42 protein-coding genes, 3 tRNA genes and 1 riboswitch (1 of these 46 cut by a window edge) are annotated in these 40,532 nt (G+C 55.9%); of the genes, 24 read left to right on the top strand and 21 right to left on the bottom strand.

All coding sequences use genetic code 11. The annotated features are described in order from the left end of the window. The 4 genes from IEW12_RS26340 to IEW12_RS26325 form a co-directional block, all read right to left on the bottom strand. The coding region (locus tag IEW12_RS26340) for a GTP-binding protein (RefSeq protein WP_017454492.1) at positions 1-123 on the bottom strand (123 nt) is incomplete at its 3' end. A gap of 95 nt (positions 124-218) precedes the next feature. Then, a tRNA-Thr gene (locus IEW12_RS26335) sits at positions 219-293 on the bottom strand. Positions 294-333: 40 nt separating this feature from the next. Continuing rightward, positions 334-407: transfer RNA gene (locus IEW12_RS26330), tRNA-Gly, on the bottom strand. A 37-nt stretch (positions 408-444) separates the two neighbouring features. Beyond that, a tRNA-Tyr gene (locus IEW12_RS26325) sits at positions 445-529 on the bottom strand. Between the two features lie 271 nt (positions 530-800). Between IEW12_RS26325 and paaA the strand changes: the two genes are divergently transcribed. From paaA to IEW12_RS26285, 8 genes are all read left to right on the top strand, one after another. After that, positions 801-1,808 carry a 1,2-phenylacetyl-CoA epoxidase subunit PaaA gene (paaA, locus tag IEW12_RS26320; protein ID WP_188569119.1) on the top strand — a complete coding sequence of 336 codons (1,008 nt, stop codon included), beginning with the start codon at positions 801-803 and terminating at the stop codon, positions 1,806-1,808. An 18-nt stretch (positions 1,809-1,826) separates the two neighbouring features. Next, positions 1,827-2,126 (top strand): 1,2-phenylacetyl-CoA epoxidase subunit PaaB, encoded by a 300-nt coding sequence (paaB, locus tag IEW12_RS26315; protein WP_188569118.1) that lies wholly within the window; start codon positions 1,827-1,829, stop codon positions 2,124-2,126. Then, entirely contained in the window at positions 2,126-2,917 is a 792-nt protein-coding gene (paaC, locus tag IEW12_RS26310; protein ID WP_188569117.1) for a 1,2-phenylacetyl-CoA epoxidase subunit PaaC, read from the top strand. Before paaB ends, paaC begins: the two co-directional genes overlap by 1 nt. Positions 2,918-2,939: 22 nt before the next feature. After that, positions 2,940-3,467: a 1,2-phenylacetyl-CoA epoxidase subunit PaaD gene (gene paaD / locus IEW12_RS26305; RefSeq protein WP_229751364.1), complete on the top strand. Its 528-nt coding sequence runs from the start codon at positions 2,940-2,942 to the stop codon at positions 3,465-3,467. A gap of 33 nt (positions 3,468-3,500) precedes the next feature. Further along, complete coding sequence (paaE, locus tag IEW12_RS26300; protein ID WP_188569115.1) at positions 3,501-4,586, top strand: 1,2-phenylacetyl-CoA epoxidase subunit PaaE; 1,086 nt, start codon at positions 3,501-3,503, stop codon at positions 4,584-4,586. A gap of 83 nt (positions 4,587-4,669) precedes the next feature. Continuing rightward, entirely contained in the window at positions 4,670-5,269 is a 600-nt protein-coding gene (locus IEW12_RS26295; RefSeq protein ID WP_188569114.1) for a TetR/AcrR family transcriptional regulator, read from the top strand. Positions 5,270-5,305: 36 nt separating this feature from the next. Beyond that, positions 5,306-6,286: an MBL fold metallo-hydrolase gene (locus IEW12_RS26290; protein WP_188569113.1), complete on the top strand. Its 981-nt coding sequence runs from the start codon at positions 5,306-5,308 to the stop codon at positions 6,284-6,286. Positions 6,287-6,291: 5 nt separating this feature from the next. Next, positions 6,292-7,140, top strand: a complete 849-nt coding sequence (locus tag IEW12_RS26285; RefSeq protein ID WP_229751363.1) for a c-type cytochrome — start codon at positions 6,292-6,294, stop codon at positions 7,138-7,140. A gap of 5 nt (positions 7,141-7,145) precedes the next feature. Here the strand turns inward: IEW12_RS26285 and IEW12_RS26280 are convergent, their stop codons facing one another. The 4 genes from IEW12_RS26280 to IEW12_RS26265 form a co-directional block, all read right to left on the bottom strand. Further along, positions 7,146-7,889, bottom strand: a complete 744-nt coding sequence (locus tag IEW12_RS26280) for an MgtC/SapB family protein (RefSeq protein WP_188569112.1) — start codon at positions 7,887-7,889, stop codon at positions 7,146-7,148. 38 nt (positions 7,890-7,927) lie between these two features. Next, positions 7,928-9,994 (bottom strand): bifunctional 2',3'-cyclic-nucleotide 2'-phosphodiesterase/3'-nucleotidase, encoded by a 2,067-nt coding sequence (locus IEW12_RS26275; protein WP_188569111.1) that lies wholly within the window; start codon positions 9,992-9,994, stop codon positions 7,928-7,930. Positions 9,995-10,157: 163 nt separating this feature from the next. Beyond that, complete coding sequence (locus IEW12_RS26270) at positions 10,158-10,841, bottom strand: DUF5610 domain-containing protein (RefSeq protein WP_188569110.1); 684 nt, start codon at positions 10,839-10,841, stop codon at positions 10,158-10,160. A gap of 236 nt (positions 10,842-11,077) precedes the next feature. Further along, complete coding sequence (locus tag IEW12_RS26265) at positions 11,078-11,680, bottom strand: short chain dehydrogenase (RefSeq protein ID WP_188569109.1); 603 nt, start codon at positions 11,678-11,680, stop codon at positions 11,078-11,080. A 110-nt stretch (positions 11,681-11,790) separates the two neighbouring features. Between IEW12_RS26265 and IEW12_RS26260 the strand changes: the two genes are divergently transcribed. From IEW12_RS26260 to IEW12_RS26235, 6 genes are all read left to right on the top strand, one after another. Beyond that, positions 11,791-12,723: a LysR family transcriptional regulator gene (locus IEW12_RS26260; RefSeq protein WP_188569108.1), complete on the top strand. Its 933-nt coding sequence runs from the start codon at positions 11,791-11,793 to the stop codon at positions 12,721-12,723. Between the two features lie 87 nt (positions 12,724-12,810). Next, the gene (gene kefF / locus IEW12_RS26255; protein WP_188569107.1) at positions 12,811-13,407 is read left to right on the top strand and encodes a glutathione-regulated potassium-efflux system oxidoreductase KefF; all 597 of its coding nucleotides are present in this window, start codon (positions 12,811-12,813) and stop codon (positions 13,405-13,407) included. Then, positions 13,407-15,212 (top strand): glutathione-regulated potassium-efflux system protein KefC, encoded by a 1,806-nt coding sequence (gene kefC, locus IEW12_RS26250; RefSeq protein ID WP_188569106.1) that lies wholly within the window; start codon positions 13,407-13,409, stop codon positions 15,210-15,212. Before kefF ends, kefC begins: the two co-directional genes overlap by 1 nt. A gap of 40 nt (positions 15,213-15,252) precedes the next feature. Then, positions 15,253-15,372: riboswitch (yybP-ykoY riboswitch) on the top strand. A gap of 92 nt (positions 15,373-15,464) precedes the next feature. Further along, positions 15,465-16,040 (top strand): TMEM165/GDT1 family protein, encoded by a 576-nt coding sequence (locus tag IEW12_RS26245; protein WP_188569105.1) that lies wholly within the window; start codon positions 15,465-15,467, stop codon positions 16,038-16,040. A gap of 62 nt (positions 16,041-16,102) precedes the next feature. Further along, a complete protein-coding gene (arsC, locus tag IEW12_RS26240) occupies positions 16,103-16,465 on the top strand; it encodes an arsenate reductase (glutaredoxin) (protein WP_188569138.1) in 363 nt (120 codons plus the stop codon). Between the two features lie 29 nt (positions 16,466-16,494). Further along, positions 16,495-17,301: a hypothetical protein gene (locus IEW12_RS26235; RefSeq protein ID WP_188569104.1), complete on the top strand. Its 807-nt coding sequence runs from the start codon at positions 16,495-16,497 to the stop codon at positions 17,299-17,301. Between the two features lie 80 nt (positions 17,302-17,381). On the opposite strand, the gene IEW12_RS26230 is transcribed toward IEW12_RS26235, so the two are convergent. From IEW12_RS26230 to IEW12_RS26215, 4 genes are all read right to left on the bottom strand, one after another. Beyond that, positions 17,382-18,944: an HDOD domain-containing protein gene (locus tag IEW12_RS26230; protein WP_188569103.1), complete on the bottom strand. Its 1,563-nt coding sequence runs from the start codon at positions 18,942-18,944 to the stop codon at positions 17,382-17,384. A gap of 56 nt (positions 18,945-19,000) precedes the next feature. After that, positions 19,001-20,629: a tetratricopeptide repeat protein gene (locus tag IEW12_RS26225; protein WP_188569102.1), complete on the bottom strand. Its 1,629-nt coding sequence runs from the start codon at positions 20,627-20,629 to the stop codon at positions 19,001-19,003. Between the two features lie 207 nt (positions 20,630-20,836). Further along, positions 20,837-21,034: a DUF2905 domain-containing protein gene (locus IEW12_RS26220; protein ID WP_188569101.1), complete on the bottom strand. Its 198-nt coding sequence runs from the start codon at positions 21,032-21,034 to the stop codon at positions 20,837-20,839. Positions 21,035-21,112: 78 nt separating this feature from the next. Beyond that, positions 21,113-22,306, bottom strand: a complete 1,194-nt coding sequence (locus IEW12_RS26215; RefSeq protein WP_188569100.1) for a class I SAM-dependent methyltransferase — start codon at positions 22,304-22,306, stop codon at positions 21,113-21,115. An 86-nt stretch (positions 22,307-22,392) separates the two neighbouring features. Here IEW12_RS26215 and IEW12_RS26210 point away from each other — a divergent pair, with 86 nt between their 5' ends. The 3 genes from IEW12_RS26210 to IEW12_RS26200 all read left to right on the top strand — a co-directional run bounded on the left by IEW12_RS26210 (position 22,393) and on the right by IEW12_RS26200 (position 24,128). Beyond that, positions 22,393-23,226, top strand: coding sequence for an SDR family oxidoreductase (locus IEW12_RS26210; RefSeq protein WP_188569099.1), 834 nt, complete (start codon positions 22,393-22,395; stop codon positions 23,224-23,226). Positions 23,227-23,270: 44 nt separating this feature from the next. After that, positions 23,271-23,669, top strand: a complete 399-nt coding sequence (locus tag IEW12_RS26205) for a dihydroneopterin aldolase (RefSeq protein ID WP_188569098.1) — start codon at positions 23,271-23,273, stop codon at positions 23,667-23,669. A 159-nt stretch (positions 23,670-23,828) separates the two neighbouring features. Next, entirely contained in the window at positions 23,829-24,128 is a 300-nt protein-coding gene (locus IEW12_RS26200; protein WP_188569097.1) for a hypothetical protein, read from the top strand. A gap of 130 nt (positions 24,129-24,258) precedes the next feature. On the opposite strand, the gene ttcA is transcribed toward IEW12_RS26200, so the two are convergent. From ttcA to IEW12_RS26170, 6 genes are all read right to left on the bottom strand, one after another. Further along, positions 24,259-25,125: a tRNA 2-thiocytidine(32) synthetase TtcA gene (ttcA, locus tag IEW12_RS26195; protein WP_188569096.1), complete on the bottom strand. Its 867-nt coding sequence runs from the start codon at positions 25,123-25,125 to the stop codon at positions 24,259-24,261. A 333-nt stretch (positions 25,126-25,458) separates the two neighbouring features. Next, positions 25,459-26,760, bottom strand: a complete 1,302-nt coding sequence (locus IEW12_RS26190; RefSeq protein WP_188569095.1) for a dihydrolipoamide acetyltransferase family protein — start codon at positions 26,758-26,760, stop codon at positions 25,459-25,461. Then, a complete protein-coding gene (locus IEW12_RS26185; protein WP_188569137.1) occupies positions 26,761-27,765 on the bottom strand; it encodes an alpha-ketoacid dehydrogenase subunit beta in 1,005 nt (334 codons plus the stop codon). Between the two features lie 34 nt (positions 27,766-27,799). Next, positions 27,800-29,044 (bottom strand): 3-methyl-2-oxobutanoate dehydrogenase (2-methylpropanoyl-transferring) subunit alpha, encoded by a 1,245-nt coding sequence (locus IEW12_RS26180; protein ID WP_188569094.1) that lies wholly within the window; start codon positions 29,042-29,044, stop codon positions 27,800-27,802. A gap of 150 nt (positions 29,045-29,194) precedes the next feature. Beyond that, positions 29,195-29,926 (bottom strand): SDR family NAD(P)-dependent oxidoreductase, encoded by a 732-nt coding sequence (locus tag IEW12_RS26175; RefSeq protein ID WP_188569093.1) that lies wholly within the window; start codon positions 29,924-29,926, stop codon positions 29,195-29,197. A 43-nt stretch (positions 29,927-29,969) separates the two neighbouring features. Continuing rightward, positions 29,970-30,995 carry a patatin-like phospholipase family protein gene (locus IEW12_RS26170; RefSeq protein WP_188569092.1) on the bottom strand — a complete coding sequence of 342 codons (1,026 nt, stop codon included), beginning with the start codon at positions 30,993-30,995 and terminating at the stop codon, positions 29,970-29,972. A gap of 78 nt (positions 30,996-31,073) precedes the next feature. On the opposite strand from IEW12_RS26170, the gene IEW12_RS26165 reads away from it, so the two are divergent. Together IEW12_RS26165 and IEW12_RS26160 are read left to right on the top strand one after the other, a co-directional pair. Then, on the top strand, positions 31,074-32,264 hold the full coding sequence (locus IEW12_RS26165; protein WP_188569091.1) for a phosphatase PAP2 family protein: 1,191 nt from the start codon (positions 31,074-31,076) through the stop codon (positions 32,262-32,264). After that, positions 32,261-32,887, top strand: coding sequence for a CDP-alcohol phosphatidyltransferase family protein (locus IEW12_RS26160; protein ID WP_188569090.1), 627 nt, complete (start codon positions 32,261-32,263; stop codon positions 32,885-32,887). Before IEW12_RS26165 ends, IEW12_RS26160 begins: the two co-directional genes overlap by 4 nt. Here the strand turns inward: IEW12_RS26160 and IEW12_RS26155 are convergent. The 3 genes from IEW12_RS26155 to IEW12_RS26145 form a co-directional block, all read right to left on the bottom strand. Beyond that, a complete protein-coding gene (locus IEW12_RS26155; RefSeq protein ID WP_188569089.1) occupies positions 32,829-34,631 on the bottom strand; it encodes a bifunctional alpha/beta hydrolase/class I SAM-dependent methyltransferase in 1,803 nt (600 codons plus the stop codon). The genes IEW12_RS26160 and IEW12_RS26155 overlap by 59 nt on opposite strands. Beyond that, a complete protein-coding gene (locus tag IEW12_RS26150; protein ID WP_188569088.1) occupies positions 34,631-35,494 on the bottom strand; it encodes a phosphatidate cytidylyltransferase in 864 nt (287 codons plus the stop codon). The genes IEW12_RS26155 and IEW12_RS26150 overlap by 1 nt, the downstream gene beginning before the upstream one ends. Before the next feature lie 333 nt (positions 35,495-35,827). Next, on the bottom strand, positions 35,828-36,322 hold the full coding sequence (locus IEW12_RS26145) for a DUF4148 domain-containing protein (RefSeq protein WP_188569087.1): 495 nt from the start codon (positions 36,320-36,322) through the stop codon (positions 35,828-35,830). 243 nt (positions 36,323-36,565) lie between these two features. Between IEW12_RS26145 and IEW12_RS26140 the strand changes: the two genes are divergently transcribed. The 5 genes from IEW12_RS26140 to IEW12_RS26120 all read left to right on the top strand — a co-directional run. Next, a complete protein-coding gene (locus tag IEW12_RS26140; protein ID WP_188569086.1) occupies positions 36,566-37,153 on the top strand; it encodes a sigma-70 family RNA polymerase sigma factor in 588 nt (195 codons plus the stop codon). Then, positions 37,150-37,875, top strand: coding sequence for an anti-sigma factor (locus IEW12_RS26135; RefSeq protein ID WP_188569085.1), 726 nt, complete (start codon positions 37,150-37,152; stop codon positions 37,873-37,875). Before IEW12_RS26140 ends, IEW12_RS26135 begins: the two co-directional genes overlap by 4 nt. 148 nt (positions 37,876-38,023) lie before the next feature. Next, entirely contained in the window at positions 38,024-39,394 is a 1,371-nt protein-coding gene (gene glmU / locus IEW12_RS26130; protein WP_188569084.1) for a bifunctional UDP-N-acetylglucosamine diphosphorylase/glucosamine-1-phosphate N-acetyltransferase GlmU, read from the top strand. 227 nt (positions 39,395-39,621) lie between these two features. Beyond that, positions 39,622-40,365: a hypothetical protein gene (locus tag IEW12_RS26125; RefSeq protein WP_188569083.1), complete on the top strand. Its 744-nt coding sequence runs from the start codon at positions 39,622-39,624 to the stop codon at positions 40,363-40,365. Between the two features lie 104 nt (positions 40,366-40,469). Next, positions 40,470-40,532: the 5' end (the start) of an AzlC family ABC transporter permease gene (locus tag IEW12_RS26120; protein WP_188569082.1), read on the top strand. 693 nt of this gene lie beyond the right edge of the window; 63 of the gene's 756 nt are visible here — the first part of the coding sequence; it begins with the start codon at positions 40,470-40,472; its stop codon lies beyond the right edge, outside the window.

The raw sequence follows: 40,532 nt of genomic DNA, 5'->3' as shown, positions 1-40,532 counted from the left end.
GCCAAACTTCTTGGACAATACTGTCGCGATCGCTGCTGTCAATGTGGTTTTACCATGATCTACGTGACCAATTGTGCCCACGTTCACGTGCGGCTTGGTGCGTTCGAACTTACCTTTTGCCATTTTAGACTCCTAACGATTTTGATGAGTATGCTCAGGCACGCGCCCGACAACTTAAAGATTAAAACCAGAAACTTTGAGACACGCTGCAATACTAATGGTGCCCTTGACGTGGATTGAACACGTGGCCTCTCCCTTACCAAGGGAGTGCTCTACCACTGAGCTACAAGGGCAGCACGGCTCGCGCAAAATACAACATCACAAGCACTTAACTGGAGCGGGTGAAGGGAATCGAACCCTCGTCATAAGCTTGGAAGGCTTCAGCTCTACCATTGAGCTACACCCGCAGGGGCTACCACTTCAGCCGCAATAATTCTTTACCTATGGTGGAGGGGGCTGGATTCGAACCAGCGTACTCAGAGAGAACAGATTTACAGTCTGTCGCCTTTAACCACTCGGCCACCCCTCCGTAGGGAACCCCGGATTATGAAGATGTCTCGAACACCTGTCAACACCTATTTGCGAATGATACTGAAAATTTGTGCTCACCGCCTGATTTTGCTCAATAAAGCATCAAAGTTTCCCTTTGAACATCAATTAAGCATGGATTTTCAGGCCGAATAATAAATAGTCCGACCAGTCGGTTTATTTAATATATACTCAAACGGCAGCCGCGAGCGACCAGGTATTTTCTCTTTTCCAGTGCGGCAATGTCCTGAATCGACATCAGCGAGTCCGCCATGTATACCCAAGCACTTGATTTGCCGACCAAAGACCTGCAGGAAGATAAGGCGCCGCAACTCAGCGAGACGCAGGCCAGGCTTGCTTCGCAACAACAGGCCAGATTTGAGGCCGCGCTGGCAAAAGAACAAAAAATCGAAGCCCAGGACTGGATGCCGGACGCCTACCGCAAAACGCTGGTGCGCCAGATCAGCCAGCATGCCCATTCCGAGATCATAGGCATGCTGCCGGAAGGGAACTGGATTACCCGCGCGCCCAGCCTGAAACGCAAAGCGATACTGTTGGCAAAAGTACAGGACGAAGGCGGCCACGGCCTATACTTATATGCAGCGGCAGAAACCCTGGGCACTTCACGCGAGCAAATGCTAGACGCGCTGCACAGCGGCCGCGCCAAGTATTCCTCCATCTTCAATTATCCGACGCTCACCTGGGCCGACATGGGCGCCATAGGCTGGCTGGTGGATGGCGCCGCCATCATGAACCAGGTGCCGCTATGCCGTTGCAGCTACGGGCCTTATGCGCGCGCGATGATCCGCATCTGCAAGGAAGAGTCTTTCCATCAGCGGCAAGGCTTCGACATCATGCTCAGCCTGTGCAAGGGCACGCCGGCCCAGAAAGCGATGGCGCAGGATGCCTTGAACCGCTGGTGGTGGCCTACCGTAATGATGTTCGGGCCTAACGACGACAGTTCGCCGAACTCCCGGCAATCAATGGAATGGGGCATCAAGCGTATTTCCAACGACGCGCTGCGGCAGAAATTTATCGACGCCACGGTACCACAGGCCGAGTTATTAGGCTTGAGCATCCCCGATCCTGCCTTGAAGTGGAATGAGGAGCGCAGCCACTACGATTTCGGCGAAATAGACTGGAGTGAATTCATGCGCGTGCTGGGCGGCGACGGTCCTTGCAACAAGGAGCGCCTGTCCACTCGAATGAAAGCACATGAGGACGGCACCTGGGTAAGGGAAGCGGCGATGGCCTATGCGAAGAAGCATGGCGGAAAGTAAGCAGCAAGGACAGAGACAATGAGCGATCAAAGCAATCATCAGGAATGGCCGCTGTGGGAAATTTTCATCCGCAGCAAGCAGGGTCTGGAACACAAGCATTGCGGATCACTGCATGCCTGCGATGCCAGGCAGGCACTGCAGATGGCGCGCGATGTATATACCCGCCGCCAGGAAGGCGTATCGATCTGGGTCGTGCCATCCAATGCGATCACCGCCAGCGCACCGGAAGACAAGGATGAATTATTCGAACCGGCGGCCGACAAAATCTATCGCCACCCGAGTTTCTACGAACTGCCTGACGAAGTGAAGCACATGTGATGACGGAGAACCCGCATATCGATTACCTGCTGCGCTTGGGCGACAGCACCCTGATACTCGGCCAGCGCCTGTCCGAATGGTGCGGCCATGGCCCGGTGCTGGAAGAAGACATCGCACTCGGCAATATTGCGCTGGACTTGATAGGCCAGTCGCGCCTGCTGCTGAGCCATGCCGGCTCATTGATGCAGCCGGCTCAAACCGAGGACCAGCTTGCCTATTTCCGCGAACAATTTGGCTTCCGCAATTTCACGATGCTGGAACTGCCGAATTCCGGACTGGAAAAGGGCCAGCAGCAGCGCGACTATGCATTCACGATCTGCCGCAATTTCCTGTTCTCCGCATATATGGTGCTGCTATGGCAGGCACTGGCCGCCTCGTTGGACCGGCAACTCGCGGCAATCGCCGAAAAGGCTGTGAAAGAGGCGCGCTACCATCTGCGCCACTCCAGCGACTGGATGCTACGCTTTGGCGACGGCACGGAAGAATCGCACCGCCGCGCGCAGCAAGCCCTGAACGCGCTGCTGCCATACACCCATGAATTTTTTTCCGCCGACGCCGTGGAGCAGCAGATGGCGGATGCCGGCATCGCAATAGCCGGAGCCTCGCTGCGAGCCGCCTGGGAAGAACAAGTGCGCGGCACGCTCCAGGATGCAACGCTGGAATGGCCGCCGCAATGGGCAGATTCTCAATTTCGCTCCAGCGGAAAATCCGGCCGGCACTCTGAACACTTCGGCTTCTTGCTGGCAGAAATGCAATCGCTGGCACGCGCCCATCCCGAAGCGATATGGTAGGTGGTAGGCCATGGACACGGAAATGACGACGCAACTCTATAGCAAGGATGCGGTGCGCAAGCTGCTCAGCGCCGTGCCCGATCCGGAGATACCGGTCGTCTCCATAGAAGAACTGGGCATACTGCGCGAAATCAATATCAACGCTGAACAGGTAGAGGTCGTAATCACCCCCACCTACTCCGGCTGCCCTGCCATGTATGCGATTGAACAGGATATTTGCGGCGCACTGCAGCAAGCCGGCATCACGCAATTCAGCGTGCGCACCGTCTTGTCTCCGGCATGGAGCAGCGACTGGATTACTGAGGAAGGCAAAGACAAGCTGCGCGCTTACGGCATAGCGCCACCGCATGCGGTGGGCAGCGAAACCAAGGCAGGCCAGCCGCAAGCGCTGCGCTTCATGCGCAAAGCGGTGAATGGATCTACTCCAGTCTGTCCGCATTGCAGTAGCGGACAAACCGAACTGCTGTCCGAATTCGGCTCCACCTCGTGCAAGGCACTGTACCGCTGCCTGGCATGCAAGGAGCCTTTTGACTATTTCAAGCCCTACTAGCCCGCTTCAACACGCAATGGTGTGAAACAAACGATGACTCCACATTTTCATACGCTCAGCATACGCGAAGCCAGGCGTGAAACCCGGGATGCCGTGTCGCTCAGTTTTAGCGTGCCGGTAGAACTACGGCAGCACTACCGCTATACCCAGGGCCAGTTCCTGACACTGCGCACGCAACTGGATGGCCAGGAAGTAAGGCGCGCATACTCCATTTGCAGCAGCGTGGACGAGTACCAGCAAACGGGAACACTGCGCGTTGCCATCAAGCAGGTGGACGGCGGCCAGTTTTCGCAATTTGCGCAGGCATTAAAAACCGGAGACCTACTGGAAGTCATGCCGCCGGATGGCCGTTTCTTCACTGAACTGCTTCCCGGCAGCGCCCGGCATCATGTGGCGTTTGCCGCCGGCAGCGGCATCACGCCCGTGCTGTCCATTATCAAGACCACGCTGGCCAGCGAGCCTTTGAGCAGGTTCACGCTGATTTTCGGCAACCGCAACGCGGAAAGCATACTTTTTTGCGAAGAGCTGGAAGACTTGAAAGACCGCTACCTGGACCGCTTTACGCTACACCATGTGCTGTCCCGCGCGCCGAACGAAATCGAATTGCATCACGGCCGCATAGACGCGGATAAAATGGCTGTCTTGCTGCCGCTGATCCCTGTAGAGGGCATACATCATGCGTATATTTGCGGGCCGAACGACATGATAGATTGCGTGGAAAGCAGCCTGCTCGCCGCAGGCATGCCCAAAGCCAGCATACATACCGAACGCTTCGGCATGCCGGCTACGAAGCCTGCGGCAGCGGCACCGATTACCGAGACAGCAAACGATGCCAATACCGTGCCGCTGACCGTCATACTGGATGGCAAGCGTCACGCATTACGCCTGCCGCGCCAAGGCGCCAGCGTACTGGATGTCGCCTTGCAGGCAGGCCTGGACCTGCCCTATGCCTGTAAAGGCGGCGTTTGCTGCACCTGCCGCGCCAAGCTGATGGAAGGCGATGTCGCGATGGAAAAAAATTACACGCTGGAAGGATGGGAAGTGGCGCAAGGTTTTGTATTAACATGCCAGTCGCACCCGCGCTCGGACAGTGTCACGGTTTCTTTTGATGAGCGGTAAGCTGTAAACTCTAAGCAGCAGCGCGCATCGGTAGCAAAGCAGGTATCGAACAGCAATCCATTCCGTCACAGAAAACCAATAATATGGCCCGTACCCAATCTCCCGATCATCAACTGCAGCGCGACGAAATACTGGAACGCGCGGCGCAGGCCTTTGCCGCCAACAGTTACCCGGGAACCTCGATGAACGACCTGGCCAGCGCCTGTGGCACTTCCAAGGCCCGGCTGTACCACTACTACCCCAGCAAGGACGCCATCTTGTTCGACCTGCTGGACAGGTATACCAAGGTCTTGATCGTCATTGCGCAAACCCATACCACGCTGCCGGCGCTGATCGAAGCCTTCCTGATCGAGTATGAACATTCGCAGACCCGCCACATGGCCTTGCTGAACGATGTAAAATTCCTCGAAGAACCGCAGCGCAATACCATCCTGGACGCACAAAGGCAGGTAGTGGACCTGTTTACGCAGACGATACAGCGGGCCTATCCACAACGCACGACGGAAAAGAACCGCAGCGCGGTGACCATGCTGCTGTTCGGCATGATCAACTGGACCTTTACCTGGCTGAGGCCGGACCAGGGCCAGGAACAATCCGGAAAAATGTCGTACAGAGACTTTGCACAACTGGTGACCAGCATCTTCATGCACGGCATGGACGGGCTGCCGCTTCATAAAGAGTAATAAAGAATAATAAGAAACGAAACCAAGGAGTAAAAAATGAGCAATGCCGACAGCTCCACCAAAAAATTCGCTTCCCAGGCTGACCTGGAAGCCAAGAAGACCAGTTTCATCAAACTATCCGACAATGCCTATGCCTACACGGCAGAAGGCGATCCCAATTCCGGCGTGATCATTGGCGACGACAGCGTGATGGTCATCGACACGACCGCAACACCGCTGATGGCCAAGGACCTGATCCGCAATATACGCAGTGTTACCGACAAGCCCATCAAATATGTGGTGCTGTCGCATTACCATGCGGTCAGGGTACTGGGTGCGTCGGCCTACTTTGATGAAGGCGCACAGCAGGTGATCGCCTCGCGCGGCACCTATGAAATGATCGTTGAGCGCGGCGCGCAGGACATGCAGTCCGAGATAGAACGCTTTCCTCGTCTGTTCTCCGGCGTCGAGTCCGTGCCCGGCCTGACCTGGCCGACCATGGTGTTTGAAAAAGAAATGACAATTTTCATGGGCAAGCTGGAAGTCAGGCTGACGCACATAGGCATGGGGCACACCAAGGGCGACACGATAGCCTGGATCCCATCGCAAAAGATCTGCTTCTCCGGCGATCTGGTGGAATATGAGGCGGCTGCCTATACCGGCGACGCCCAACTGGAAGAATGGCCGGCAACGCTGGAAGCCCTGCGGGCCATGCAGGCGGAAAAACTGGTGCCGGGGCGCGGTCCTGCGCTGCTGACGCCGGCACAAGTCAACCAGGGGCTGGATTATACGAAAGACTTTGTCACGACGCTATTGCAGAGCGCGAAAGAGTCGGTGGCGGCGGGCATGACGCTGAAGCAGGCCATGGCGCACACGCGCAAGGTCATGGACCCCAAGTTTGGCCATGTATTTATTTATGAGCATTGCCTGCCCTTCGATGTCACCCGCGCAGTGGATGAAGCACAAGGCATCAAACACCCGAGGATCTGGACAGCCGCACGCGATCAGGAAATGTGGCACGGACTGCAGGCAGGATAAGAACAATGACGCAACCCATCAAACCCATGAATATTTTTAAACGCTCTCTGCATACAGCGATGGTATTGGCGGCGCTGCTCGCCATCACCAGCCTGCACGGTATCGCCCTGGCGGCCGACGCCGTGCTGGAAGTCGCCAACGGCACTCAGGTACAGAAATTTACCCGCGAGGAGCTGCTGAAGAATCCGGGCCTGCGCACGATAGAGATCAAGCATGACTCGGCGTATGGCAGGACCATGAGCTACCAGGCCGTTCCCTTCGCAGCCTTGCTGCCGCAGGTGCAAAAAATGCTGTCAGTGCAATTTACGGCGCTGGACGGTTTCGTCGCCAATATCCCCGGCCCGCTATTGGCCAGCAATGCCCAGGCCTGGCTGGCGATTGAGCCGGCAGACGGCAAATGGCCAGCGGTAAAAGCCGGCGAGGCAGCCACAGCCGGCCCTTTTTACCTAGTGTGGCTAAGCCCGGAAAAAGCGGGCATCTCCAATGAACAATGGCCGTACCAGATCGCCAGGATCGCCGAGGCGCAGCCGCTGGAGAGCCGCCATGCGCAATTGCTGCCCAAGACTGCAGCGGACAGCATAGAGCAGCGCGGATTGAAGGTGTTCGTGACCAATTGCGCGGTGTGCCACAAGATGAACGGCGGCGGCGATGCGGCGATAGGCCCGGACCTGAACAAGCCTTACAACCCGACCGAATATTTCCAGGAAGCCTATCTGCGAAAGCTGATACGCGAACCGGCCTCGGTCAGGACCTGGAAGCAATCCGCGATGCCGGGCTTCAGCGAGCGGGTACTGCCGGAGCCGGAACTGAATGAGCTGATTGCCTATCTGAAACAAATGGCCAAGCAAAGGTAGAGGGTTTAATTCCTGGCATGCGTCATCTGGAAAAAATCGACACCGGCGAAAGTCGCCAGCTCATTTGATAAGGCGCTGATCGACCATGCCAGTTTCTTGTTCAAGGCCACGGCCACAAAACGCCATTCGGCCTTGCCTTCCCTGACTGAAATGGCCAGGGTACCACCGGCAATCTCATAGCCACGCTCCAGGGCCACCCTTCGCAATACATCCTCCCTGGGTACAAAGCCCTGCCGGAAACTGAGCGTGATCGCGATTGCCGCCTTGGACGGCAATTTGGTCTCCAGCTTGGAAATCCAGGTCATGCACATCGCAGACAGCAAGGCCAGCAAGATCGCCGCCCAGTAAAAGCCCACGCCGACCATGATGCCTATCGCCGACGATGCCCATAGAGAGGCTGCCGTCGTCAGGCCGCTGATATTGAAACCTTCGCGCATGATCACGCCGGCACCGAGGAAGCCTATGCCGGTGACTATGCCCTGTATCGTGCGGGTCGGATCAACGCTCAGTGGAATATTGGCACGCGCACCGAACCAGTATTCGGGGTAGCCGGTGATCACCACCAGCGCAGCGGACGCCATGCATACCAGGCCATAGGTGCGCATGCCAGCCGCGCGCCCATGGTAAGTACGCTCATAGCCGACCATAAAACCCAGGATCAGCGCGCCAAACAGGTTCAGGAAGATGATGATATTGGTCATCAGTTCCGAATGCGTCCAGAAGGGAAGGAAAGAATCAACAACTGTCATGGCCGGGCCTTTTTATTCGTTTTTGTAGGCTTATTCAATTACTTGCTCAAGTCTAGCTGATACAGGGACATCTGCCTGCCGCTACCGTCGTCCTGCTGCAACACACTCAGGTTGGAGATGCCGGCGGCTTGCGCCAGGGCCAGCTTGCCGCTGGCGGAACGGTAAGTCACCGGGCCTGCCGTAGAAACGCGTGCAAACTTCCAGCTACGGTCGGAACCGTTCTGCAGCTTGCTTAATTGCCTGTGTGCCTTGATGTATTGAATCAGCACGTCGCGATTGGTGTCCGGCGAAGCATAGATGGTCTTGCTGCCGTCCAGCCCAGGGAAATTGCCGCCGCCGCTGGCCCGGTAGTTATTCGTCGCAACGATGAACTCCTGTGCCGCCGCTATCGGCTTGCCTTGATAGCTCAGGTTTTTGATGCGCTTGCCCGCATCCTGAGTTACGTCGATTTCATAGTTGAGGTTTTTTTCGGTAAACATGTCGAAGTTATACCCGGCGAAATTGCCGATCAGGTTTTGCGCTTCTTTCCTGTTTACGTCTATCTTGCTGAAACGCTGCGCCGACGTTTCCAGCCAGCGCCGCAGGTCTTCTCCATTCACCTTCACCGCATAAACGGTATTCGGATACAGGTAAAGATCCGCGGCATTATTGATGGACATGCTGCCCGCAGCGACATCGGTGTAATCGTTGCCGCCGGCAAAGCCACTCTTGAACGGGCTGCTGACCGACAGCACCGGCAGCTTGGCATATTGAGGCAGGCTGGCCTTGATATAGGCGGCGATGTATTCGGTCTGTGCCTGGTTGATGACTTGCAATGCCGACACATCTCCCAGGTCGGCAAAGAAACTGCTCATGCGGAAATCGGTATTGCCTATCGGCGTTTTGACATAGGCGATGGTTGCCTGGTGTTCTGTTTCTATCAAAGGTGCCACCGCAGGATCGGCGGCTATCACGCTACCGTCGGCATTCTTCACTGCGCGGGCCTGCACCAGGGTTTTATTCTTGTCCACGGCCCAGGATTTGCCGTCATAGCGCAAACCCAGCTTGATCACTCCCAGATGCTGGCCCCAGAAATTGGCCATCACGGTAGGTACACCATGCACCAGCCCCCTGCTCTTGTCGATGCCGGGAAGATTGAATTGTGCGACGGTGCTGGCGGAATTGGGGAAGACCTGGTGCGAATGACCTATCAGCATTGCATCGATACCCGGCACCTGCGCCAGATAATAATTGCCGTTTTCCATCGTAGCCTCATATGGTGCATCGTCCAGGCCGCCGTGTGAAATGGCGACCACGATATCGGCACCCTTGGCGCGCATCTCGGGCACATATTTTTGCGCCATCTCGCGCACGCCCTCGGTATATACCTTGCCATCCAGCCAGCGCTTGTCCCAGCTCAGGATAGTCGGCGGGGTGAAGCCGATCACGCCTATCCTGACATTGGCATTGATAGTTTTGCCCTCGCTATCGCGGGCGAGAAATTTCCTGTCCAGTATCACGTAAGGCTGATACAAGCTTTGCCGGTCTTTCACGCTGAACAGATTGGCCAGCACCATAGGAAAGCCGGGGCCGGCACAACGCCTTTGTTCATTGACGGCGGGCATGCCCTCAACATTGAAACGGCTACCGGTAACTTGCGCCAGAAATGGCAAGCCATAATTGAATTCGTGGTTGCCTATGCTGGCGGCGTCGTAGCCGGCCATATTCATGGCCTTGTACATGGCTGCGGTATCGGCACAATCCAGCGGCTTGACGATTGCCTGGTAATCAGACAGGGCCGTGCCCTGTATCGCATCGCCATTGTCGAATAACAGGGTATTGGCGAATTCTGCGCGTGCCGCCTTGATCAGGCTGAGCGTGCGCTCGAAGCCGATCGCAGGATCTTCTTTCAGCTTGTAATAGTCATAGCTGCGGATATTGCTGTGCAAATCTGTCGTTTCCAGCAAAGCCAGCTCTACCGTGCTGCCTGCCGGTACAGACGTAGGCGCCGGTGCAAGCCCAGGTTTGCTGCAGGCAGAGAGCAAAAGGGCCGCAGCGGCGACTGTGACTGCGGCCGTGGCTGTTGAAGGAAAAAAAGGGGATAGTGCGGGCTGTTGGAATTTCATCGCAAGTCGAGTCATGAACATTGCCGTATTGGCATGCCATGATAACTCACACTCGGGCAGACTTGCGCTGACTTATGTTAACGAACCGCGAGGAATGGATATTCATCAACCCTCAAGGCGATGGCAAGAGCCTACCGACCCCTGCCATCATGGAAGAACAAAGTCAGGACGTCGCGCTGTACTTATGCGCTGAAGAAGCCGCCGTGCTTGTCTGGCTGCTGGCATCAGGCAGGGTCACCACTGCGTCGCCGGATGGAATGCCATTGGCTTTCCAGCTATCGAAGGTGTCCTGGATCGCCTGGTAAGTTTGCTGGCTGATATCGGGCAAAGTACCGCCCAATGCTGCTTTTGCCTCACTAAAGCCTTTTTCCACCGCAGCACGGATTGCATCCAGTTTGCTGGGGTCATCACCTATGCTGGCCTTGGCGAAGCTGAGGATACGTTCCGCTGTTTTCTTCACGCCGAAATCGCCGTCAGGAGCAATCGCATCCTTGGCTGCAGCAATCGTCGCCGGGTCGGCCGTCAGTTTTTGCTCGCCGCTGGCAACTTTAGCAATATTCAAGCCTTGCTGTTCAACCAGCGGCCGGATCAGGTCGATGATCTGCTGCGCCTTGCGGTCTGACTCTGCCAGCATCGCTGCCAGATCGGTCTGCCCGGTCTTCGCGGTCTGGCTGGTGCGCGGATCGGCGTAAGTGACATCCTTCACATTCGATGACGAAGCAGAACTCAGCGTTACCTTGTCCTGGGCCGTAGTCGTCGAAGTAGTTGTATCTGTTGCCACATCCTTGGCTTTGGTGGGTGTCACGCTGATAGGCTGCTGGACACCTGTGGTATTGGCTACGCGCATGGTATTTCCTCCTGCCGGCCGCAACGAAATAGATGCTATCGCACACCGGATAAATGATAAATAAAATAACAATGCTTCAGACTGAATGCATTAGTCATCTGTATAACATCGGCCCAAAACAGGAAAACTCAAGCAAATAAATGAATTAAGCTTAAAAAAGATGCTTTTGTTCAATATTCATGCGGCCAGGCAAGTCCCGCCATCGCCTCGCCTGACATCTACCAACCCTACCAGGCCTACCAAACCTTATATACCTGGCCCGTCTGCGCACCCTCTACACTGCGGCTATATGCCAATGCCACTTTCTGGGCCGGTACCGCCTCAAAACCGTAAAAATAGGGGCCATAGGCCTCCAGCGACTCTTGCAGCACCGAAGGATTGACAACATTGATACGCAGGCCACGTTTCAGCTCTATCGCGGCGGCACGCGCAAAGCCTTCGATTGCCGCATTCACCGTGGTCGCATTGGCACCGTACAATATCGATTCATTGCCCACGATACCACTGGTCAGCGTGAACGAGCCGCCGTCATTCAAATAATCTTGCGCCGCCAGCACCACGTTCACCTGTCCCATCAGCTTATCCTGCAAACCGACAGCAAATAATTCCGGCGTCATCTCCTGCAGAGGGCCGAAATGCAGCTTGCCGGCCGTCAACACAATACCGTCGATCTTTCCCACTTTTTGCAGCAAAGCACGCACGCCGGCGATATCAGTGATGTCTGCCTGATATTGCCCGCTGCTTTTGCCTACCTGTATCACTTCATGCCTTTGCTGCAACTGGTGCACGACTGCGCTGCCTATGACGCCGCTGGCGCCGATCACGAGAATTTTTTTCATATGCACTCCTGGTGGTTTAATTAAGCGAGTGCCCATTATTAATTCGATCAGTGTACGAATAAATGCGCTAATATGAATATCATTCAAAACCTTTGGTTAGCAATCAAGCGATGGATAAACTGCTCAGCATGGAAATATTTGTCGCCGTCGTTGATGCCGGTAGCTTTACTGCCGCGTCCGAGGCATTTGATATTTCCCCGGTCATGGTTGGCAAGCACATACGCTTCCTGGAACAAAAACTGGGTGCCAGGCTATTGACCCGCACCACGCGCCGGCAAAGCCTGACCGAGATAGGCCATCAGTATTGCGAGCGCTGCCGTGTAATCCTGGCGGAGATACGGGCTGCGGAAACCGGCGCGGAAGCGATGCAGGCCACGCCGCGCGGCGTGCTGAAGATCAATGCCTCCGTGTCTTTCGGCACCGAATGGCTGGCGCCGGCCATGACCGAGTACCTGGAGCGCTATCCTGAGATCAGCCTGGAGCTGAATCTGAACGACCGCGTGGTAGATCTGGTCGAGGAAGGCTACGACGCCTCGGTGCGCATAGGCGTGCTGGAAGATTCAGGCCTGATCGCGCGCCCTCTGTTTGCGTACAAGATGCTGATCTGCGCATCGCCGGACTATCTCGCAAGAAAAGGCACTCCGCAAACCCCTGCCGATCTGGCCGGCCACCAATGCCTGGACTTCATGCACTGGAACAAGCACGTCCGATGGAAGCTCAGGAATCTCCCCGGCGAGGCAGATACCGAATCATTGATACCCGCCAGCCGCTTCCGCTCCAATAATGGACAGGCCTTGCGCATGGCGGCGCTACAGGGTTTCGGCATCGTATTGCAATCCGAGGTATTGTTAAAGGCAGACATCGCCAGCGGGCGCCTGGTCTCTGTACTGGAAAACTACACGCCGGCACCGAGACCGGTACAAATCGTCTATCCGCGCAACCGCCAGGCGACGCCGAAACTGACCAGCTTCATCGATTTCATGCTGGAGCGATTTGCAAACAGCAACCAGTCAAGCGGACAAATGGCTGCGCGCCGCCCCTAAAAAATAGGCAGGCGTGGAATATTTCCTGCTTACTAAAAATCCACTATCCGGTATTCTTTTTCAGGTATTTAATTATTTAAGCCGTCCATGATTCAAACCAAGCCTCCCAGCATCCTCCTGATCTATGCCCACCCCGCCAGCCAGAGTTCGCGTGTCAATCACAGGCTGCTGGACGCTGCGCACGGCATACCCGGCGTGCACATCAATGACCTGTATGAAAACTATCCGGATTTCCATATCGACGTAGAACGCGAGCAGGCGCTGCTGAAAGCAGCAGACCTAGTGGTATTCCAGCATCCGGTACATTGGTATGGCATGCCCTCGCTATTAAAGGAGTGGATAGACGTCGTGCTGGAACACGGCTGGGCACATGGCAGTGACGGCAATGAACTGAAAGACAAGGATTGCTGGCTGGTGCTCAGCACCGGAGGCACCGTTGCCGACTACCAGGACGGCGGCCAGCATGGCTATCCGTTGGATACCTTCCTGATGCCTTTCCTGCAAACCGCAACCCTGTGCGGCATGCACTGGAAGCCGCCTTACGTACTGTACGGCGCCTATCAGGCAAGCGAAGCCACGGTGAATGCGCATTGCCAGCATTTCCATGATTTGCTGACCAGCTACCCCGCCTGGCCTGCCGGACTCCCGCAAACAGTGGCCGCATCATCGAACAAGGAAGCCTGATGGAAAACAATCTGCTGTTTAATGCGCTGATTTACCTGCTGGCGGCGGTGATTGCAGTGCCTATCGCCAAGCGCCTGGGACTGGGCGCAGTGCTGGGCTACCTGATCGCCGGCATGGCTATAGGCCCGTGGGGACTGCGCCTGATAGAAGATGTACAGATCATTTTGCATTTTTCGGAATTCGGCGTGGTACTGCTTTTGTTCGTGATAGGGCTGGAGCTGGATTCCAAGCGCCTGTGGTCCTTGCGCCGGCCCATTTTTGGCTGGGGCGGCGCGCAAGTGCTGGGCTGCAGTGCCGCGCTGTTTGCCGCAGGGCTGCCGCTGGGAGCGGACTGGAGAACGGCACTGATCGCCGCGCTAGGCCTGTCGCTATCCTCGACCGCCATTGCACTGGCGACACTAGATGAGCGCAACCTGATGAATACACCGGCGGGCAATGCCGGTTTTTCCATACTGCTGTTCCAGGATATCGCCGCGATTCCTATGATCGCCCTGATCCCCTTGCTCGGCATTGCAGAAACCCAGGGTGAAACCGAGGGCTGGCTGGGCGGCCTGAAGGTGGTAGGCGTGATTGCCGGCCTGATCGTCGGCGGCCGCTACCTGATACGTCCGATATTGCGCATCATCGCCAAGACCGGCATGCGCGAAATTTTTACCGCGTTTGCGCTGTTGCTCGTGATCTCGATTGCCCTGCTGATGGATTCGGTCAATATGTCGATGGCGCTGGGCACCTTCCTGGCAGGCGTGCTGCTGGCAGAGTCCGAATACCGGCATGCGCTGGAGAGCGATCTGGAACCGTTCAAGGGCTTGCTGCTGGGACTATTCTTCATCGCGGTTGGCATGTCGGTGGACTTTGGCCTGTTCCTGACCAAGCCCTGGCAAATCCTCGGCCTGGTCATGGCATTCCTCAGCATCAAGATGAGCGTGCTGTATGTGCTGAGCAAGTGCTTCAAATTGCCGCGTACCCAGCAAAGCCTGTTTACCTTCCTGCTGGCACAGGGCGGTGAATTCGCTTTTGTGGTGTTCAGCACCGCCACCTCGGCCATGGTTTTTTCGCGCGATACCTCCGCCCTGCTGGTGGTTGTGGTTGCGCTGTCCATGGTCGTCACGCCGCTGCTGCTGGTCGCTTACGACAAGTTGATAGAACCGCGCCTGCGCAATATAGATGCGCGTCCCGACGATGAAATTACGCCTCAGGACAATCCCGTCATCATTGCCGGCTTCGGCCGTTTCGGCCAGATCATAGGCCGCCTGCTGTATGCCAATCGCATCCGCGCCACCGTGCTGGACCATGATTCGGACCAGATCGATCTATTGCGCAAATTCGGCTTCAAGATATTCTACGGCGACGTCACCCGTGCCGACCTGCTGCAATCCGCTGGTGCCGACAAGGCCAAGGTGCTGGTAATTGCGATCAACGATGCCGATGCCAGCCTGAAGCTGGTCGATGTCGTCAAGCAGCGCTTTCCCAAGCTTCGCATCGTGGCGCGTGCGCGTGATATCACGCACTGCTATCAATTGATGGACAGGGGCGTGGAAATACTGGAGCGGGATACGTTTGAGGCTTCGCTGCAACTGGGCCGGCGCGTACTGCAGGAACTGGGTTTCGGTGCCTACCAGGCAAGGCAGACTGCAATGAAGTTCCGTGCGCACAATATCAAGACCATGTATGCGGTCTATCCCCATTACAAGGACCAGCAGACACTGGTCTCGCTGGCAAAACAGGCCAGGGAAGAACTGGAAGAGATGTTTGCGCGCGACCGCGAAGCCCGGGACAAGCAGCAGAGCGGCGGCTGGGATGCGTAGAATTTAGGCCCGGCCGGGCTTCATGCTGTATAATACGCTTCTCATATTCATTGGGGAGTAGCCTGCTTCAATCCCAGATTGAAGCAAACGCATCAACATACTTGACGATCGTCATGGTGCGTTTGGCCTGAAAGTCCGGATTTCACCGGCTTGCAGGTTTGGCAAGACCTTTGATATATGCGCTTGCAGCGACCAGGGATTGGGCGGCAGACGTATGTATCATTGGTTAATTCGCCCGATCCGCACATGTCCATGGAAGCTTTCCTCGTCTCTACCTTAGCCATCGCCGTTGGTGAAATCGGCGATAAAACCCAATTGCTGGCCTTATTGCTGGCGGCCCGCTACAAAAAGCCCTTGCCCATTGTGCTCGGCATACTGGTCGCTACACTGGCCAATCACGCGCTGGCCGCGCTACTGGGCCAATGGGTTGCCGCCCATGTTTCCGCCGACGTGCTGCGCTGGGCGCTGGGCTTGTCTTTCATCGCCATTGCCGCATGGACCCTGAAGCCCGATGAAATGGAAGAAGGCGAAGCCATCAGCAACGGCCGTTATGGCGTATTCCTGGTAACCTGCTTTACTTTTTTCCTGGCAGAGATAGGCGACAAGACGCAACTGGCGACCGTCGCGCTGGCTGCCAAATACTCCAGCATAGGCTGGGTTGTTGCCGGTTCTACACTGGGCATGATGATCGCCGATGTGCCTGCAGTATTCCTGGGCAAGATCGCATCGCCGAATTTCCCGTTCAAGACGGTGCGCATTGTCGCAGCGACCATCTTCTTCGTACTTGGCGCGGCAGTGCTGCTGGGCATGGGCAGCCAGTTTTTATAAAGAACAAAGGCGGGACGGGTTCCCGCTTTTTTTGAAGTATTTGAAGCATCATGGAGCACGCTTTGATCACGATCTATCACAATCCACGCTGCAGCAAATCGCGTGAAACCCTGGCGCTGGTGCAGGAAGTCGCCGAGCGCGACGGCCAACCACTGAACGTCATCGACTACCTGAAGACGCCGCCTGATCTGGCGGCGCTAAAAGACTTGCGCGCCCAACTAGGCGGCGATGTACGCGCCATGCTGCGCGACAATGAAGAAGAATATGCCAGCCTGGGCCTGGCCGGCGCCGACGATGCTGCCTTGCTGGCTGCGATCGCCGCTCACTCCAGATTATTGCAAAGGCCCATAGTCAGCTACCAGGGACGGGCAATCATAGGACGCCCGCCGGAAAATGTTCTGGCGCTGTTCGGCAAGAACAATTAAAACGATTCCACATACGCAGGCAACACACCATGAGTGATTTCACCCTTCCGGCTGGCACCGTCGTTAAATACGGCAGTATTTCCACGCAGCTTTACCCCATACTGAGAAACGGCATACCAGCCGCTTCCGGTATCTATGTGGGCGAGCTGATGTCTTATTTTGCAGCCTGTTCCGATTTCTGCAGTGCCACCAGCGAACTGCACAGCCAGCATGAAGCAAGCATGGATGCCTTCGTCAAGGCCCTGCAAAATGCACACGGCCAGAAGCCGGACATGCCGGAGCTGGAAGCTATTGCGCTGCAGGCAGGCATACCGGTCGTGATGGAAATAGAATTGGCGGAAGCCTGCGTAGTGCGCGCCAATGAAAATTTCATTGAAGGTACAAGCAAGCACGAAGCCGCAGCAATAGATGACAGCGTATTGCGCAGCAAGGCAGAAAAGAGCTGGGGCAACTGGCGCTGCGGCGTCATCCTGCGCCCAGAAGGCATACCCGCAAGCTGGATCAGGAAATTCCATTTCCCGCGCCTGCTGGATTACCGCGATGTCAGCGGTGCAAAGAATTCGCGCATGCTGGAGCAAACCACCGATTGCGCGCTGATGGTAGGCGGCCTGATGCAATCATGGCACAAGGATTTTCCGGCAGACTTGCTGAGCGCCTTCCGCAAGCAATACGGCCGCACCGATTTTTCGCAAAGCAGCGGCTTTGATGAAACTGCAGTGGAACGCTTTTTCAACCTGAACGCCATGCTGGATCCGGCCACCCGCCTGCTGAACCAGATGACGCTTTGGCAGGATATCGATGCATTGGCCAAGAAGCAGCAAATCCCTCTGGCATAATCAAAGATAGTCAAAAAAACGGCGCTTTCTTCAACGCCGTTTTTGCATTCGTCGGTCTGATGCCAAGCATCAGCCGCGCATTAGCCGCGCATCATCGCTGCCAGCAACTGGCTTTTCAGCGTCTTGATCAGCGCGGTTTCATCCGGCGGCACGCCTTCTTCGGCGATCACTGCCCGGTCTGCATAGAACAGGCCCAGGGGCTTCTTCTGTATCACCAGCGGCAGCACGATAAAACTGCGTGCATCCGGCAATAGGGTTTTGTGCCAGGCCGGCAGCATGCTTTGTATCTTCGGCGTCATCGCATCCGAAATCATCAGGTCGGCATTATTGACCATCGCCAGATTGAAAATATCGTTTTCAGCCTTGGTCGGAAAGACAAATGCCTTCTGCCGCTCCGCATAATTTTCGCCTACCGCGATCCTGGCGACAAAGCGCGATGATTGCACATCGCGCAGGCAGGCGGTTGCAAAGCGGAAGCCCATGCTGCTGTATAAGGTTTCCAATACCAGCAGCACCAGATCGTTCAATTTGCATTGCTCGGATGCCAGCATCTGCGTAACATCCTGCACGCCGGCCAATAGCAGGTCGCGCGCATTCACCGGCTTGCCGCTGGCATAGCGCTCCGATTTTTCCTGCATCTGTTCGGAATCGAAAGCCTTCAGCAAAAACTCGCTAGGTACTCCCGTGCTATTGGACTGATCGCCATCCGCACCCGCGCCCACCGGCGGCATGGCAATATCCATGCTTTTCGCAAGTTCCCTGGTTTCCAGCTCCACACGCGTCAACAAAGCTTCCATCCTGGCTTTATCCAGATCCAGCACGGTGCCAAATTTGAGCAGTATGGATTTGCAGCGGTCGAATAAGGGCTCGCTAGTCGGTGTCAATATCTTGTCAGCGACTTCGTCACTAAAACTGGCGACCTGCTTCAGCCAGTCATTGCGGTTATTCGCCCTGCGCAAAGTCCCGCCGGGCAAACGCCCCAGGGATTGCACGATAGTGTCGGGAATTTTCCAATCCTGCAGCGCCAGTTCACCGAAGCGCTCATAGGGGCAGCCAAGCAAAAGATCAGATGCTTCTGACGCCGTGGCCTTCCCAGTATCGATCATCGCCTGTATGCGGCCATGCAACTGGTGATCGAAAGATGCTACCAGTACCCGGCCCACATTCTTGAACAAGGCAGCAACCGCAGCTTCTTCGGAATCGTGATAAACGCTGCGTTGTGACATTTCACGCCCGACTATGCTGGCGCACAAGGCATGTATCAATTCCTTGCGCACACTCTGCGCATGCCTTTTGTCGTGGAAACAATCGACCAGCAGCATCGCGAGGGCGCTGGTCTTGACGGTATTGAAGCCGAGCAGAAAAATTGCGCGCGAGATCGTTGTCACCGGCACGCCGGAAGTATTGCGGTACTGGATGGTATTGGACAGGCGCAGGATTTTTTGCGTCAGGCCCACATCCGACAACACAAAATGCGCCAGCTTGGCGACCGAATCCTCGCCGGAAGAAGTGATTTCAACCACCTTGGACACAGCAACACCCAGTGTAGGCAAGCTTTCGTCTTCACTGATCTTTTTGAGTATCCTGTCGCGCGGTAATTCAGGCGCGTCCTGCTTCAGGAATGCAGAGGGGTCGTTTATCATAAATTCAGTTTATCAGTGCCGGCAGGCTAGCCCGCATATCGGCGGCACTTGCAACATTATTTAACTTTCCGGGTAGCGTTAATGCCATATTTCTTTTGCAACGCGTCATACAAGCCGCTGATCGCCCGCAGGCGCGGGTTCATGGGATCCAGGCGCCGGGCCGACTCTATCAGCATACGCGCCTGCGACGCCACTGCACCTTCCCAACCCAGATTCTCCAGATACTTCAGGGTTGCCAGTGCGGCATTCATCACGACTTGCGGATTGTCCGGCGATTTGCGAGCAGCAGCGGTCATCACATCCACAGAACCCTTGAAATCGCCATCCCGCGCCTTTTGCACGCCGGTGGAAACCAGCGTCATCACCTCTTGCCGACTTTGCTGAGCCAGGAATTGCGCGATGTCGTTCTTGCCTGCTTTTTCGAACACTTCCATTGCACGCGACATCACCTGCTGGTTGCTGGCATTGCGCATTACATCCAGCACGACCTGCGTAGCCTGCTGTTCCTGATCATGCTCAAGACACTCCCGCGCCAGGCCCAGCTTGGTCGCGGTCGATAAACCGATATCTTCCTGGCTGGCCGCGACTGCCGCTTCCAGCTCTTCCATCAAACGCGCATCACCTGTCTTCGCATGCACACGGGCAGCAGAAATGGCACGGCAGGCCTCGGTCTTTTTCATGCCCGCCATATTTTTTTCCAGGTCGCGGATGACCGACTTTGCCTGTTCGGTGTCGCCCCTTTGCACCAGCGCGTCGACCAGTTTTACATGGTCTTCCGGATCGCGGAAATCAGAATGCCGGGCCTTGCTGACGACCTTCTTGAAGACGCTCTCAGCCATTTCCAGGTCGCCGGTCTCCAGTGCTATATCGCCCAGCTTGCGCAAGCGCCGTACTGCATGCGGCGATACGATGACAGCAGCACCCAGCACTGCTTTTGCTTCCGGCAATTCGCCTATCATTTCATGGGTCTTGGCCAGCCAGTCATAGGCGTCCATGAACTTGTCGTTTTCCGCCACCAGGCTCTTCAGCAGGCTTTCAGCCTCTTCGTAGCGACCCTGCATGAACAAGGTCTTGGCCAGCCCCAGCCTGGCCCAAGCCACCGCGCGTAATTCAAACAACTGGGTATACAGCGCTTCCGCCTCTACCGCTTCGCCCAGCGTGACATGCAATTCTGCTCGCAGACGCATGAAGTCCACTGCGTATTTGGGATAGATCTCGCCGCCCTCAATGCATGCCTGAACCGCGACAGCCAGCTCCCCCCTGTCCATCAGCGAATAGACTTCGACAAAGGCTTTGCGCTTGTCGATTGCCTTCATCACCCGTTCCAGCAAGGTATCGGCAGTGAAGGGTTTCAGCAGGTAATCGGACGGCGCCAGCTCGGCAGCGCTGACGACTTTGGCGTATGAGCGCTCGGCTGTCACCATGATGAAGATAGTGGAAAGCGGGGTCAGCTTGTGGTGACGTATGTCTTCCAGCAACTGCTGGCCGTCCTGGCCGACACCGAGGTCATATTCGCACATGATCAGATCGAAGGGCTTGGACTGTATCGTACGCACAGCCATCCCTGCAGTCTGAGAATGCTCTATTTTAGAAATGCCGCACAAATTCAGCATATTATGCAAACTGACCCGCATGCCTGCATGCGGCTCAATGAGCAATGCCCTTATTTCTGCCAGATCGCTCATGAAAACTTTCAGCGTGTTATTTAGAACTCATTTCATCAACACAAATGAGATGCGTTCTCATCATTCTTATTGCCGCTGCCCTAACTTATTAAGTCGTCCCGTATCAATAACTTTACCCGATTCGCTGCAGCTAGCAATGGTAGGCACACAAATCCGCTACCTGTCTGTTGCTTTTGTGGATACATCATCCTCAAACCCGGCGTGGTCTCACTTCAGAAAGCGCGCTATCAGCAAAACCGCCAGGGACAGCAGGATGGTGGAAGCGAAAGGTAACGAAAATACCCGTCCAAACAGCTTGAAACGCAGATCGCCCGGCAAGCGTCCTATGCCCAGCTTTTCCAGCCAGGGCAGCAAGGCTGAAAAGACAATCAGCGCAATAAATATCGTAAACACCCAACGTATCATGCGAATTCTTTCAATGTCTGCGTTTCGCTCATTGTGCCCATCGTGCCCGGGCATTCTGTCATCAAACCTGCATCAAGACTACAAACGGTGGCTGCGGTCATGGCGCAATAATTTGCTCAATCCAGCATCTGCTTCGACCTCTGTTCCAAGGATCAGCACCTTGAACAATTCCCCCATCTCGGCCGGGGAAATCAGCTTTTGCAGCGCATTGGCCTGCGGTAAGTAGGCCAGTGGGTCGTCTGCCGGTGTGCGCATCAAGATCTCGCCTATGCCCGCTTCCAATAAAAATCCAGCCTGGCTCATATAAGCGATCACATCCAGCCCAGCCTCGCTGGCAGCAATCGCCATTGCACTAAAATCAACATGGGCGGTGATATCCTGCAAACCCGGCAGGTAAAACGGATCCGGATGCGAATGATGGCGGTAGTGGCACATCAGCGTACCCTGCATGCGCTGCTCCAGATAATACTCTGCTGCTGGAAAACCGTAGTCGATCAAGATCGCGGCCGCGCCCTTGCCGCTGGCTTCGCGGCCATTGCATAGCATTTGCGCCAAGCTGCGCATGAAGCCGGCTGCAACAGGATGTACCTCTGTCATGTAGCCACTGGGCAGCGCCTGCGCGTCCGGAATTTGCGCCACCAGGGCTGGATCGCAGTCTCGCTCGCGATAGATGAAGCGAGGCCCGCTGTCTGCGTCAGCGTCGGCAACACTGACTCCGCATTCTTTCCAGCCGCCGTCAGTCTTGATGACTAGCTGCACCGGCATCGCATCCAGCACCTCGTTGCCCAGCACTACGCCGGCAAATGCCTGCGGCATTTGCTGCAACCATTGTACTTGGGGAAAGTCTTTCAGTAATTCTTCCTGCCTGGCGCGCAATTCACCGGAGAGCTCCACGATAAAATAGCGCTCCAGCGCGATACCCTGGGCCTGGTATTCCGACAGGATGTCGTAGGCCAGCCTGCCGGTACCGGCACCGAATTCCATGATCTGCGCGCCCGTCTGCGCAAACAAATTAGCGGCAACATGCGCTAAAGCCTGACCAAAAAGCGGCGTAATTTCCGGCGCGGTTGTAAAATCACCATCTTTGCCTAATTTTGCTGCACCGCCACTGTAATAACCCAGCCTTGGCGCATACAGCGCCAGTTCCATATACCGGGAAAATGAAATCCATCCGGCATGGTTGTTGATATCATCAATAATCAGCTGTTGCAGCGCCTGTGATGCTGCTTGCGCGTCTGCAGCAGGTACGGGAAGAGATAAAGGTAATTGCATACCGGCATTGTAGAGAAAACGCCCGGCTAATGCAGTAAAAAGCCGCAGCATAAACCTTAGTAAAGAATATTTTCATTATTGGTGCCATGAGCAATAAAGAAACGAACGCCACAAGCAGCCAGCCGCCTGCCACTCCAGCACCTGGCGCGCGCGTCGCGCTGGTCACCGGCGCAGCCAAACGCATAGGCCGCCATATCGCGCTGGCGATGGCGGCACGCGGCTGGGATATCGCCGTGCACTATGGCCGTTCCGCTGCCGAAGCGGAAAGCCTGATCGCCGAGATCAGGGCCATGGGCAGGCGTGCGGTAGCTTTATCTTGCGATCTGCTGGACGAGGAGGCAACGCGCAGGCTATTGCCGCGCGCCGTCGCGGCACTGGGCCAGGTGCAGTGTGTAGTCAATAATGCATCGTTATTTGAAGAAGACGATGCGCAAAGCTTCAGCCAGGCTGGCATGGACAGACATATGCGCGCCAACCTGGCCGCCCCGGTAATGCTGGCGCAAGCGCTGCATGCCGCAACGCCGGCCGGCCAGCAAGCCTGCGTGATCAATCTGCTGGACCAGAAACTGTACAACCTGAACCCGGATTTCCTGTCTTATACGCTGTCGAAGGCAGCCTTGCAGTGCGCTACCACGACCTTGGCGCAGGCACTAGCGCCGACCGTGCGGGTAGTCGGCATTGCTCCCGGCATCACGATGGTGTCCGGCGAGCAGAGCGCAGCGGACTTTGCCACAGCGCACCAGGTCACGCCGCTGGGGCGCTCCAGCACACCGGAAGACATCGCCAATACCGTTTGCTTTGTCGCCGAATCCGGCGCCATCACCGGCACCACCTTGCTGGTGGACGGCGGCCAGCATTTAATACCCCTGCAACGCGATGTGATGTTTCTCGCCACGGCGAAGACACCACCCGCCTTGTGAACACCCCTATCACCGTTTATTGATCAGAAATAAAGAGCCCCATCATGCTATCAGCCCTGCACCACCCCCAACTCGCCGACTGCCGCCGCCTGTTCCTGCGCAACTACGAAGTCAGCATCAACATAGGTGTGCACGAGTTCGAAAAGAAAGGGGAGCAAAGGGTATTGATCAACGTCGACCTGTATATCCCTCTGGCTTTGTCCACACCGGCCGCAGACCAGTTGCATGAAGTCGTGGACTACGATTTCATGCGCGAGACCATCGCACAGCGCATGGCCCAGGGCCATGTGCATCTGCAGGAAACCCTGTGCGACGACGTAGCCCGCATCATGCTGGCGCATCCAAGGGTCAGGGCAGTTTGCGTGTCCACGATGAAACCAGACGTCTATCCCGATTGCGAAGGCGTAGGCGTAGAAGTATTCCAGATTAAAACGGATAAGTAATACGAGACGCGCAAGAAGCATAAGCAGGCGAGTCCTGCAGGTATCCCCGTTCGCCGTGGATGCCTGCACAGGACTCCAGAAAAATCGCCCTCAATAACAGCGAACCATCGCTGACTTCCCTAGTCTACACATCCACGCAAGCCTGAGCATAGATAGCACATGACTATAAAACCTTGGACATTTTTACTCGCAAGTATTTTTCTTAGCCTGGATGTGGCGGCGCAAACCCCGACAACGCCTCCTGTTTGCTATCGCCGTTGCAACGACGTACCGCTCAAGCAGCCCGAGGAAATGGATTCAAACTTCTTCGCATCTGTAAGAAAAATTCAGGAAAAAAAGAAAAGTGAAACCGATCCCGCAAAAATCCAGGAATTGGATGAGGCTGAAAAAGAGGCGATGGACAGAATCCTGGGGAAGCACAGGAAATTTTGCAGCAAGCTTTGCAAGTATGATGACTAAGTAAGGCTATTAGCGGAACAGGCCAGCTAAAACCTTCAATCCATACAAGAAAGGCGTAAGGTACATGCCCTTACGCCATCCGGATTGTCGGCAGATGCCTGCGCGTCGCACTAGTGAAGGAAGTGCGTAGCTAAATGAACTTGACGACGCTTTGTACCGTTTCGGAAGAATCAGGCGGATCAAACAAGGTATCGCCCTGGACTTCGCCCGATTGCCGGGTTTCAAACCTCGAGAAGTCATACAGTTCGCGGTCAAGCATATGCGAGGGCTTGACGTTGGACATCGCTGTAAACATGCTCTTGACCCACAGAGGATTGTGCTTTTCCCATTGGGTCGTCATCTCTCTCATCGCTTGCCGCTGCAGATTCGGCTGGGTGCCGCACAGATTGCAAGGAATGATAGGATAATTCATCGCCTTCGCATATTTTTTGATGTCGCTCTCTTTGGAATAGGCCAGGGGGCGAATGACGATGTTCTTGCCATCGTCCGCAATCAGCTTCGGCGGCATCGTTTTGATGGTTCCGCCGTAAAACATATTGAGCATGAAGGTATGCAGAATATCGTCCCTATGGTGGCCCAGTGCGATCTTGGTTGCGCCCAATTCCTGTGCCGTGCGGTACAGTATCCCGCGCCTCAGCCTGGAGCACAGCGAACAGGTGGTTTTTCCCGGTGCGATCTTGGATTTGACTATGCTATAGGTGTCTTCCTCAACAATCTTGTATTCGACACCAAGTTTTTCCAGATAGGCTGGCAGGATTTGCTCAGGGAAGCCGGGTTGCTTTTGATCCAGGTTGACTGCCACCAGATCAAACTTGATCGGGGCCACCGATTTCAAATACAGCAACGTATCCAGCATGGTATAACTATCGGCTCCGCCGGACAGGCACACCATGATGCGATCACCGTCTTCAATCATGTTGAAGTCGCCAATGGCCTTGCCTGCATTGCGCCGTATGGTCTTTTCCAAAAGCTCGAAGCGCCGGGAATTCTTCACCATAGCTTCCTCCCCTTCGCCAGCATTCACATCTGAATCGGCTGTATCCGGAGAACCTAACAATGATGGGTTTAGCGTACTAATTTCGAGATCTAATTTCATGACTTCCGATACCTGTCTGTTGCTGCCAGCGCCGAACCATGGATTCGGGCTTCAATAAAATAAGCCCGTATTATCGCATGCGGGAATTCGGCACAGTGAATTTGCAATTCTGGCAACAGCAAAGTGGCACAAATTTCAACACCGCTGTCTGCACCGCTTATGGATATCGTATCGTCAACAATATTCAATAACGGTGCACTCACAGCCAAAAAACACCCGTCGTCTACTCGCCGCCTACTCCACAAACAAGGTAGCAGGATGCTCCAGATAGCTACGTATCGCCTGGATGAACTCCGCCGCATACGCGCCATCCACCACACGATGATCAAAGGACGAGGACAGGTTCATCATCTTGCGCGGCACGATGGCGCCTTGCAGAACTACCGGGCGCAATACCATGCGGTTGACGCCGACTATCGCCACCTCTGGATGGTTGATGACCGGCGTGGAGACTATGCCGCCCAGCGCGCCCAGACTGGTGATCGTGATGGTGGAGCCGGACAGTTCTTCACGGGTAGCATGGCCGGCACGGGCCGCCTGCGCCAGCCGTGCCACTTCCGCCGCGCTGGACCACAGGTCGCGCGTCTCGGCATGCCTGACTACCGGCACTACCAGGCCATTATCGGTTTGTGTCGCAATGCCTATATGCGACGCGCCATAGCGCGTCAGCTTGCCTGCCTCGTCATCAAACAAGGCGTTCACTTGCGGATAACGCTGCGATGCCAGCACCACGGCCCGCATCAGCAGCGGCAATAAAGTCAAACGACCGCGCTGCTCTCCCCACCTGGCATTCAGCTCGGCACGCAGCGCCTCGATCTCGGTAACGTCGCATTCTTCAACATAGGTGAAATGTGGAATACGGCGTTTTGATTCCTGCATCTTTTGCGCTATCTTGCGGCGCAAGCCGATGACAGGTATGACCTCTTCCGCGCTGCGCTGCGTATATCTATCGGCGCCGGAAGTCGATGGCCGGGTCTGCTGTCCTTTCACCAGCCAGGCATCCAGGTCCTGATGCGTGACATGGCCATTGGGCGCTGCCTTACTGACACGCTGCAAATCGATTCCCAGTTCGCGCGCGCGACGACGCACTGCCGGAGATGCCTGCACTTTCTGATCTGCGCCATCACTGTCCGATGCCGCCAAGGGCTTGCTTGCCGGCGGCTGGGGCGGGGGCGACATCGGCGGCACTGACACCACCGGCGCTACTGCCGCAATCTTGGCAACGGCAGGTGCCGCAGCTTCTTGTGGCGCGTGGGGATTTTTCGCGTTTTCTGCAATCACGGCGTTGCTGTGATCCTGTACCTCTATCCGTATCAATTCGGCACCGACGGAAATCAACTGCCCGAGCGCGCCGCCCACCGCTATCACCGTGCCGGCTACCGGCGAAGGGATCTCCACATTGGCCTTGTCGGTCATCACATCGGCCAGCGCCTGGTCTTCGGCCACTTTATCGCCGGGCTGCACATGCCATGCCACCAGCTCCACTTCGGCAATGCCCTCGCCGATGTCCGGCACCTTGATCACATGTATGCTCATCTAGGCCTCCATTGCGCGTCTGAACGCCGCACCGACACGGTCCGGTCCCGGGAAATACGCCCATTCCTGCGCATGCGGATAAGGCGTATCCCAGCCGGTCACCCTTTCTATCGGCGCTTCCAAATGATAAAAGCAGTGCTCCTGCACCAGCGAAGCCAGCTCTGCGCCAAAGCCGCTGGTACGGGTCGCCTCGTGTACGACAACACAGCGCCCGGTCTTCTTGACCGAATTGACGATGGTCTCCAGATCCAGCGGCCAGATACTGCGCAAGTCTATGATCTCGGCATCGATGCCAGTCTCATGCGCTGCTGCCTCTGATACAAACACCATGGTGCCGTAGGTAATTACCGTCAGGTCGGCACCACTGCGAAACACCGAAGCCGATTCCAGCGGCACCGTGTAATAGCCTTCCGGCACCTGGCTCATGCGATGCGTGGACCAGGGCACCACCGGCCTGTCATGATGGCCGTCGAATGGGCCGTTGTACAAGCGCTTGGGCTCCAGGAAAATCACCGGATCGTCATTCTCTATCGCCGCGATCAGCAAGCCTTTCGCATCATAGGGATTGGACGGCATCACCGTGCGCAGGCCGCATACATGGGTAAACAGCGCTTCCGGGCTCTGGCTATGTGTCTGGCCGCCATAGATGCCGCCGCCGCAGGGCATGCGTATCGTCATTGATGCAGTAAATTCACCGGCGGAACGGTAGCGCAGCCGCGCGGCCTCCGACACGATCTGGTCCGAAGCCGGATAAAAATAATCGGCAAACTGTATCTCCACCACCGGCCGCAACCCATAAGCGGCCATGCCTACTGCGGTGCCTACGATGCCGCCCTCGGAAATCGGCGCATCGAAGACGCGCGATTTTCCATACTTGGCTTGCAAACCCTCGGTACAACGAAACACGCCGCCGAAATAGCCCACGTCCTGGCCGTAGATCACCACGTTATTGTCACGCTCCAGCATGATATCCATGGCCGAGCGCAAGGCCTGTATCATCGTCATTGATGTCGCCACGTCGTCTCCTCACAGATTCGATTCAGGATTGCAGTTGTCTCAATTGTTCGCGCAAGTGCGGAGGCATCTCCTTGTACACATCTTCGAACATCGATGCATCGCTGGGGATATGGCCGTTGGCCAGGGTGCCGTAGCGCTCTGCCTCCTTCTGCGCGGCAATCACTTCCGCTTCCAGTTGCTTTTGCGTTTGCTCGTGTTCCTGCTCCGACCAGATGCCCAGCTTGATCAGGTGGCGCTTTATCCTGGCGATGGGGTCGCCGAGCGGATAGTGCGCCCAGTCGTCCGCCGGCCGGTAGCGCGAGGGATCGTCGGATGTGGAATGCGGCCCGGCGCGGTAGGTGACCCATTCAATCAGCGTCGGCCCCAGGTTGCTGCGGGCCCGCTCGGCAGCCCACTGCGACGCGGCATAGACTGCCAGGAAATCATTGCCGTCCACGCGCAGTGAGGCAATGCCACTGCCGACCCCGCGTGCAGCAAAGGTCGTGCTCTCGCCACCGGCAAAAGACTGGAAGGTGGATATCGCCCACTGGTTATTGACCACGTTCAGCACTACCGGCGCGCGGTACACATGGGCAAAAGTCAGCGCGGTATTGAAATCCGATTCAGCGGTGGAACCGTCGCCTATCCAGCCCGAGGCGATTTTACTGTCGCCCTTGATGGCGGACGCCATAGCCCAGCCTACCGCCTGCACAAACTGGGTTGCGAGATTACCGGATATCGTGAAAAAGCCTGCCTTGCGCACCGAATACAGGACCGGTAGCTGGCGTCCCTTCAGAGGGTCGCGCTCATTGGACAGCAACTGACAGATCAATTCCACCATAGGCACATTGCGCGCCATCAGTATGCTTTGCTGCCTATAGGTAGGAAAGCACATGTCGCCTTCTTGCAGCGCCAGTGCGTGCGCCGAGCCTATCGCCTCTTCGCCCAGGCTCTGCATATAGAAGGACATCTTCTTCTGTCTTTGCGCGATCACCATGCGGGTATCGAACACGCGCGTCTTCAGCATCGCCAGCATGCCCCGGCGCAGTAATTCATCGCTGATTTTCGGCGCCCACGGGCCTAGGGCATTGCCGTCATCATCCAGCACGCGTATCAGCGTGGTGCTGAGATCGGCGGTATCGGCAGGGGCGACGTCTATCTCCGGGCGACGAACGGTACCCGCCTTTGCCAGGTAGAGATAAGAGAAATCGGTTTCTTGCCCCGGTCTGCCGGTAGGCTCCGGTACGTGCAGCGTCAGAGTGGTAGTCTGGTCTGGCTTGCTTCTCATTGTGCTTCCCCCTTTGTGTGGTGGTGCGCACTACAAGCTTAGCAGAAATTGCATTTCATTTTGCTGCCCTGCAACCAGAGTACCGCCATCGCGGACGGCATATCTTGCCGTGAGGAATTTCAGCATATCGTCCAGGCAGGAAATGAACAGTCACCGCCTCAATTTCAATAACTGCGCCGGCAAGAAATTTAACAGCCTGATCATCCACCGCATCTGCCATGGAAACACACTTACCGGCACGGCTTGCTGTATTGCCGTAGCTATCAGCGCAACCGCCTTCTCTTCCGGCATGATGAATGGTTTGTGGCTGGCATCGCCATCGTTCAGCTCGCGCAGTTTTGCGGTGTCGACATAGCCGGGAACAATCGCAGTCACCTTCACCGCAAAAGGCGATAGCGCAATGCGATAGGTATCGCACAAGCTCAACACCGTTCTTTTGCAGGCGCTGTATACGGACGCACCGGGATAGTCCTTGAGCAGGCCAGCCACGGAAGAAATGCCGACCAGATGCCCATATCCCTGTGCAATCATTTTTTCGGCTGCCAGCTCGAACGCGGCATTCAGGCCGGATACATTGGTCTTTAGCATCCTTAGCGTCGTAGCTTCATCCAGCTTATGGTGACGGGTATTGAAGTAGAAACCGGCAGAGACTATCAGCATATCCAGTCCGCCAGCCCCGAATTCATTGACAGCCGCAGCCAGCGCAGCAGTATCTGCGATATCAAGCTGGTACATCGTCAACTGCGCATATTGCCTGGCCAGCGCCTGGTCGACACGCTGCACATCCCTGCCGCAAACAGCAAGCTGGTGGCCGGCTTGCAGGTAATGCTGCGCCAGCGCCCAGCCTATGCCGCTGGTTCCGCCTACAATCAGTATTTTCATTTTTCGCCTGTAGGATCGATCACTTTTCCATGAGTGGTTCGGCTCAGCTTCCTAGTATTCCCTGAGGTTCCCTCGCATTGCCTTCCATCGCCTTACCGTATCCATACTGCCATTGCGCTTCAATCATTTTCAGGTAGTCTGCATAGCTTTCGGGAGCAAGCAATTCAATCTTGTTTTTCTGCCAGGCCAGCTTCTTCTCTATCTGCGGGCTAGCCAGCGCCTTGCGCATGTCGGAGGTATCAACCCACATATCGGCAGGCTGCTTCAATACATGGCGCAGCCTTTGATTGCCGTCTATTCCCAATACCGCTCTCAGCGCGGGCAAGGCAAAAACACCCTCATACATCCCTTTCCTCTCCATGATAAGCCGATGCGACAGGCGCCTGGCCACCTCGATGGGAAACAGGTCGATGACGCCGCCTATATAATTCTCCGACAAATAGGAATGGCAGCGGAAATAAAACATGTCGGACACCGATGCCCGCACCGCCTCGGCAACAGGCACGCCTTGCCGGGTAATCAGTTGCGGCGAAATGGCATTCTCTCCCATTGCTGCGTCAGCCAGTGGCGAACGCATATCTGCCAGCAGGGCGGCCGTTCTGGTATCGCAGAAAACGGTTTCTGCAAATAATTTGCGCTCTCCCCGTGCCTGCCCTACCTCACTCTCATCAAACAGGAGTTTACCGGCAATGATGGCTACCGCTTTTTTGGGGTTTTCCGGTGCAGCGGGCAAAGGCAGGTTTTCCGGTATCTCGAACAGATAGTCGTTGAACACATCCGGGATCACATCGACACCGCGGACAAAGAACTTGCGCTTTACTGCACCCGCCAAAGAAGCGCTCAGGCTGGCATGACGATTTGATTTCAGTCCGCGCCAGAACTCGTGCATCTCTGGCGAGGCAATCCAGGCCTTGCGCGCGGCATCATCGGGAAGTGCCTGGATAATGGCGGCAGCTATCGCGCCGCCGCAACTGGCCAGCAGCAGATCCGGCTCTTCCTGCAACTCGCACAGGGCGGCGTGAATGCCGAGATAGTAGCCGAATCGGAATCCGCCTCCGGCCATGACCATACATCGCTGATATTTTTCCACTTGATCCATAGTGTTAGAATGAACGGCACAATAAAGCTATCACTTTCGGGACTACCTTTGACAGCAAGCATAGAACTGGCGACACGGTCTGAACGTGCGCGACACTTTCTGATGAACATGCTGTTGTTCAACCTCTGCTATCTGCTGGCCAATTCACTGGCACAACAGCAGCATATTATCCGCGATATAGCCCTGCCGTTTGAGAGAAATACGCCATTTATCGAATGGATGGTTATTCCGTATCTCAGCTCGGGCATCTTCTTTGTATGGAGCTTTCTGCAGGTAGAGAGCCGCGAGCAGCTCCGGGTGTTGAGCCAGCGCCTGTTGCTGGCAACGGTATGCGCGTCGCTGATTTTTTTCCTTTACCCGCTGCGCTTCAGCCTGGAAAGGCCGGCTTTGACCTCTTCGCTGTTTGCTCCGCTGTTCCATTTCCTGTCCCTGATTGACAAGCCTTATAACCAGTTGCCGTCCCTGCACGTGGCCTATTGCCTGATCTTCTGGCAATCGCTGCATCCCACCCTGAAACGGCAGGCTAGTAAAATCATCCTGGCAGGCTGCCTGTTCCTGGTGGCTGCATCCACGCTGTTCACCTATCAGCATCATTTACTGGATCTGGTCGGCGGCCTGGCGTTGGCAGCGGCTGCAATACGGCTGATTCCAGCCGGCCACAGCCAGGTGAAAGTAGGCTTTTACTATACGATGGCCGCTGCCGTGGTGTTCATGGCCGGTGTGCTTGTCCTGCATAGCTGGCTGGCAGGCTACCTGTGCATCAGCATGCTGCTGGTAGCGCTGGCCTATCAGCGGCGCGACAGGTTTTTCCTGCCAAAGCGCAACGGCAAACACACTTGGCTGGCGTGGCTGATGTATGCGCCTTATCTGTCGGGCTATTGGCTGACCTGGCTTGCGGTGCGCTTCCGCGAACGCCATCGTCCGGCATTTATCCAGTTCAGCAACCACTTGTGGATAGGCCGTCGGCTAAGTGAGGACGAGGCTGGCCACCTGCCGCCGGAGTCCAGCATCATAGACCTGAGTTGCGAACTCGGCGAAACCGCCGCCTTGCGCTCCCGTATCTACCTCTACTTCCCCTTGCTGGATCTGGTGACACCGGAACCCGCCGTGATGGAAGAAATAGCCGCCGCGATCCGCCAGGAAATAGCCGCGGGGCACAGCGTATACCTGCATTGCGCCATGGGATATAGCCGTTGTATATTGCTGGCCAAGTACACTTTCGCAGACACCAAGCCATGAGCATCTCCATTTACCAGCTGAAGCCGAAGTTTCAGCAATTGCTGGCGCCGCTGTTGTCGCTGCTGATACGCCGCAGAGTGACGCCGAACCAGATTACTCTGCTGGCAATGAGCTTGAGCGTGGCATACGGCGCAATCCTGGCGGTCTTCCCCCAGTTACCTTGGCTATGGATGGCCTTTCCCTTTTTTATGCTATTGCGCATGGCATTGAATGCGATCGACGGCATGCTGGCCAATGCCTCCGGCCAAAAGACCAATCTGGGCGCGCTGCTCAATGAGCTCTGCGACCAACTATCCGACCTGGCCTTGTATCTGCCGTTCGTGATGCTGGCAGATATCTATGCGCCACTGCTCGTTGCCGTGGTGATCGCCGCCTTGCTGGCGGAATTTGCCGGCGTTAGCGCGGCACTGATAGGCTCGCCGCGCCGCTTTGATGGCCCCATGGGAAAAAGCGACAGGGCCTTTGTTTTCGGGCTGCTGGCGCTGATGCATTTCTATGCCGCCTCGCCTAGCTGGCAAAACGGCTTGCTCGGCCTGAGCCTGCTGCTGCTGGGCTACACCATTTTCAATCGGCTGCGGCAAGCGCTGCGCTCGCAGGTATCCGCTGTGCAACCGACACTGTAAAGATCCCGGCAATACCTATCTGCATCTGGATTTTCTTGCAGCCTATGCCGGCAACCAGGGCATCCATCTCCACCTGTGGCCGCGGCCGCATTATCCATGGCTGGCCCTGGTGATTGGTCAGCGTCTTGGCGATCATCGCCAGTTGCGGGTGCCAGGGCTGGCCGGTGTATACGATATGGCCTCCCGGCGCCAGTTGCCTTTGTATGCCCTGCAGGGAGCGCATCACCAGGGCATTGTCGCTGAATAATTCATACAGGCCGGACACGATTACGATATCGTAAGGCTGTTCGGTCACAGGATAACTGTCTTCGGAAAATGCATCACGGCATTGGAAGTCCACGCTTTGCTTCAACTCCAGATGCGCCGCCAGTTGCCTGGCCTCTTCCAGATTATGCGGCAGGTAGTCGCGCAAACTGACATGGATATCCCTGTCCTGGAAGCGCTTGACTGTTTCCAGCACATACCGGCCGGCACCCGCTGCCACGTCCAGAATGCGCAAGGGCTTATCCGCAGGAGCCTGGGCAATCAGCTCCGACAGGCTTTGCTGCAACTGCATTTTCCTTTGCCGTATGCCGCGCCAGCCTATCGCATCCAGATAGCCGCGATCGATGGACTTGCCTATCAGGAAGCGCCCGCCAGCCTGATTGCGATATACATAGTCCAGCGACGCACCGGAATCGAAGCCATACTTCTGGCCTATCTTCATGCCGTCGCTCAGAAAACCGAGCGAGCCCAGCATCACGCGCTGCATTCCATAGAAGGCATTCTCCAGCGGGCCTCCTAATCGCCCTTGCTGTAAGGCCAGATACTGGCTGGCGCTGGAGCTTTGCCTGTCCGCGGACTGATAGCGCAAGGTTTGCGTCACCGGCTGCGCAAAACATTCCGCAATAAACTGCCTGCTGGCTTCAATCGCCGGCTGCACCTGTTCTTCATAGAAAATCGCGTGATAGCTATCCTTGAGAAGCACATAGCGTTTCAGGCTGGACGACAGGCGGTCAAAAAAAGTGCGCTGCGGTGCCTGCTGCACGACAAAATCCTTGTCCGCCACCAGCATCAGCACGGGCACATCAATCGCCGCTGCATCCTGCACGATGCGCTGCGCGGTATCCGCCAGGCCGAGCAATACGCGCGCGGAGATGCTTTTAGCAATTAGGGGGTCGCTGTCGTAAGCTTTGGCCTGCTCCCTGGAATGGGTCAGCATCGACGAACGGATATAGCTGGTGATGAACAGATCGGGTTTGAAGCAGGTGGCGAAACGCAAGCCTGCCTTGGCAAACGGCACATACAATTTGATCTGGAATGCGGCTGCGGCCATGATGACGCCGCGCACGCGCGGCGCGTAGTCATGCAGCCAGGTCGCCGCAATCACCGCGCCTACGCTGTTGGCGACGATCAGCATATTCTCCGGCGCGATACCGTAAGTCTGCTGTATGTGCGCGACAAACGCATTGAAATCCTGCACCAGGATATCGAAACCGGGAGCGTCGCCGCGCTCCCCCGGAGAATAACCGTGCCCACGCGCATCCCACGCAAAGCTCCAGTCATGGCGGCCCGCCAATTGCTCCACCAGCGGCTGTATGCGGCCTGAGTGTTCATGGCCGCGATGCAGGAATATCAGGGCTCTGGCAGGGCCATCGGCACGCGCTTCCTGCGGTTTCCAGCAGCGGTAAAACAAGCGCGTCTGATCGATAGTATTAAATCCCGATTCCAAATGCGTCCAATATTCTGCGGTTGTAGCGGTCATTAGATAAATCCGTCATGTGAGAAATAAATTACCTGGTATAGCAGCGGTGCCGTGACTATCAGGCTGTCCACGCGGTCCAGAATGCCTCCGTGGCCCGGTATCAATTGAGAGTAATCCTTGATGTGCAAAAACCGCTTGCCCGCAGAAAAGAGAAGATCGCCGGCAAAACCTCCCAGCGACAGCAGCAGGGCCAGCAAGCAAAGGTAGGGCAATGTCGCCAGCTGCAGGAAACTGCCCAAAGTGACGGACACCAGTATGCTGATCACCACCCCGCCCGCCAGGCCTTGCCAGGTTTTATTGGGGCTGATGCGTTTTGCGATCTGTTTCGTGCCCAGGCATTTCCCGCTGACAAACTGTGCAATGTCGTTCAGCGCAGTCAAAGTGAATAGATAGAATAGCCATGCCAGATTGGTATCGGCCGGCAGCGGCAAATGCGTCAGCTGGATCAGAAAGCTCAGGCCGAAGCAGCTCAGCAGGAAGAGCAGCAGCAATAGCTGGTTGGATTCGCGCCGCAATGAAAAATAGGCGAGTTGCGCAATAATCAGCAATGGAAGCAGCAGGGAAACGCTGCGCGGCTGGTAATACGTCAGCGCCAGAACGAGGCCAAGCAAGACGAGGCAGATCGCGCAAAACAGCGGACGCGGCCCCTTGTGATAGCGCACCAGCTCGCGTATCGCCAGGCAAGAAATCAGCAGGATCAATGCCAGGCAGCCATACGGGTATATGAAAATGCTGAGGCTGACGACCGGGAAAATAATCCACCACGCATACACCTGCTGGCGTAGCTGGCTAATCGGTGATGAGCGCGTCTTGTATGCGACTGCGACAGAGCTTGCCCCAAGCAACAGATAGAGCACTGCCATGGCAATCCATATGGTGTAATCGACAACGAATCTTGCGGAAGCCACTAAACCTTAGTCCTTTTGCATCTACGCTGAAGCAGGATACCCTGAAGCTCTTTCTATTCCGGTGTGGCGTCGATTGAAGTCCGACTTCATTTTATGATCAAAATGGAGAAAAGTGATGTTTTTTTATAAAAATTTCTAATATGCAATTTTATGAGGCAGGCTCTTTTGGTAGCAGTCTCAGTGCTCAGGGCATCCCATGAAAGGAGGCGGACGAAAAAAAACGCCGCATGGAAGCTTCCGATGCGGCGTTTTTTGATTTAGCCGCGATAGCGGCTGAAACCGGTCAAATTATTTGCTTGTTGCAGTTTTGACAGTTTCTGGTGTTGCTTTTGCTGCAGCAACTGGTGCTTCTGCAACATAAGTATCGCCACCAACTGTTGCGCCTGCTGCGCGAGCCTGTGTCAGTTCAGCGATGACTTCTGCGCGTGTTTTGCTGGCGCTGTTGGAGGTTGCAACTGCGGCTGGAGCAGCTTTAGCTGTTTCAGTTGTTTTGATCATGGAAGGGATAGGGAAGCTTGCGTATGCTTCGCCGCCAACCTGGTAGTCACCTGCAAAGGCGATAGAACCGGTAGTGATCAGGGCAACAGCAGCAATAAGTTGTTTCGCATTCATAGTATTTCTCCAAAAATTAAATTCGTGACTCTGGGTAGGGCCGCCAAGTGATGCAATACTCTGCTGTCTCCTGCCTCGGTGTTTCGTACCTGAGCCGAAATGGCTGTGGTACTCATCGATGGCGTCGAGTTTATATTCTTTAGCGACCTCAATAAAGATGACTATTCGCAATGTGTTATTCCATATTCAGCAATAATCGACTATTGCCGAGGCAAGCAATAAGTCGCTATTAGCCGCTATTTCCACGGAAATTAAATGCCCAGTGGAAAAATACATCCAAACCACACTCGATTACGTATCAAATGGGCGATAAAAGCTCGGGCTGACGGTAGAATACAATTTGCTTTTTTCACACTGTTTATCGATTCTCCTACTTGCTCCGATATCGCTTCTTTTTTTGAAACGGATTAAAAATTGTCAAATCTACCAAAAATAGACTCCGGCCAGCTGCATATCTGGCTGGCGGCTGTGGCAAACAAAGATAGCGCGGCGTTTCGTTCACTATATGAAACAACTTCGCCGAAACTGTTTGGCTTCGCGTTGCGTATATTAAATAAGCGCGAACTTGCGGAAGAAGTATTGCAAGAGAGTTTTGTCAACATCTGGAACAACGCAGCCAGCTATCAATCCAGCCTGGCTGCGCCCATGACCTGGATGACGACCATCGTGCGCAACCGCGCGTTTGACCTGTTGCGCAAACTGGACCATGACGTAGAAATCGATGCGGATCATTTTGATATGGAAGTAGTCAATGCACTGGAATCCGGCGACCCGACCCCGATCGAGTCGCTGCAGCTCAGCGAAGACGCGAAAGCGCTGGCGAGATGTTTTTCGCGCCTGGAGGGCTTGCACAGGCAGGCAATGGCGCTGGCCTTTTATCATGACCTGTCACACAGTGAAGTGGCCGAACAAATGAAACTGCCCATGGGCACAGTCAAAACCTGGATACGACGTGGACTGGACAAGCTGCGTACCTGCTTGTCCAAACTGGAGACCGCATGAATATCCACAATAAACCGGATCTGCAGCAAAAGCTGGCATCCGAATATGTGCTCGGCACGCTGCGCGGCGGCGCGCGCCGCCGTTTTGAAAAATGGCTGAGCGGCGACCAAAGCTTGCAGCAGGTGGTAAGGCAATGGCAAAGCAATCTGCTGCCAATGGCAGAATTTTCTCCTGCCGCGCAGCCTGCCCCCAGCGTCTGGGCAGCACTGGAAAGACGCCTGAAGCTGAAAGCCTCAGGCAAGGTGGAAGACCGCTGGGCTTACTGGCGCAATCTGCGCGAAGACCTTGCATTCTGGCGCGGCCTGGGAATGGTATCTACCGCGGCAGCGCTGGTGCTGGTGTCGGTGCTGGTCAGCAGGCAACAAGTGGAACCAACTGCTCCGCTGAACAACTATGTGGCGACCCTGTCGGATGACAAGGCCCAGCCTATCGCCGTGGTCACCGGCGACCTCAAGCGCCGCCAACTGATAGTACGCATGGTCGCCGCACAGAATATTGCGTCCGACAAGAGCCTGGAACTGTGGGCTGTGTACAAGGATGGCAAGGTCAGGTCGCTGGGTCTGGTCGCGGACAAAGGCACGGTTACCCTGCCCATGCCCGACTATATGAGCGAGGAAGCGACCCCGCTGCTGGCAGTGACGCTGGAACCGAAAGGCGGCTCTGGTAATCCGGATAAGGCGACGGGCCCCATCATCTTCAAGGGTAACTGGCTGCAAACCTGATCTCAGAGTTTCATTGCCTGATGGGCAAACACCTCGAACGGGGCACATGATGTGCCCCGTTTTTTTGTTGGACTCCCGCCAGAACAGGCTGCCCGGCACAAACCGCGCATGTTAAAATTTCGGCATCGAAGCTCACCCTGGAACCACAATGAACGTCGTCATCCTTGCAGCCGGCATGGGCAAACGCATGCAATCCGCCTTGCCGAAAGTATTGCATCCCCTGGCCGGAAAACCGCTGCTGTCGCATGTGGTCGATACCGCACGCAGCCTAAGCACTAGCGGCCAGGCCTCGAATATCTGCGTCATTTACGGGCATGGCGGCGAACAGGTACCAACCGCTATTGCGGCAGACGACCTGCGTTTTGCAAAACAGGAGCCGCAACTGGGCACCGGCCACGCGGTAGCGCAAGCCGGCCCGGTGCTGGATGATGCGGTGCCTACGCTGGTGCTGTATGGCGATGTACCATTGACTACCGCAGCCAGCCTGCAAAGGCTGATTGCCGCCGCAGGTACCGACAAACTGGCGATACTGACCGCTGAAATGTCCGACCCTACCGGCCTGGGCCGCATGGTCAGGGAGAACGGCAAGATCGTGCGCATCGTCGAACAGAAAGATGCCAGCGAAGCAGAGCGCGCCATTACCGAAATCAACACCGGCATCCTGATCGCACCTACCGCCAAACTGAAGCAATGGCTGTCCACGCTATCGAACAATAATGCGCAGGGCGAATACTATCTGACCGACATCGTCGCCCGCGCGGTGGCGGACGGCGTGCCTGTGGTCTCGGCACAACCGGATGCGATCTGGGAAACCCTGGGTGTCAACAGCAAGGTGCAACTGGCGGAACTGGAACGCGTGCATCAGTCCAACATCGCCAAGGCCCTGCTGGAACAAGGTGTTACGCTGATGGACCCGGCCCGCATCGACGTGCGCGGTAGCCTGGTGTGCGGCCGCGACGTTACCATCGACGTAGGCTGCGTGTTTGAAGGCAAGGTCACGCTGGAAGACGGCGTGCGCATAGGCGCCAACTGCGTGCTCAGCAATGCACACATCGCCGCCGGCGCGGTGATCAAGCCTTTCTGCCATATAGAAGAAGCCAGCGTCGGCGCGGCATCGCAAATCGGCCCGTATGCAAGGCTGCGCCCAGGCACTACCCTGGCGGAAGATGTGCATATAGGTAATTTTGTCGAGGTCAAAAACAGCCAGATTGCCGCACACAGCAAGGCCAACCACCTGGCCTACATCGGCGACGCCACGATAGGTTCCCGTGTCAACATAGGCGCAGGCACGATTACCTGCAACTATGACGGCGCCAACAAGTTCCGCACCATCATTGAAGACGACGCCTTTATCGGCAGCGATTCGCAACTGGTGGCGCCGGTGCGGGTCGGCAAGGGTGCAACTTTGGGAGCAGGCACCACGCTGACCAAGGATGCGCCGGAAGGAAAGCTGACCGTGTCCCGCGCCAAGCAAATTACCATAGAGAACTGGCAGCGCCCGGTGAAGGTAAAGAAGTAAATAGCCACAGCCTCCAAGCCGCTGTAGTGCAAATACCGCACCTGCAGCGGCAACCCTTTCCCAGGCATTAGATTACCCAGCCTGCACTTGCATAAAGTGCAGCGAACAACTAGATTGATCCAGAGCGTTCGTACGCTTCGTACTGTTACCCGGCAATGCAGCACCGGCCCGGAAACACAGCGCCCTCACCCACAGTCAAGACACTAACAGACAAAGAGGCAGCGATCATGATCATTTCCCTGATAAACCACTCCACCAGCCTCAGCGACGAAGAGGTGCAATGCGTGATTCGCGCCATCAACCGGCAGGTCAAGGAAGATTTTGAACCCTACTGGTCGTTCGGCGCCAACTTGAGGCTGGAAGGCATGATAGGCAAGCGGGCCGATATCAAATCCCTGTCCGGCATGCGCGGCGATGCGGTGCTGTACCTGAACGACAAGACCAACATCAAGGACGCACTCGGCTATCATGACAAGAACAACCGCGGCATTCCGTATGGCTTTATCTTCCTGGACCTGTGCAAGAAACTGGGAGAAAGCTGGACGGTCACGCTGTCGCACGAGACCATGGAGCTGATCGCCGATGCGCAATCCAATCTGCTGGTACAGGGGCCGCATCCGGACAACCCGGAACATGAAGTCTTCCACTGGTTTGAAATGTGCGATGCCGTGCAAAGTGAAAGCTACAAGATAGACGGCATAGAAGTATCCAATTTCGTACTGCCCTCGTATTTCACGCCAGGCGAGCAAGCCGGGGCCCGCAACGATTTCCTGGGCCGGCTGGATGCAGACCGCAAAGGACTGGCGTCTTTCGGCGTGAAACCGGGCGGCTATATCGGTTTCTATGATCCCAAAAAACGCGAGCATACTACCTGGTCGCCTCCCGAGGATGCTGTCGCGAAGCAACGCCTGATCGCAAAAACCGAAGCACGCAGCGGGCGCGGCTATCTGAGAAGAAATGCGATTGCCTGATTTTTCCGATTTGCATTTTCTACATTTATAGCCAGGCGGCAGCAATCTGGTACAAGCAAAAACACTGGATAAACGTTACCATCCAAGCCTGAAGGAGGATGGTAATGACTGCAGACAGTCCAATCAATACAGAAACAAACAAGGCGCCGCTGGCCAGCTTCGCCGCC

The organism is Parundibacterium terreum, from assembly GCF_014636315.1.
GTDB classification, from domain to species: Bacteria; Pseudomonadota; Gammaproteobacteria; order Burkholderiales; family Burkholderiaceae_D; genus Undibacterium; species Undibacterium terreum.
This window is presented reverse-complemented; position numbering and strand designations above follow the sequence as displayed.

What these genes read in the sequence shown, in the direction of transcription:
- IEW12_RS26125 (WP_188569083.1), top strand. Translation starts at nt 39,622, where the DNA reads ATGATCATTTCCCTGATAAACCACTCCACCAGCCTCAGCGACGAAGAG.
- IEW12_RS26260 (WP_188569108.1), top strand. Translation starts at nt 11,791, where the DNA reads ATGGATAAACTGCTCAGCATGGAAATATTTGTCGCCGTCGTTGATGCC.
- IEW12_RS26160 (WP_188569090.1), top strand. Translation starts at nt 32,261, where the DNA reads ATGAGCATCTCCATTTACCAGCTGAAGCCGAAGTTTCAGCAATTGCTG.
- glmU (WP_188569084.1), top strand. Translation starts at nt 38,024, where the DNA reads ATGAACGTCGTCATCCTTGCAGCCGGCATGGGCAAACGCATGCAATCC.
- IEW12_RS26155 (WP_188569089.1), bottom strand. Translation starts at nt 34,631, where the DNA reads ATGACCGCTACAACCGCAGAATATTGGACGCATTTGGAATCGGGATTT.
- IEW12_RS26210 (WP_188569099.1), top strand. Translation starts at nt 22,393, where the DNA reads ATGAGCAATAAAGAAACGAACGCCACAAGCAGCCAGCCGCCTGCCACT.
- IEW12_RS26150 (WP_188569088.1), bottom strand. Translation starts at nt 35,494, where the DNA reads ATGGCAGTGCTCTATCTGTTGCTTGGGGCAAGCTCTGTCGCAGTCGCA.
- IEW12_RS26190 (WP_188569095.1), bottom strand. Translation starts at nt 26,760, where the DNA reads ATGAGCATACATGTGATCAAGGTGCCGGACATCGGCGAGGGCATTGCC.
- IEW12_RS26295 (WP_188569114.1), top strand. Translation starts at nt 4,670, where the DNA reads ATGGCCCGTACCCAATCTCCCGATCATCAACTGCAGCGCGACGAAATA.
- IEW12_RS26205 (WP_188569098.1), top strand. Translation starts at nt 23,271, where the DNA reads ATGCTATCAGCCCTGCACCACCCCCAACTCGCCGACTGCCGCCGCCTG.
- IEW12_RS26265 (WP_188569109.1), bottom strand. Translation starts at nt 11,680, where the DNA reads ATGAAAAAAATTCTCGTGATCGGCGCCAGCGGCGTCATAGGCAGCGCA.
- IEW12_RS26220 (WP_188569101.1), bottom strand. Translation starts at nt 21,034, where the DNA reads ATGATACGTTGGGTGTTTACGATATTTATTGCGCTGATTGTCTTTTCA.
- paaD (WP_229751364.1), top strand. Translation starts at nt 2,940, where the DNA reads ATGACGACGCAACTCTATAGCAAGGATGCGGTGCGCAAGCTGCTCAGC.
- IEW12_RS26285 (WP_229751363.1), top strand. Translation starts at nt 6,292, where the DNA reads ATGACGCAACCCATCAAACCCATGAATATTTTTAAACGCTCTCTGCAT.
- IEW12_RS26230 (WP_188569103.1), bottom strand. Translation starts at nt 18,944, where the DNA reads ATGATAAACGACCCCTCTGCATTCCTGAAGCAGGACGCGCCTGAATTA.
- IEW12_RS26185 (WP_188569137.1), bottom strand. Translation starts at nt 27,765, where the DNA reads ATGACGATGATACAGGCCTTGCGCTCGGCCATGGATATCATGCTGGAG.
- IEW12_RS26245 (WP_188569105.1), top strand. Translation starts at nt 15,465, where the DNA reads ATGGAAGCTTTCCTCGTCTCTACCTTAGCCATCGCCGTTGGTGAAATC.
- kefF (WP_188569107.1), top strand. Translation starts at nt 12,811, where the DNA reads ATGATTCAAACCAAGCCTCCCAGCATCCTCCTGATCTATGCCCACCCC.
- IEW12_RS26280 (WP_188569112.1), bottom strand. Translation starts at nt 7,889, where the DNA reads ATGACAGTTGTTGATTCTTTCCTTCCCTTCTGGACGCATTCGGAACTG.
- IEW12_RS26175 (WP_188569093.1), bottom strand. Translation starts at nt 29,926, where the DNA reads ATGAAAATACTGATTGTAGGCGGAACCAGCGGCATAGGCTGGGCGCTG.
- IEW12_RS26215 (WP_188569100.1), bottom strand. Translation starts at nt 22,306, where the DNA reads ATGCAATTACCTTTATCTCTTCCCGTACCTGCTGCAGACGCGCAAGCA.
- IEW12_RS26170 (WP_188569092.1), bottom strand. Translation starts at nt 30,995, where the DNA reads ATGGTCATGGCCGGAGGCGGATTCCGATTCGGCTACTATCTCGGCATT.
- IEW12_RS26200 (WP_188569097.1), top strand. Translation starts at nt 23,829, where the DNA reads ATGACTATAAAACCTTGGACATTTTTACTCGCAAGTATTTTTCTTAGC.
- paaB (WP_188569118.1), top strand. Translation starts at nt 1,827, where the DNA reads ATGAGCGATCAAAGCAATCATCAGGAATGGCCGCTGTGGGAAATTTTC.
- IEW12_RS26270 (WP_188569110.1), bottom strand. Translation starts at nt 10,841, where the DNA reads ATGCGCGTAGCCAATACCACAGGTGTCCAGCAGCCTATCAGCGTGACA.
- IEW12_RS26225 (WP_188569102.1), bottom strand. Translation starts at nt 20,629, where the DNA reads ATGAGCGATCTGGCAGAAATAAGGGCATTGCTCATTGAGCCGCATGCA.
- kefC (WP_188569106.1), top strand. Translation starts at nt 13,407, where the DNA reads ATGGAAAACAATCTGCTGTTTAATGCGCTGATTTACCTGCTGGCGGCG.
- paaE (WP_188569115.1), top strand. Translation starts at nt 3,501, where the DNA reads ATGACTCCACATTTTCATACGCTCAGCATACGCGAAGCCAGGCGTGAA.
- IEW12_RS26135 (WP_188569085.1), top strand. Translation starts at nt 37,150, where the DNA reads ATGAATATCCACAATAAACCGGATCTGCAGCAAAAGCTGGCATCCGAA.
- IEW12_RS26180 (WP_188569094.1), bottom strand. Translation starts at nt 29,044, where the DNA reads ATGAGAAGCAAGCCAGACCAGACTACCACTCTGACGCTGCACGTACCG.
- paaA (WP_188569119.1), top strand. Translation starts at nt 801, where the DNA reads ATGTATACCCAAGCACTTGATTTGCCGACCAAAGACCTGCAGGAAGAT.
- IEW12_RS26290 (WP_188569113.1), top strand. Translation starts at nt 5,306, where the DNA reads ATGAGCAATGCCGACAGCTCCACCAAAAAATTCGCTTCCCAGGCTGAC.
- ttcA (WP_188569096.1), bottom strand. Translation starts at nt 25,125, where the DNA reads ATGGTGAAGAATTCCCGGCGCTTCGAGCTTTTGGAAAAGACCATACGG.
- IEW12_RS26275 (WP_188569111.1), bottom strand. Translation starts at nt 9,994, where the DNA reads ATGAAATTCCAACAGCCCGCACTATCCCCTTTTTTTCCTTCAACAGCC.
- IEW12_RS26235 (WP_188569104.1), top strand. Translation starts at nt 16,495, where the DNA reads ATGAGTGATTTCACCCTTCCGGCTGGCACCGTCGTTAAATACGGCAGT.
- paaC (WP_188569117.1), top strand. Translation starts at nt 2,126, where the DNA reads ATGACGGAGAACCCGCATATCGATTACCTGCTGCGCTTGGGCGACAGC.